Source organism: Variovorax paradoxus, from assembly GCF_902712855.1.
GTDB lineage: Bacteria > Pseudomonadota > Gammaproteobacteria > Burkholderiales > Burkholderiaceae_C > Variovorax > Variovorax paradoxus_Q.
The window spans coordinates 5,208,825-5,265,109 of sequence record NZ_LR743507.1 but is presented as its reverse complement, the minus strand read 5'-3'; the positions used below and the strand labels follow the sequence as shown (position 1 = coordinate 5,265,109).

Below are 56,285 nucleotides of genomic sequence, written 5' to 3'. Positions count from 1 at the left end.
AGTGAAGCTCGCGCGCGATTTCGAATCGGCCGGCGTGCAGATGCTCACCGTGCACGGGCGCACGCGCGAGCAGGGCTACAAGGGCCATGCCGAGTACGACACCATTGCCGCCGTGAAGGCCGCGGTGCGCGTGCCGGTGGTGGCGAACGGCGACATCCGGTCGCCGGAGAAGGCGCGCGACGTGCTCGCGCTCACCGGCGCCGACGCCGTGATGATCGGCCGCGCCGCGCAGGGCCGTCCATGGATCTTCCGCGAGATCGCGCACTTCCTGGAGACCGGTACGCACCGCGCGCCGCCGCTGGTGGTGGAGGTGCGTCGCTTGCTGCTCGACCATCTGGTGGAGCACTATGCGCTGTACGGCGACTACAGCGGCGTGCGCACGGCGCGAAAGCACATCGGCTGGTATGTGCGCGCGCTGCCCGACGGCGAGGCATTTCGCGCACGAATGAACACCATCGAGGACTGCGCCGAGCAGCTGCGCGCGATCGGCGACTATTTCGACGGGCTCGCAGACCGCATGGACCGCATGCCCGTGCAGCAAGAGGCGGACGGCGAACCGTCCGGCGAAGAGGAGGCGGCTTGCGCCGTCGATTGAAAAAAAGAGAAGAAGCAATGAGCAAGAAACACATCGAGGACTGCGTGCGCACCAGTCTTGACAGCTACTTTCGCGACCTGCGCGGCACCGAACCCGACGGCATGTACGAGATGCTCGTGCGCGTGGTCGAGAAGCCCCTGCTCGATGTCGTCATGACGCGCGCCGAAGGCAATCAGTCGAAGGCTGCGCAATGGCTGGGCCTGAATCGAAACACGCTTCGCAAGAAGCTGGTTGAACACAAACTCCTGAAATAACTCCACGGCATATCCCATGGCCCAGACTGCACTCATCTCCGTTTCCGACAAGACCGGCATTCTCGAATTTGCCCAGGCGCTGCATGCGCTGGGCATCAAGCTGCTGTCCACCGGCGGCACCGCCAAGCTGCTGGCCGACGCCGGCCTGCCCGTCACCGAAGTCGCGGACCACACCGGCTTTCCCGAAATGCTCGACGGCCGCGTGAAGACGCTGCACCCGAAGATCCACGGCGGCCTGCTGGCGCGCCGCGACCTGCCCGCGCATGTGGCTGCGATCAAGCAGCATGGCATCGACACCATCGACCTGCTGGTGGTCAACCTGTACCCGTTCGAGGCCACCGTGGCCAAGCCTGGCTGCACGCTCGAAGACGCCATCGAGAACATCGACATCGGCGGCCCGGCCATGGTGCGCAGCGCCGCCAAGAACTGGAAGGACGTGGGCGTGCTCACCGACGCGTCGCAGTACGCCACGGCGCTGGCCGAACTCAAGGCCGACGGCAAGCTCAGCGACAAGACCAAGTTCGCCTTCTCGGTGGCGGCATTCAACCGCATCGCCGACTACGACGGCGCGATCAGCGACTACCTCTCGGCCATCGACTTCGACAGCAGCATCGGCCAGCCCGCGCCCAAGCGCTCGCTGTTCCCTGCGCAGAGCAACGGCCGCTTCGTGAAGGTGCAGGACCTGCGCTACGGCGAGAACCCGCACCAGCAGGCCGCGTTCTACCGCGACCTCCATCCGGCGCCCGGTTCGCTCGTGTCGGCGAAGCAGCTGCAGGGCAAGGAGCTCAGCTACAACAACATCGCCGATGCCGATGCGGCGTGGGAGTGCGTGAAGAGCTTCGACGTGCCCGCGTGCGTCATCGTGAAGCACGCCAACCCGTGCGGCGTGGCCATCGGCAAGGATGCGGCCGAGGCTTACGGCAAGGCCTTCAAGACCGACCCGACCTCGGCCTTCGGCGGCATCATCGCCTTCAACCGCCCGGTCGACGGCGCCACCGCGCAGGAGATCGCCAAGCAGTTCGTCGAGGTGCTGATGGCGCCGGGCTACACGCCCGAGGCGCTCGAGGTGTTCCAGGCCACCAAGGCCAAGCTCAACGTGCGCGTGCTCGAGATCGCACTGCCCAAGGGCGGCACCACCGACTGGGACAACGGCCGCAATGCCATGGACGTGAAGCGCGTCGGCTCGGGTCTGCTGATCCAGACCGCCGACAACCACGAGCTGTCGATCAACGACCTGAAGGTGGTCAGCAAGAAGCAGCCCACGCCGCAGCAGCTGCAGGACCTGCTGTTCGCATGGAAGGTCGCGAAGTACGTGAAGAGCAACGCCATCGTGTTCTGCGCCAACGGCATGACCATGGGCGTGGGTGCAGGCCAGATGAGCCGCCTCGACTCGGCGCGCATCGCCAGCATCAAGGCCGAGCATGCCGGCCTGTCGCTCAAGGACACGGCCGTGGCCAGCGATGCCTTCTTCCCGTTCCGCGACGGCCTCGACGTGGTGGTGGATGCGGGTGCGAGCTGCGTCATCCAGCCCGGCGGCTCGATGCGCGACCAGGAGGTGATCGACGCGGCCGACGAGCGCGGCGTGGTGATGGTGCTGTCGGGCGTGCGGCATTTCCGCCACTGACGATGAAGGCGCAGCCGTCCTGCAGGCAGGGCGGCCTCCACGAAAAAAGCCGGCAGCGATGCCGGCTTTATCAATGGGCGACGAAGGTTGCGGTTGCCGCTACTCGTGGTTGCCGAAGCGGTATTTGAGCTGGAAGGTGACCGCGCCGTAAAGGCGGTTCTTGATCGTCGGCACGTAGGCGATGTTCAGGCCCCAGTTCTTGCCCTCGATGGCGGCCATCGGGAGGATGGCGGGGAACCAGTTGCCGTTGCGGTAGTTCGGGTAGCCGTCGAAGCCACCCACCACGGCGCCGAACTTCACGCCGTAGAACTCGAAGGGCAGCACGTAGAGCCCGAGGTAGTTCGACTGCCGGCGATCGCTGTTGCGGAAGGTGCCCGCGGTGACACGGTAGGTGTCGTTCAGCGGGTATTCGAAGCCCAGGCCCTGGTTGACGTTCTCCAGTCCCTTTCCGCTGTCGAAGTGCGCGGAGTAGAAGCCCGGGTTGATCCAGATGTTCTTCGGTTCGAAGGACTGGGCGGCGGCGAGCGTGGGAAGCACGAGGGCCGCCACCACGGGCAGCAGGCGCAAAGGGGTCATGGGCTGGAGCGTCCTCGGTATCTGTCTGGCGGCTCTGCGGCGGCCGTGTTTTTCTAGTCCCTGGTGCGTGCGCCGGCGGGACGGGCCTCGCACAGCGCGGGGGCAATATACACGGCGTAACACCAGGTTCCGTGACACGCGGCCCGCCTGCCCGGCCGCCGCGCATGCACCGCCCCCCAGCCTCAGCGCTTGCGGAAGATCTCGCGCGCGGCCTCGACGGTGGCCGCGATGTCTTCATCGGTGTGCGCGGCGCTCACGAAGCCGGCTTCATACAGCGCGGGCGCGATGTACACGCCACGGTCGAGCAGGCCGTGGAACAGCGCGTTGAACTGCGCGTTGTCCGTGGTCATCACGGTGGCGTAGTTCTGCGGCAGGTCGTTCATGAGGAAGAAGCCGAACATGCCGCCCTCGCTGTCGGCATTGAAGGGCTGGCCCTCGGCTGCCGCCGCAGCCTTCAGGCCTTCGACCAGCGAGCGCGTCTTCTTGCCGAGCGCTTCATAGAAGCCGGGCTTTGCGATTTCCTTCAGCGTGGCGAGGCCGCAGGCCGTGGCCACCGGATTGCCCGACAGCGTGCCGGCCTGGTAGACCGGGCCCAGCGGCGCGAGCTGTTCCATGATGGCGCGCGGGCCGCCGAAGGCCGCCAGCGGCATGCCGCCGCCGATGACCTTGCCGAGCACCGTGAGGTCGGGTGTGATGCCCAGCACGCCCTGCGCGCCGTGCAGGCCCACGCGAAAGCCGGTCATCACTTCGTCGAACACCAGCAGCGCGCCGTGCTGCGTGCAGAGATCGCGGCAACGCTTCGCGAATTCGGGCGTCGCGCGCACGAAGTTCATGTTGCCGGCAATGGCCTCGATCATCAGGCAGGCGATGTCGTTGCCGTGCAGTGCGAAAGCTTCCTCGAGCTGCTGCAGGTTGTTGTACTCGAGCACGATGGTGTGCTGCACCACCTCGGGCGGCACGCCGGCCGAGGTCGGGTTGCCGAAGGTGGCGAGGCCGGAGCCCGCCTTCACCAGCAGCGCGTCGGCATGGCCGTGGTAGCAGCCCTCGAACTTGATGATGCTCTTGCGGCCGGTGGCGCCGCGCGCCAGGCGCAGCGCGCTCATGGCGGCCTCGGTGCCGGAGCTCACGAGGCGCACCATCTCCATCGACGGCACCAGCGCGAGGATGGCCTCGGCCAGTTCGATCTCGCGCTCGGTCGGCGCGCCATACGAGAAGCCTTCGAGCACGGCCTTCTGCACTGCCTCGACCACCGCGGGGTGGCCATGGCCGAGGATCATCGGACCCCACGAGCCGATGTAGTCGATGTAGCGCTTGTCGTCGGCGTCCCAGAAGTAGGCGCCCTGCGCGCGCTGGATGAACCGGGGCGTGCCGCCCACGGCCTTGAAGGCGCGCACGGGCGAATTCACGCCGCCGGGAATCACGGCGCGGGCGCGCTCGAAAAGAATGTCGTTGCGATCAGTGTTTGGCATCGGGACTCAGGAAAGGGTTTTCAGTGGGGGCCGCCGCGCATGGCCGCCCGGAGCGGCCGGCCCGCCCCCGGCGGGGGGGTGGCGAAGCGACACGAAGTGCGCACAGCCTGGGGGCGAGCCACATCTCAGTGTCGGGTGTCGTGTGGCGGAAGGGCGAAGTCCGGCTCGGCGTCCGGGTCTTCATCGTCTTCGTCGTCCTCGGGCTCGGCCCAGAACAGGCGATCGGGCAGCACATGGCCCATGCCGGGGCGGAAGCCCGCGTCGAGGCAGCGGTCCATGTAGGCGAGGGCTTCGGTAGTGGCGGCCACCAGGTCGGTGCCGCTGGCCAGCAGCGCGGCCAGCGCGGCCGACAGGGTGTCGCCGGCGCCCGCGAACACGGCCTCGAGCCGCTCGTACTTCTCGCTGGTGAGCACCGACTGCGGCGAGGCCAGCACGTTGTCGATGAACTGCTCGGGCAGCACCATGCCGGTCACCAGCGTGTAGGGCACGCCGAACTCGCCCGCGGCCTTGGCGATGTCGCGCGCGCCCGGCGGACGCTCGCCGCTCCAGTCCGGAAGCAGCCATCGCCACAGGGTGCTGTGGTTTCCGACCAACACCGTGGTTTGAGGCAGAACAAGTTCCCTGAAGGCGTCCAGATAGGGTTCGATGAGGTTCTCGTCCCACCAGGACAGGTTGGGCATGTAGGCCACCACGGGGACGTCCGGGTAGTCGGCGGCCGTCTCGGCGATGGTGCTCAGCGCCTCGGTGGTGCCGACGAAGCCGATCTTGATCAGCTGCACCTCCACGTCCTCCAGGATGGCGCGCGCCTGCTCGGCAATGGCTTCCTCGTCGAACGGGAAGTGGTCGAAAATCTCGGCCGTGTCCCGGGCGTAGGCACCCGTCACGACCGGCAGGATGTGTGCGCCCACCGACGCCATTGCGAGGGCATCGGCGCCCAGGCCGCCCGCGCCGCTGGGGTCGCTGGCGTTGAACACCAGCACGCAGGGGGGATTCAGGTCGCGCTCGGCCAGCTCGCTGTCATCCTGCGAGGGGTCGTTAAGATCGCCCGGTTTGCGGGCGTTATCTGCTGGAAGTAAGTAGATGGTCATACGCCGGGCTGGATTCCCTGGATGGTGGCGAAGGCGCGACGTTTACAGTCCGCCAGTGAGATACGCATAGATACACTCGTTGCATTTAATGAACAAGGACTTTAAGCTCCGATGAACACGAAAACTTGGATGTGCCTGATTTGTGGGTGGATCTATGACGAAGCGGTTGGTGTACCGGAAGACGGGATCGCGGCAGGCACGGCCTGGGCCGATGTTCCGATGAACTGGACCTGTCCTGAGTGCGGTGCGCGCAAGGAAGACTTCGAAATGGTTGAAATCTGAAAGCATGGCATAGATAGAGCTACGCGGTCTGCGTCGATGTCGGCGCGGCGGGCTTCCAGGTCTCTTGAGCAGGAGCGTTTGCAATGGGCCCGAATGGATCAGGTTACAAGGTGCTTGTCATCGACGACAGCAACACCATCCGGCGCAGTGCCGAGATTTTTCTGAAGCAGGGTGGGCACGAGGTTCTTCTCGCGGAAGACGGCTTCGACGCGCTCTCCAAGGTTAACGACCACAAGCCGCATCTGATTTTCTGCGACATCCTGATGCCGCGGCTCGACGGCTATCAGACCTGCGCCATCATCAAGCGCAACGCGCATTTCTCCAACGTCCCGGTTGTCATGCTGTCGTCGAAGGACGGCGTATTCGACAAGGCCCGCGGCCGCATGGTCGGCTCCCAGGACTACCTGACCAAGCCTTTCACCAAAGACCAGCTGCTGCAGGCCGTGCAGCAGTTTGGCATCGTTCAACAGGAAGCGCAGTAATGCCTATTCGAAAAATCCTCGTCGTCGACGACTCCAAGACGGAACTGATGTTCCTGTCCGACCTGCTTCAGAAGAACGGCTATGCCGTCAAGACCGCCGAGAATGCCGACGACGCCATGCGCCGCCTGGAAGAAGATCAGCCCGACCTGATCCTCATGGACGTGGTCATGCCCGGCCAGAACGGCTTCCAGCTCACGCGCGCCATCGTTCGCGACCCCAAGTACGCCGCGATCCCGATCATCCTGTGCACGAGCAAGAACCAGGAGACCGACCGCGTCTGGGGCATGCGCCAAGGCGCACGCGACTACATCGTGAAGCCTGTCAACCCGGCCGATCTGATGTCCAAGATCAGCGCCCTGGCCTGACCGAACGCCTGCCGAGTCCATGGCGAATCGCGATGCTCTGAGAGCCTTCCAGTCCCGGCTGGCGAGCCGCCTGCAGGCGGCTCGCACCACGGGCGTGGCCGCCACCTGGCTGGCCGTCGAGGCGGGCGAGGGCAAGTACCTCTTCCCGCTCGGCCATGCCGGCGAAATCTTTCCCTGGACGCCGCCGCAGCCGGTTCCCTACACGGAGCCATGGTTCCTCGGCGTCGCCAACCTGCGCGGCGGCCTGTACGGCGTCGTGCAGCTGTCGGCTTTCGCCGCCGGCGCCCCGCTCGCGCCGGCCGCCACCGAAGCGGCGCGCATCCAGTCGCGGCTCGTTGCGTTCAACGAACTGCTTGAAGTCAACTGCGCACTGCTGGTCGACCGACTGGCGGGGTTGCGGGGCTCGGAGGCCTTCACGGCGTCCGAACCCCCCAGCGCAGAAGCACCTGCCTGGCACGGGCATCTGTACACCGACGCGGCAGGGGAGCGCTGGCAGGAAGTCAACCTGCAGGCGCTTTCGCAGCAACCCCAGTTTTTGAGTATTGGTGCGTAGCAGTGCTTCCGCACGCCGTACCGGCAACCACCTGAAGGACCGACCGTGAGCTCGATCGCCGACAAGTTCAAGAAATTACTGCCCGCCAGCAACGGCAACGACAAGGCCCGCGTCGATGGCTCCGGTTCCACGTTGTCGATCGACGACGTCGACACGGTCCAGGTGCCGGACGAGAAGACCGTGCGGATCGCCAGGAATGGCGGCGCGCCCACCGACACCAGCTTCGGCGACCTCGACCTGCCGGGTGGCGGCGACGCCGCCAACGAGCCGGCTGCGCCGGTGCCCGAAGCCGTGCTCGACACGGCGGGCGGCCGCGCAGGCTCCGGCCTCGCGAAGCAGCAGCGGATCCTGGCCATCGTGCTGGCCGTGGTCGTGCTGCTGCTGCTGCTGGTCGCCGGCTCCGCCATCCTTCGCGCGGAACGCCTGGCGCAGCAGGTGGCGGCCACCGGCCAGTCGCTGATGCAGTCGCAACGACTGGCCAAGTCGATCTCGCAGGCCCTTGTCGGCAGCGCTTCGGCGTTCGTCGAAGTGAAGGACAGCGCGGACGACCTCTCGCGCCGCGTTGCCGGTCTCACCAATGGCGACGACTCGCTGCGCCTCGAACGCGTAGGCAACCAGTACGACGAGGAGATGAACAAGATCAATCCCCTGGTCACCCGTGCCGACGCCAGCGCCAAGGCCGTGCTGGCCCAGCGCCAGATCCTGACGCAGGTGGGCGCCGCCTTGCGCGACATCAACCAGCAGTCGTCCACGCTGCTCGAAATGACGGAAACCGTCGCGTCGCTGAAGATGCAGCAGAACGCCACGCTGCCCGAGATCTCGGCGGCCGGCCAGCTCGTGATGCTGACGCAGCGCATCGGCAAATCGACCAACGAGTTCTTCACGGTCGAGGGCGTGAACCCCGACGCCGTGTTCCTGCTGGGCAAGGACCTGAACACCTTCCAGGAAACCACCCGCGGCCTGCTCGACGGCAACGCGCAACAGCGCTTCCCCGGCTCGCGCGACCCGCAGACGCGCGAACAGCTCGAAGCCATCCTGAAGACCTACGAGCAGATGCGCACGCAGGCCTCCGCCATTCTGGGCAACCTGCAGGGCCTGGTGGCTGCGCGTGAAGCGCAGGCGTCGATCCTGACCGACAGCGAACCCCTGCGCAAGGCGCTCGGCGACCTGCAGGAAAAGCTGTCCGCACGCACCGGCCTGGGCGCCGGCACCATCGTGCTGCTGTTCGTGCTGTCGCTGGCTGCTCTGGCACTCGCCGGCGCCATCGGTTTCGTGCAGGTGCGCGAAGGCCGCGAACGTGCCGCCGTCGCCGAACGCGAGCGTCTTGCCGCCGAGCAGGCTTCGGGCGAAGCCAGCCGCGTGAACAACGCCAACCAGGCCGCCATTCTTCGCCTGATGAACGAACTGCAGACAGTGGCCGAAGGCGACCTGACGCAGGAAGCCACCGTGACCGAGGACATCACCGGCGCCATCGCCGACTCGGTGAACTACACCGTGGAAGAACTGCGGCTGCTGGTGGGCAACGTGCAGAACACGGCCACCCGCGTGGCGCAGACGACCTCGCAGGTGGAAAGCACCTCGACCGAACTGCTGGCCGCTTCGACCGAGCAGCTGCGCGAGATTCGCGAAACCGGCCAGTCGGTGCTGACCATGGCCGAGCGAATCAACGGCGTGTCCTCGCAGGCACAGGAGTCCGCCACGGTGGCGCGCCAGTCGCTGCAGGCTGCATCGTCGGGCCTGCAGGCCGTGCAGAACGCCATCGGCGGCATGAACTCCATCCGCGACCAGATCCAAGAAACGTCCAAGCGGATCAAGCGCCTGGGCGAGTCCTCGCAGGAGATCGGCGAAATCACCGAACTGATTTCGGACATTACCGAACAGACCAACGTGCTGGCGCTGAACGCCGCCATCCAGGCCGCATCCGCCGGTGAAGCCGGCCGAGGCTTCTCGGTGGTGGCGGAAGAAGTCCAGCGACTGGCCGAACGCTCCGCGGACGCCACGCGCCAGATCTCGGCGCTGGTGAAGGCGATTCAGACCGACACGCAAGACGCGGTGGGCGCCATGGAGCGTTCCACGCAGGGTGTGGTCGAAGGGGCCAAGCTGTCCGACAACGCCGGTACCGCGCTGTCCGAGATCGACCGCGTGTCGCGCCGACTCGCCGACCTGATCGAGCAGATCTCGCAGTCCGCCTCCCGCGAAGCCGACTCGGCCAACGTGGTGGCCGCGAACATCCAGCACATCTTTGCCGTGACCGAACAGACCGGCGAAGGCACGCGTACCACCGCCCAGCAGGTGCGCGAACTGTCGCAGATGGCCGAAGAACTGCGCCGCTCGGTGGCGCGTTTCAAGATCGCGTGATGACGCTCTCCCGCAGCCTTCGCGCACTTCGTGCCGCTTCGGCAGCCTCCTTCCGGGGGCGGCACCCGCGGCCCGGCAAAGCCGGTACCACGGTGTGCCCGGAAGTGATGGCGACGGCTGCTGTATGCATTGAGGGCGCCTGGCGCCCTTTGAAGAACTGATAGATCAAGAACGGCGAGCAATCAACGTGTCGATTCAAACCCCTGCCACGGCCCCTCTTGCCGGCACCGCGCCGGCCACCGAAGACCTCGGGCCGCTGGCCTGGGTGCTGGGAGAAATCCAGAAATCCCTCGACGGGGTGGGCAAGTCGCTGCGTCGCTACGTGCGCGACGTGGGCACCGCGGCCGAACCCGAGAGCGGCCCGCTGCAGATGGCCCGCCAGCAGTTGCACCAGGCCGTTGGTGCACTGCAGATGGTGGGGCATTCGTCGCCCGCGCTGGTGCTCGGCGCCATCGAGTTCGCAGTGCAGGGCTTCATTGCCGATCCGCAGCGCTGCAACGAAAACGCCGTCGTCAAGATCGAGCGTGCCGGCTTCGCCGTCACCGATTTCCTCAACGCCCTGCTGGCCGGCAAGCCCGTGTCGTCGGTGGCGCTGTTTCCGCAGTACCGCGACGTGCTCGAACTCGTGGGCAACGAGCGCGTGCACCCGGCCGACCTGTGGAGCACCACCTGGCGCTGGGTCGAGGTCAAGCCCGCGCTCACGCAGGCTGCCATCGCCTACGACCCGGCCGTGCGTTCGCGCCTCGACCGCGAAGTGCTGCAGCTCGTCAAGACCGGCGACCTGCAGGCCGCGCGGCGGTTGCATGCGCTGTGCCTGGGCCTCGGACGCGGCGCGCTGCTGCCCCGTGTCGCCAGCTTCTGGACGCTGGCTGCGGGCTTCTTCGAGGCGCTGGCCACCGGCCTGATCGCGCCCGACGCCTACGTCAAGCGCGCCGCGTCGCGCGTGCTGCTGCAATACGCGACGCTCGCGCGCGGCGACAGCCTGGTGTCCGACCGCCTCGGCCAGGACCTTCTGTTCTTCTGCGCGCAGGCCGTGCCGGCCGGCAGCGACGACGCCGCCACGCTGCGCACCGTGCGCAGCGCCTGGGGCATCGCCAACGAACCGCACGTCGACTACAACGTCGAGCAGTTCGGCCGCTTCGATCCGCTGGTGCTGCAACAGGCCCGCAAGCGCATCGAGACCGCCAAGGAAATGTGGTCGGCGCTCTCGGGCGGCGACACCACCCGCACGCGCCAGGTGGCCGACACCTTCGCGCAGCTCGGCGAATCGCTGCAGAAGCTGCATCCGCCGAGCCTGCCCATGGTGCAGGCGCTGACCCACGCGGTAGAAGCCTCGGTGCGCTCCGGCCAGGCGCCCGGCACCGAACTCGCGATGGAAGTCGCCACCTCGGTGCTGTACCTGGAGGCCGCGCTCGAAGACCTCGATCCGAGCGATCCGCAGCTCACCGCCCGCACGCTGCAACTGGCGGGCCGCATCGAACGCGTGCGCGAAGGCGGCCATTCCGAGCCGCTCGAAGCGTGGATGGAAGACCTCTACCGCCGCGTGAGCGATCGCCAGACCATGGGCACCGTGGTCGACGAACTGCGCAGCCACCTGGCCGAACTCGAGAAGTCGCTCGACCAGTACTTCCGTCGCCCGGCCGAAAAGGCGTTGCTGCGCACCGTGCCGACGCAGCTCATGCAGATGCGCGGCGTGTTCTCCGTGCTCGGCCTCGACCAGGCCGCCCACACCGTGCAGCGCATGCGCGACGACGTCGAGGCGATGCTCACGAGCACCTCGCCGGCCGAGGAAATGGCCGGCTTCGACGCGCTGGGCAACAACCTCGGCGCACTGGGCTTCCTGATCGACATGCTGGGCTACCAGCCCGCACTGGCCAAGCGCCTGTTCGTGTTCGACGCCGAGGCCGGCGAACTCAAGCCGCTCATGGGCCGCCAGGCCACCGACAGCTCGGCCGAAGGCGCCGAGCCGAGCCAGCCGCCCGCTGCGCAGTCGGTGCTCAGCATCGAAGAGGTCGACGCCCAGATCGCCTCGAAGCTCGCCGCCCTCGCCACGCCCAATCGCAAGGCCCAGGTCTCGCCGATCGAGGAGTTCAGCAGCAAGGCCGACAGCTGGACGAACAAGATCTCCGGTCCGTCGGCGCTGCCCGACACCGAAGTCACCGAGCTCGAGGAAGACGACCTGCAGAACATCTTCCTGGACGAAGCCCGCGAAGTGGTGGAGGCCGGCCTGGCCGCCATCGCCGAACTCGCGAGCTATCCGGACGACACCGAAGAACTCACCATCCTTCGCCGCGCCTTCCACACGCTCAAGGGCAGCTCGCGCATGGTCGGCCTCACCGAGTTCGGTGACGCGGCCTGGTCGCTCGAGCAGGTCCTCAATACCTGGCTGGCCGACCAGCGTGCGGCCACCCCGGAACTGCTGTCTGGCACCGAGAGAACGCTGAAGGAATTCAGCGAGTGGGTCGAGGCCATCGCATCCGGCACCGCCCAAGGCTGGCAGTCCGCGCCGTTCAGCCGCGTGGCCAATGCGCTGCTGGCCGGCGAACCCGTGCCGCCGCCCGTGCGCATGGCCGATCCGGAGGCCCTGGCGGTCGCCGCCCGCCACATCGCAGCCGAGGCGCCGGCGCCCGCTGCGGCAGCCGAGCCCGAGTTCGTGGCGGCGCCGGAGCCCATGGCGCCCGCCGTGCTGCCGCCGCTGCCCGACCTGTCGCTCACCGACGAAGTGGCAGCGCCGGCTCCGGCCGTCGCGCCTCAGGAGCCTGCGCTCGAAACCTTCGCCTGGCAGGAGCCCGAAAAGCCCGCCGCGCCCGAGACCGACGACGATTTCGCATCGACCGACTTCCTGGACTTCGATACGAAGCAGGACACCGCGCCGGCACCGCTGCTGAGCCTGCCCAGCGGCGACGAGTTCGACTTTCTGGCGCACACCAAGGCACCGGCGAACGCCGAGCCGCCGGTGGCCAAGGCCGAGCCGGAACCCGAACTCTCGATCGAGCCGGTCGAAGCCGAGCCCGTGGCCGAAGCCGTGCCCGTGGCCGAAGCCGTGCCTTCGGACGAAACCGCGCTGCCCGACCTCGACTGGGAACCCGAACTGCAGCCTGCACAGGCGGCCGAGCCCGAAGTCGTCGAAGCCGCCCAGGTGCCTGACGAGCTGCCGCACGACGTGCCCCAGGCACCTGCCGAGCCCGAGGAACTGGTCGCTGCCGCACTGCCGGAGCCGGAGCCCGAACCGCTGCCGGCGATCGAGCTGGAGCCGGAAGCCGTCGTGGCGCCGGAACCCGAGCCGACGCCGGAGCCACAAGCTGAACCGGAGCCGGCCGAGGCCGTCGCCGAAGAAGTGATCGCGCCCGTTCTCGAGGCACCGTCGGTGCCCGACGAGCCGCAGATCCTCGTTGCCGACGAAGAACCCGCAGCGGCGCCGGTGCCTGAGCCCGTGGCTGCCGTGGCCGCGGAAGCCGTGCAGGAAATCGCCGTCACGGCCAGCGCCGAAGACCAGGTCAAGGTGATCGGTCCGCTGCGCATCGGCATCGCGCTCTACAACGTCTACCTCAACGAGGCCGACGAATGGTCGCGCCAGCTCGCCACCGACGTGAGCGAATGGGCGCTCGAAACGCACGAACGCCTGCCCGACTCGACCGTCGCATTGGCGCACTCGCTGGCCGGCAGCTCCGCCACGGTGGGCTTCCACAGCCTGTCGGGCATGGCCCGCCTGCTCGAAGCCGCATTGCAGCACCTGCAGATGCAGGGCAGCGGCACGCGCGAACAGGGCCTGGTCCTGGTCGCCGCGGCCGACGAACTGCGCCGTCTGCTGCACCAGTTCGCGGTCGGCTTCCTGCGCGATCCGGCGGAAGGCACGCTGCAGGCGCTGCGCGACATCGCCGCCTCGCCGATGCCCACCGAAGTCGCCATGCGCGCCGAAACCCGCACGCTGCAGCAGGTGGTGGTCAGCGACAGCGTCGCCGACGTGGCGCTGGACGATTCCGAGGACGCCATCGACCTGGCCGACGCGGTCGACGTCGACCTGTTCCCGATCTTCGAGGAGGAAGCTGCCGAACTGTTGCCGCAACTCGGCGAAGCGCTGCGCCAGTGGGCGCACCACCCCGACGACAGCGCGCCGCGCGCGTCGGTGCTGCGCACGCTGCACACGCTGAAGGGCAGTGCGCGCCTGGCCGGCGCCATGCGCCTGGGCGAGCGCGCGCACCGCATGGAGTCCGAGATCGAACTCCTGGGTTCGCAAGGCGCCGAGCGTTCCGACATCGAGAAGCTGCTCGGGCGCCTCGACGCGCTGCAGTCCACCTTCGATGCGCTGCGCGCGGCGGACGACGCCTCGCAGGTCGAGCTGGCGCAGATCGTGGCGACTGCAGCCGCCTCGGCGCCCGCCGCCCAGCTGGTGCAGGTGGTGGCCGATGCGCCGGCGAACGACGAAAAGGCCGCGCCGGCGACGAACGACACCGAAGAGCCGGCCGGTCTCGAGGCGGCCGCGCCCGCCACGCTGCAGCCGCGTCCCGCGCCCGCCGCGCTGGCGCCGCTGCGCGCCGCGACCGGCCAGGCCGTGCGCATCCGCACCCAGCTGCTCGACCGCCTGGTCGCGCAGACCGGCGAGGTCATCATCACGCGTTCGCGCCTGGAGGCCGAACTCGGCCAACTGCGTGGTTCGCTCGCCGACCTCACGGGCAACCTGGACCGCCTGCGCCAGCAGCTGCGCGACATCGAAGTGCAGGCCGAGAGCCAGATGCAGTCGCGCCTGGCGCAAGCCAAGGATTCGCAGCAGAGCTTCGACCCGCTGGAGTTCGACCGCTTCACCCGCGTGCAGGAACTCACGCGCATGATGGCCGAGTCGGTCAACGACGTGGCCACCGTGCAGCGCACGCTGCAGAAGACGGTGCAGGCGACGGAAGACGACCTGAACGTGCAGGCGCGCCAGACGCGCGAACTGCAGCGCGGCCTGCTGCGCACGCGCATGGTGGAGTTCGAGGGCATTTCCGACCGCCTCTACCGCGTGGTGCGCCAGGCCTCGAAGGACACCGGCAAGCAGGTGCGCCTGGACATCGTCGGCGGCTCCATCGAGATGGACCGCGGCGTGCTCGACCGCATGACGCCCGCCTTCGAGCATCTGCTGCGCAACTGCGTGGCGCACGGCATCGAGGATGCGGCGGCGCGCGAAAAGGCCGGCAAGGACGCGAGTGGCCTGATCGTCATCGACCTGCACCACGAGGGCAACGACGTCTCGGTGAGCTTCCGTGACGACGGCGCCGGCCTCGACCACAAGCGCATCGCCGAGCGTGCCCGCACGCTGGGACTGCTCGCGCACGACCAGGAACTGTCGCCCGAGGAAGCGACCGAGCTGATCTTCAAGCCCGGTTTCTCGACGGCGGGCCAGGTCTCCGAACTCGCCGGCCGCGGCATCGGCATGGACGTGGTGCGCGCGCAGATCGCCGCGCTCGGCGGCCGCATCGAGACGCACAGCCTCCCCGGCCAGGGCACCACCTTCAAGCTGGTGCTGCCGCTGACCACCGCCGTGACGCACGTGGTGATGCTGCGTGCGGGCGAGGTGTCGATCGGCGTGCCGTCGAACCTCGTGGAGCTGGTGCAGCGCGTGGGTGCCACCGACCTCGAGGCGGCCTACCTGAACAACAGCCATCCGTTCGGCAGCGAACACGTGCCGTTCTACTGGGCCGGTGCGCTGCTGCAGCACTCCACCCGCAGCGAACACGCCGCCACCAAGACCAACACGCTGGTCATCGTGCGAAGCGCCGCGCAGCGCGTGGCGCTGCACGTGGACGAAGTGCTGGGCAACCAGGAAGTCGTGGTCAAGAACCTCGGCCCGCAGCTCGCACGGTTGCCCGGCCTGGCCGGCATCTCGGTGCTGGCCTCGGGCGCGGTGGCGCTGATCTACAACCCGGTGGCGCTGGCCGCGGTGCACGGCGAGCTGGCTCGCGAGCGCCAGGCCGCTGCGCTGGCCGCACCGGCGAATGCCGCCGACGGCGAAGCGGGTGCGCCGCAGCAACCCGTGGCCATCGCACCAGTGGCGCCGCAGATCCCGCTGGTGCTGGTGGTGGACGACTCCATCACCGTGCGCCGCGTGACGCAGCGCCTGCTGCAGCGCGAAGGCTATCGCGTGTCGCTCGCGGCCGACGGCCTGCAGGCGCTCGAACGGCTGCAGCAGGAACGCCCGGCCGTGGTGCTGTCGGACATCGAGATGCCGCGCATGGACGGCTTCGACCTGGCCCGCAACATCCGCGCCGACTCGGCCCTGGCCGAGCTGCCGATCATCATGATCACCTCGCGCATCGCCGAGAAGCATCGCGACTACGCGCGCACGCTCGGCGTGAACCACTACCTCGGCAAGCCGTATTCCGAAGAGGAACTGCTGCGCCTGGTGCGTGCGTACACGAGCGAGCCGGCACTGGCGGCCGCGGCCTGACGTTCCTGCGCAAGCGCGAGCCGGAAAACAAAAGGGGCCTTCGGGCCCCTTTTTCATGTCTGCGCAGCTAGCGCAGTGCAGTGCGAAATGCCATGCGGGCCGCGGGCCGCGCCTATTTCTGCAGCGCCTTCGCGCGCGCCACGCCGTACCGCTGCAGCGTCTTCTCGCGGGCTTCGGCGTGGTCGACCACCGGCTTCGGATAGTTCTCGCCCAGCCTGATGCCGGCGGCCTCCAGCTCTACCGGCGAGGCCGTCCACGGCGAGTGGATGGCCGAGTTCGAGAGCCCCGCCAGTTGGGGCAGGTAGCGGCGGATGAACTTGCCCTCGGGATCGAAGCGTTCGCTCTGCGTGACCGGGTTGAAGATGCGGAAGTAGGGCTGCGCGTCGCAGCCGCTGGAGCTGGCCCACTGCCAGCCGCCGTTGTTGGAGGCCAGTTCGAAGTCGTTGAGGTGCAGCGCGAAGTAGGCCTCGCCGCGGCGCCAGTCCAGGCCCAGGTCCTTGCACAGGAAACTGGCCACCACCATGCGCAGGCGGTTGTGCATGTAGCCGCTCTGGTTGATCTGCAGCATGGCGGCGTCGACCAGCGGGTAGCCGGTGCGGCCCTCGCACCAGGCTTCGAACAGCTGGTCGGCGTGCTTGCCGTGGTGCCACTGGATCTTGTCGTACTCGGGCCGGAAGCTCTTCGATTCGCCGTTGGCATGCACGTGCGGGAAGTGCGCCAGGATCTGGAAGTAGAAATCGCGCCAGATCAGCTCGCTGAGCCAGGTGGCCGCACCCGGATTGCCCTGCAGCGAGAGCTGGTGGGCCACGCTCGCCATCTGGCGGATCGACACGGTGCCGAAGCGCAGGTGAACGCCCATGTAGCTGGGCCCGCGCACAGCGGGGAAGTTGCGCGCGTCGTCGTAGCGGTCGATGCGCTCGAAGAAGTCCTCGAACAGCGCACGCGCGCCCGTGGTGCCGGTCGGAATCTCGAGCGTCGAGAGGTTGGTCTTCTCGAAGCCGATCTCGCGCAGCGCGGGCACCGGCTCGCCGTAGGCCTGGGGCGATGGCGCGAGCGCGTCGGCGTGGCTGCGCACCGGGTACGACTTCAGGAAGAACGAATCGACCTTGGCGAGCCAGGCACGCTTGTAGGGCGTGAACACCGTGTAGGGCTGGCCGGTCTTGGTCATGACCTCGTCGCGGTCGAAGACGGTCGAGTCCTTGTAGGTGTGGAAGGTCACGCCCGCATTGGCCAGCGCGCCGAACACCTTGGCGTCGCGCTCCAGGGCCTGCGGCTCGTCGTCGCGGTTGGCGAACACGGCCTGCACGTCGAGGTCGCGGGCCAGGGCCGGGATCTCGCTGACGGCCGCCGCGTGCCGGACGATGAGGCCGCCGCCCAGCGCACGAAGCTCCGCCTCGAGCTCCACCAGCGACTCGCGGATGAATTCCACCCGCCGGTCGGCCGAGGGCAGGGCGTCCAGGATCGCCTTGTCGAAGACGAAAACGCAGACCACCTGGCGGCAGGCCCGCAGCGCGCGATAGAGGGCGGCGTTGTCGTCGACGCGGAGGTCGCGGCGGAACCACATGAGCCCTTTGGGGTAGGTCTTGTCGACGGCCAGTAAAATCGGAGGCATATGGCTGCCGATTCTGCCCCGATGAACCTCACGCATCACTTTTTGATAGCGATGCCCGGGATGGAAGACAAAACTTTCAACCGCAGCGTCGTGTACCTCTGCGAACACAGCGAGCGCGGCGCGCTCGGCCTGGTGATCAACAAGCCCAGCGACATCAACCTCAAGGTGCTGTTCGAGAAGATCGAGCTGCACCTGGCCCGTCCCGAACTCGGCGACGCCCCCGTCTTCCAGGGCGGCCCGGTGCAGACCGAGCGCGGCTTCGTGCTGCACGAGCCGGTCTTCACGCAGGCCGAGAAGCCCGAGGAATCGGTCTACGCCTCGACCATGACCATTCCCGGCGGGCTCGAGATGACCACCTCGAAGGACGTGCTGGAGGCCCTGGCCACCGGTGCGGGCCCGCGCAAGGTGCTGGTCTCGCTGGGCTATTCGGCCTGGGGCGAGGGCCAGCTCGAATCGGAGCTGGCCGAGAACAGCTGGCTCACCGTGAGCGCCGACCCGGCCGTGATCTTCGACACCCCGGTCGAGCAACGCTACGACAAGGCGCTGATGCTGCTGGGCCTCGAGGCCTGGAAGCTGTCTCCGGACGCGGGCCACGCCTGATGGACATGGCTCACCCCCAGGCTGCGCGCACTTCGCGCCGCTGCGCCAACCCCCTGCCGTGGGCGGGCCGGCCGCTTCGGGCGGCCGTGCGCGGCGGCCTCCTGTGAGCGGGCTGGCGATGTCTGACAGTGCTCGATCCCCGGCACCTGCCGTTGTTCCCGTTCACTTCCAGACCTTCCTGGCCTTCGATTTCGGCGCCAAGCGCACCGGCGTGGCCAGCGGCAACCGGCTGCTGCGCACCGCCACGCCGCAGGCGACCATCAAGGCCGAGGGCGCCGATGCGCGCTTCGCCCAGGTCGAGGCGCGCATCAAGGAGTGGCAGCCCGACGCGCTCGTGGTCGGCGTGCCCTGGCATCCCGACGGCGCGCCGCACGAAAACACCCGTCGCGCGCAGAAGTTCGCGCGCCAGTTGCGCGGCCGTTTCAATCTCCAGGTGTTCGAGGTCGACGAGCGCTACAGCACCACCGAGGCGCTGTCGTCCGGCGCCAGGGATGCCGATGCGGCCTCCGCCTGCATCATCCTGGAGCAATTTCTGAGGAGTCTCGAGCAATGAGGTTCTCCCCCAGGTTTCGCGCACTGCGTGTCGCTTCTTCTTCCCCCTCGCCGGGGGCAACACCGGTGGCCCGGCAGAGCCGGTTCCACGGTGTTCCCCTGACGTCTTCTTCCCTTGCCCTGCCGTGGAGCAATCATCGTGAGTTCTGTCGTTCCTGACGCCGAGGCGTTGTATCTCGACCTGCTGGCCGGCGTGAAGCCGCTGGTACGCCCCGAAACGAAACTGGTGGGCATCACCTCCGGCGGTGCCTGGCTGGTCGAGCGGCTGCAGAAGGACCTGGGCCTGAGCGGTGCCCCCGGCATCATCTCCTCGGCCATGCACCGCGACGACTTCGCGCGCCGCGGGCTGTCGGCCAGCGCGCAGACCGTGCTGCCCTTCGACGTGAACGGCGCCGACGTGCTGCTGCTCGACGACGTGCTCTACACCGGCCGCACCATCCGCGCGGTGCTCAACGAACTGTTCGACTTCGGTCGCCCGGCCAGCGTGCGCCTGGCGGTGCTGGTCGACCGGGGCGGCCGCGAGCTGCCCGTGGCCGCCGACTTCGCGGCCACCACGCTGGCGTTGCCCGGCTCGCAGCTGCTCGCCCTCGCACGCAGCGATGCCGGCGTCTTCAGCCTCAAGGTCGAGGAAAGCAAGTAATGCTCTACAAGCGCAACCCCCAGCTCAACAAGAACGGCGAGCTGATCCACCTGCTGTCGATCGAGGGCCTGCCCAAGGACATCGTCACGCACATCCTCGACACCGCCGCCAACTTCACCAGCGTGAGCGACCGCGAGGTGAAGAAGGTGCCGCTGCTGCGCGGCAAGAGCGTGTTCAACCTGTTCTTCGAGAACAGCACACGCACCCGCACCACCTTCGAGATCGCGGCCAAGCGCCTGAGCGCGGACGTCATCAACCTCGACATCGCGCGCTCGTCGGCCACCAAGGGCGAGTCGCTGCTGGACACCATCGCCAACCTGAGCGCCATGGCCGCCGACCTGTTCGTGGTGCGCCACAGCGAGTCGGGCGCGCCGTACCTGATCGCGCAGCACGTGGCGCCGCACGTGCACGTGGTGAATGCCGGTGACGGCCGTCATGCGCACCCCACGCAGGGGCTGCTCGACATGTACACGATCCGCCACTACAAGAAGGACTTCTCGAACCTCACGGTCGCGATCGTCGGCGACGTGCTGCACTCGCGCGTGGCGCGCTCCGACATCCACGCGCTCACCACGCTGGGCTGCGCCGAGGTGCGCGTGGTCGGGCCCAAGACCCTGGTGCCCGGCGACCTGGCCGGCATGGGCGTGCGCGTGTTCCACACGCTCGAAGAGGGCATCAAGGACTGCGACGTGGTCATCATGCTGCGCCTGCAGAACGAACGCATGAGCGGTGCGCTGCTGCCTTCGTCGCAGGAGTTCTTCAAGACCTTCGGCCTCACGCAGGAGAAGCTCCAGCTGGCCAAGCCCGACGCCATCGTGATGCACCCCGGCCCCATCAACCGTGGCGTGGAGATCGACTCCGCCGTGGTCGACGGCAAGCAGAGCGTGATCCTTCCGCAGGTCACTTTCGGCATCGCGGTGCGCATGGCCGTCATGAGCATCGTCGCAGGCAACGAAGCCTAGACATGTTGCTCGCCCCCAGTCTTCGCGCACTTCGCGCACTTCGCGCCGCTTCGCCAACCCCCTGCCGGGGGCAACACCGGAGGCCCGCCGAAGCCGGCTCCACGGTGTTTCCCGAAAAGGCCATGACTGCCACCGGAAGTACAGACGCATGAACATTCACATCACCAACGGCCGCGTCGTCGACCCCGCCTCGGGCACCGACAGGACCGCCGATATCGCCATCGCCGACGGCAGGATCGCCGGCATCGGCAGCCTCCCCGCCGGCTTCAAGGCCGACCGCACCATCGACGCCGCGGGCTGCATCGTCGCTCCCGGCCTCGTCGACCTTGCCGCGCGGCTGCGCGAACCCGGCTACGAGCACGAAGGCATGCTCGAAAGCGAGATGGCCGCGGCCATCGCGGGCGGCGTGACCAGCCTGGTGTGCCCGCCCGACACCGACCCGGTGCTCGACGAGCCCGGCCTGGTCGAGATGCTCAAGTTCCGCGCCGAGAAGCTGCAAGGCGCGCGCCTGTTCCCGCTGGGCGCGCTCACGCGCGGCCTGGCCGGCGGCGTGCTCACCGAAATGGCCGAGCTCACCGAGGCCGGCTGCATCGGCTTCAGCCAGGCCGACGTGGCCTTGGCCGACACGCAGGTGCTGCAGCGCGCGCTCTCGTACGCCAGCACCTTCGGCTACACCGTGTGGCTGCGCCCGCAGGACCGCGACCTCGGCAAGGGCGTGGCCGCCAGCGGCCCGCTGGCCACGCGCCTGGGCCTGGGCGGCGTGCCGGTGTCGGCCGAGACCATCGCCATCTTCACCATCGTCGAACTCATGAAGAGCACCGGCGCGCGGGTGCACCTGTGCCGCATCTCCAGCGCGCGCGGCGTGGCGCTGGTGCGCGAAGCCAAGGCGCAGGGCCTGCCGCTGACCTGCGATGTCAGCATCAACTCGCTGCACCTGGCCGACACCGACATCGGCTACTTCGACAGCCGTGCCCGCCTGAACCCGCCGCTGCGCCAGCAGGGCGACCGCGATGCGCTCTCGGCCGCGCTGGCCGACGGCACCATCGACGCGCTGGTGTCCGACCACACGCCGGTCGAGGCCGACGCCAAGACCCTGCCCTTCGCCGAAGCCGAGCCCGGCGCCACCGGCCTCGAACTGCTGCTGCCGCTCGCGCTGCAGTGGGGCGAGCGCAGCGGTGCCGGCCTGGCACGCGCCATCGAGGTCATCACCTCGGCGCCGGCCCGCCTGCTGAGCGCCGCCGACGCTGACACCGGCATCGGCCGCTTGGTGGCGGGCGGCGTGGCCGACCTGTGCATCGCCGACCCGGCACTCGAATGGCAGGTGCAGCCCGATGCGCTCAAGAGCCAGGGCAAGCACACGCCGTTCGGCGGCTATCCGCTGCAGGGCCGCGCACGCCACACGCTGGTGGCGGGCCGCGTGGTGCACGGCTGAGGCCGCTTCGCACAGGAACGAAGCCACAACGACCACAGAGGACACACGTCCAGATGCTTCACTCTCTGAAGGCCGGCGCGCGCCTGCTGCACGCGGTGGGCCACGCGGTGGCCGGCTGGTGGACCATCCGCCGCACCTTTCCCGGCCTGTCGCAGCAGGAGCGCAACGCGCGCGTGCAGGCGTGGTCGGTGCGCATGCTCCAGATCATGGGCATCACGCTGAAGGTGCAGGGCACGCCGCCGGCGCAGGGGCCGGTGCTGCTCATCTGCAACCACCTCTCGTGGCTCGACATCACCTGCCTCCACGCGGCGCGCCATGTGCGCTTCGTGTCGAAGTCCGACGTGAAGGGCTGGCCGCTGATCGGCACGCTGTCCACCGGCTCGGGCACGCTCTACATCGAGCGCGAACGCCGCCGCGACGCGCTGCGCGTGGTGCACCACATGACCGAGGCGCTGCGCAACGGCGACCTGATCGGCGTGTTCCCAGAGGGCACCACCAGCGACGGGCGCGGCCTGCTGCCGTTCCATGCCAACCTGCTGCAGGCGGCCATCTCGTCGGGTGCGCCCGTCATGCCTGCTGCGCTGCGCTTCGCCGATGCCGCCACCGGCGAGACCAGTCAAGCGCCGCGCTACATCGACGACGACAGTCTGCTCACCTCGCTGTGGAACACGCTGCGCGCGCCGCCGCTGCTGGCCATCGTGCGCTTCGGCGACCCGCAGGACTCGCACGGCCGAGACCGCCGCGAGTGGGCGCAGTCGCTGCATGAAGACGTGCAGCAGCTGCGCCGCGACACCCACTGACGCCTCTCCTTCACGAACGCTGGCGCGCACGGCCGCCCGAAGCGGCCCCCGTCAGGGGGAAGGAGAAGCGACACGCAGTGCGCGCAGCCTGGGGCGAGCCACATGCCTCAAAAAAAAACGCCTCCGAAGAGGCGCTTAACGACGCCGAGGCGCCGTGAGGAGGAACCGCAATGTCGCAGTTCGAGCAAAAAACAGGAAGGGTCAGAGGATGCCGAAGACCTTCAAGCCGATGATCACGATCAACGGAACGCCGCACAGCCAAAGAATGATGCTTTTCATGATCGAGGTCTCCTGAACAAGTGAGCCTCTAGGTTGGCGCCGGTTGCTCGCGCCGTGTGCGGGATAAAGCAATTCGCGCGCGTGAGCGCGTGCCTACAGCGCGGCGCGCGCTGCCGCTAAGGCTGCTCGCCCGTGGGCACGAAGCCCAGCCGGCGCGAGATCTCCAGCGCGCAGGCGCGCAGCGGCACGGCCACTCGGCCTTCCCATTCGCGGTCGAAAGTGGCCTCGGGCCCCATCGCCGTGATGCCCAGCACCAGGTTGTTGGTGGAGTCGAACACCGGCGCGCAGAAGGCATCGATGCCCGGGATCGGCTGGCCCAGCGTGCGCGACATGCCGTGCAGCCGCGTCTCGACCAGCAGGGCCTCGATCTCCGCGCGCGAGAGTTCGGCGGTGGAGCCGCGGCCGTCGGCCGGGCGCGTGCGCGCCAGGTCGTCCAGCATCATTTTTTCCACCACCTTCGGCGGCAGGTACGCCGCAAACAGCCGCCCCGTCGCGGTGTAGGCCAGCGACATCACCGTGCCGGTGCGCAGGTTCACGTGCAGCGGATGGATCGGCTCCTCCAGTCGCACCACGGTCGGCCCGAAGTTGCCCCACACGGCCACCGCGATGCTCTGCTCGGTCTCCGAGGCCAGCGCCTCGATGAGCGGCGAAGCCTCCTTGATCGGATCGAGCCGCTGCAGCTTGGCCAGCCCGAGCTGCAGCGCCAGCGGGCCCAGTTCGTAGCGGCCCGCGCTGTCCTGCACGACGAAGCCGACCTTCAGGAAGCTCACCAGGTAGGGGTGCGCCTTGCCGACGGGCACGCCCGCCGCCTTGCCCAGGTCGCGCAGCGCCATGGGCGCCACGTGGCGCCCGAGGGCCACCAGCAACTGGGTTCCGATTTCGACTGACTGAATGCCACGTCTTGGCTTTTCCATGGGGCGCCCGGCGTGGGGAATGAGAGTGGGGGCGAGTATATCCATCAGGGTTTCCACTGATATTGTCATGAACAATCGACGATGATTGATCATCTGATAGTAACTAACCAGCTTGACCATATCAATGTCGCTGCCTAAACTCCGCCCAACTTGAGTCGTACACAACACAGGCAGGCAAAGAGAGACATGGAACAGAACACTTTTGAATGCGACGTGCTCGTCGTCGGCAGCGGTGCCTCCGGCATGGCCACGGCCATCACGGCGGCATCGCAGGGACTGAAGGTGCTGGTGGTCGAGAAGGAGCCGCGCTTCGGCGGCACCACCGCGCGATCGGGCGGCTGGCTGTGGATTCCGGGCACGCGCCTGGCCACTGAACAGGGTATCCACGAGCCCGCGGGCGCCGCGCTGGCCTACATGAAGCACGAGACCACGACGCACTTCGATGCCGCGCGCGTCGGCGCCTTCCTCGACATGGGTCCCAAGGCCATCGACTTCTTCACGCGCAACACCTGCGTGCAGTTCGACATGCCGGCCGTGTTCCCCGACTACCACGCCGAAGCGCCCGGCGGCCAGCAGGGCGGCCGCTCAATGGTCACGCGCCCGTTCGACGGCCGCGAGCTCGGCGCGCGCGTGAAGCAGCTCGCGCCGCCGCTGCCCGAGCTCACGGTGTTCGGGATGATGTTGGGCTCGGGTCCCGAGATCAAACACTTCATGCGGGCCTTCAAGTCGCCCACCTCGTTCTGGTACGTCACCAAGCGGCTGACGCGTCACTTCCTCGACGTGCTGGGCCATGGCCGCGGCATGACGCTGACCAACGGCAACGCGCTGGCCGGGCGCCTCGCCAAGGCCGCGATGGACCTCGACATCCCCGTGTGGCTGTCGTCCCCCGTGAAGAAACTCGTGGTCGAGTACGACGGCGTCAGCGGCGCGGTCGTGCAGCACGAAGGCAAGACGCTGCGCGTGGTCGCCAAGCGCGGCGTGGTGCTGGCCTGCGGCGGCTTCCCTTACGACGTGGAGCGCCGCAAGCAGCTGTTCCCGCACGCGCCGACCGGCAAGGAGCACTACTCGCCATCGCCGTCGACCAACACTGGCGACGGCCTGCGCCTGGCCGAAGCGGTGGGCGGCCGCGTCGACGGCACCATCCCGCACGCCGCCGCGTGGGTGCCGGCCTCGGTCACCACGCGCCCCGACGGCACCGAGGGCGTGATGCCGCACTTCATCGACCGCGCCAAGCCCGGCGTGATTGCGGTCACGCCCAAGGGCAAGCGCTTCGCCAACGAAGGCAACTCGTACCACGACTTCGTGCAGGCGATGGTCAAGGCCTGCGAAGGCGAGCCCGAGGTCACGGCCTGGCTGCTGTGCGACCACAAGGCGCTGCGCGACTACGGGTTGGGTTGCGTCGCGCCCGCGCCGCTGCCCATCGGCCGCCATCTGAAGAGCGGCTACCTGAAGCGCGGCGCGAGCATCGGCGAGCTGGCCAAGGAAATCGGCATCGCGCCGAACGTGCTCGAAGCCACGGTGCAGGAGTTCAACCAGGGCGCGCGCACCGGCGACGACCCCGCCTTCGGCAAGGGCAGCAAGGCCTACAACCGCTACCAGGGCGATGCCAACGTCACGCCCAACCCGTGCGTGGCGCCGCTGGAGAACGGCCCGTACTACGCCATCAGGCTGGTGATCGGCGACATCGGCACCTTCGCCGGTCTCGTCACGGACGAGAAGACTCGCGTGCTCGACGCCGACCGCCAGCCGATCAAGGGCCTGTATGCGGTGGGCAACGATGCGGCCAGCGTCATGGGCGGCAACTACCCCGGCGCCGGCATCACGCTCGGCCCGGCGCTGACCTTCGGCTACGTCGCGGGCCTGCAGGTCGCGCAGGCCGAGGCGATGGCCCCGGTGCAACTGCAGGTCGAGCGCCGCGAAGCCGTGCCGCTGGCCCGCAAGGCCTGACCCCGTACGCCCGCCAGAAACACCATCGAACCGAAGGAGACACAACCCATGGCCTTTCCCTCCCACGTCGCACCCCGCCTGCTCGAAGGCCGTCTCGCGTTCATCACCGGCGCCGGCCAGGGCAACGGACGCGCGCTCGCGCTGGGCCTGGCGCAGGCCGGCGCCCGCGTGGTCGTCACCGACATGAACGACGCCACCGTGCGCGAGACCGCGCAGCTGGTGCGCGACGAAGGCGGCGAAGCCTGGTCGTTCGTGCTCGACGTCACCGCGCCCGAGGCCTGCCAGGCGCTGGCCGAACGCGTCGGCAAGGAGATCGGCAACGTCGACCTGCTGGTGAACAACGCCGGCATCATCATTCGCGAGAACACCTCCAGCCCGAACGCCGCGGCCAACTGGAAGAAGACCATCGACGTGAACGTGCACGGCACCTTCAACACCACGCTGGCGTTCATCCCGGTGCTCAGGCAGACGAAGGGATCGATCATCAACATCGCTTCCATCGCCGCGTACGCGGGGCAGGCCGCGAGCCTCGGCTACTCGCCGTCGAAGGGCGCGATCAAGATGCTCACGCAGTCGCTCGCGCAGGAGCTGGCACCGGCCGGCGTGCGCGTCAATGCGCTGGCGCCCGGCGTCATCGAGACGCCCATGACCGCCGCCACGCGCGAGAACCCGCAGCGCCTCGAGTCGTTCATGACGCGCATTCCCATGGGCCGCGTCGGCCAGACCGAAGACCTCGTCGGTCCGGTGATCTTCCTGGCCAGCGACATGTCGCGCTACGTCACCGGCATCGTGCTGCCGGTGGACGGCGGCTTCCTCGCCGTCTGAGACCGCCATCGCGTTCCCGCGTTCCCGCTTTCCTTCCGCTTCCTCGTCCGTCAACCTCAGGAGACAAAAAATGAAAACCATCCGTCTGTACAAGACGCTGCTCGCAGCCGCGGCCTTCGCCGCCTTCACGGCCGGCGCCTCGGCGCAGGACATCAAGGTCGGCTACAACGGCGACCTCTCCGCCTCGCCCTCCGCGCAGAGCGGCCAGGCCGCGGTGCTGGGCATGGAAGCGGCCATCGCCGACATCAACGCCGCCGGCGGCGTGCTCGGCAAGAAGCTGGCGCTGGTCACGCGCGACGACGTGTCGGCGCCGCCCAAGTCGATCCAGAACATGAGCGACCTGATCGACAACGAGAAGGTGGTGGCGGTGTTCGGCCCCACCAATTCGGGCAACGCCATGGCGTGGAAGCACATCGCCAACCAGAAGAAGATTCCGGTGCTGGGCAACGTGGGCTCGGGCACCGACATCACCAAGCCGATGAGCCCCGGCGCCGACAACTACATGTTCCGCGTGTCGATGGTCGACCGCGAGCAGGTCGCCGCGCTCATGGCCTACGTGAAGAAGAACACCGCCGCCTCCAAGGTCGTGGGCCTGATGGCCGAGACCACCGGCTACGGCCAGGGCGGCCTGAAGGACATGGAAGAGATCGCCAAGCTGCAGGACATCAAGATCGCGGCCACCGAGCGCTTCGGCGTCGGCGACACCGACATGACTTCGCAGCTCAGCAAGATGAAGGCCGCCAACGTCGACACCGTGGTGGTGTGGGCGCAGGGCACGCCCATCGCGCAGCTGGTGCGCAGCATGGAGAAGATCAACTACTTCCCGCTGACGCTCACCTCGTGGGCGGCCGACAACATCACCTTCTACGACGCGGCCGGCAAGGCGCTCGCCGAGAAGCCGATCTTCATGCGCACCGTGAGCGAGACCCGCACGCCCGCGCAGCAGAAGCTGTTCGACCGCATCGGCGCCAAGCTGAAGGCACCGGGCTCGTTCTCGTTCGCACTGCACGGCTACGACTCGATGCAGCTGCTGGCCCAGGCCATGAAGCAGGCCAACAGCACCGACGGCGCCGCCGTGCGCACCGCGCTCGAGGACCTGAAGACGCCGGTGCAGGGCGTGCTCAAGACCTACGACAAGCCCTTCAGCAAGACCAACCACGAAGCGCTCACTGCCAAGGACCTGGTGTGGATCCGCTGGAAGGACGGCAAGCTGCTGCCCTACAGCGACGCGCTGATCCAGGGTCTGAAGCCGGCCGATTTCAAGCAGTAAGCAAGACAGAAAGAAGAGACGCGACCGGCGTGCCCGCGCGGCACCTGGCGCCGTCTCGCAACGGAGATACACACCATGGTTGAAGCGCTCCTGCAGGCGCTCATCAGCGGGCTCGCCGTCGGCGGTGCCTATGCGCTGGTGGCGCTCGGATTCAGCATCACGTTCACGACCACCAAGACGCTGAACTTCTCGCACGGCGAGTTCGTCTCGGCCGGCGCGTTCATCGGCATGAGCGCCCTGTTCCTGGTGCTGGGCAAGCCTTTCAGTTCCACCACCTTCGGCGACGCCGTGCCCGGCGCGGGCGCGCAGCTGTTCGCTCTCGTGGCCGCGCTCGGCGTGATGGGGCTGCTGGGCTGGCTGCTCTACGTGCTCGGCGTGCGCCCGTTCGCGGGCCGCCCCGGCATGGCCTGGGTCATGAGCACCCTGGGCTTCGGCGTGATCCTGCAGAGCGTGGGGCTCGCCATCTGGGGCCCGAAGCCCGTGGTCGTGCCCGCGCCGGTGGGCGACACCGTGATCCGCATGTTCGGCGTGGGCGTGCGCCCGCAGGAGCTGCTCACGCTCGGCGTGGCCGTGGTGGTGATGTTCGGCTTCGACCGCGTCATGAACCGCACCATGGTCGGCAAGGCCATGCGCGCGGTGGCGCAGAACGGCAACGTCGCCAGCCTCATGGGCATCAACACCAACGCGATGATGATCGGCGCCTTCGTCGTCAGCTCGGCGCTGGCGGGGCTCTCGGGCTTCCTGCTCGCACCCATCGCGCAGGCCTCGCTCTTCATGGGCCTCACCGTGGGGCTCAAGGGCTTCTCGGGCGCCATGATCGGCGGCCTCAGCAATCCGCGCGGCTGCGTCATCGGCGGCTTCCTGCTCGGCGTGCTCGAGTCGATGGTCAACCTCTGGCAGGCGCAGTGGCGCGAGGTGGCGGTGTTCGCGCTGGTGATCCTGGTGCTGGCCTTCCGGCCCACCGGCCTGTTCGGCCGCGCGACGGTGGAAAAGGTCTGACCGCCATGAAGCGCTTCGCCCATCCCCTTGCCGTGGTGCTGGTCGCGGCGGTGCTCGCCGGCATCGTCTCGCAGTTCGGCAACGACTACTACCTGCGCATCGCCTTCATGATGTGCGTCTACTACCTGTGCGCCGCCGGCATGAACGTGCTGGTCGGCTACGCGGGGCAGAAATCGCTCGGCCAGGCCGGGCTGTTCGCGGCCGGCGCCTACGGCGTCGCGCTGCTGACCTCGCGCACCGACATGGACCCGTGGCTCGCGCTCGCGCTCGCCGCCGTCATCTCGGGCCTGTGCGGCGTGCTCATCGCGCTGCCTTCATTGCGCGTGAAGGGGCCGTACCTGGCCATGGTCACGCTGGCCTTCGGCATCGTGGTCGAGAAGCTGGTGGGCGAATGGACCGACGTGTTCGGCGGCGCCCAGGGCATCTACGGCATCCGCCCGCTCACCTGGAAGGGCGCGCCGCTGGACACCACGCAGTGGGTCATCCTGGGCATCGTGCTGTGCGCCGCGCTGCACCTGCTGCTGCGCAACCTGCTGGGCGGGCGCTTCGGCCGCGCGCTGCTGTCGCTGCAGGCGGACGAGATCGCCTCGTCGTCGGTGGGCGTGCGGGTGTACCGCGCCAAGGTCATGGCCTTTGTGGTCGCGGCCGTCACCTGCGGCATCGCGGGCGCGCTGGTGGCGCAGCAGAACCAGTACATCAACTCCGACTTCATCACCTTCCACCTGTCGATCTTCATCCTGCTGCTGGTGCTGTTCGGCGGCGCGGGCTCGATGTACGGGCCGCTGGTGGGCGCGGTGCTGCTCACGCTGACCGACGCGCTGCTGGCGCGCTGGCCGTCGGCGCAGCACTTCCTGTACGGCTTCCTGCTGCTGTTCGCGCTGTACGTCATGCCGGGCGGCGTGGTGGGCCTCATCAACAAGTGGTTCATGAAATCGCGCCACCGCGGCGAGGGAGGCACCGGCGGCGTTCCCGGCCAGATCGGCCCCGGCGGCGAAGGCGAACTGCTGGTGGTGCAGGGCGTGACCAAGTCGTACGGCGGCGTGAAGCCGGCGCAGGACGTGTCGTTCCGCCTGCAGCGCGGCCACATCCATGCGCTGATCGGGCCGAACGGCGCGGGCAAGAGCACCATGATCAACATGCTCACCGGCGTGATCGCGCCCGATGCCGGCTCGATCCGCTTCCTGGGCCGCAACATCGTGGGCAGCCCCGCGCACACCATCTGCTGCATGGGCATGGGCCGCACCTTCCAGAACCTGCGGCTGTTCGCCGATCTCTCGGTGCTCGACAACGTCATGCTGGGCCGCCACAGCCGCATGAGCAACGGCTTCCTGTCGTCGCTGGTGGCGTGGCCCACGGCCGGCAGGCAGGAGCGCGCCACGCGCGAACGCGCGCTGCAGCTGCTCGACCTGGTCGGGCTCGGCCACCTCGCGCACTGGCCCGCGGGCAGCCTGCCCTACGGCCTGCAGCGCCGCGTGGAACTGGCGCGTGCGCTGGCCACCGAGCCGCAACTGCTGCTGCTCGACGAACCGGCCGCCGGCCTCAACCCGCAGGAGACCGCCGAGCTCGGCGAGCTGCTGCTGCGCATCGGCAAGTGCGGCGTGTCGATCCTGATGGTGGAGCACCACATGGACCTGGTGATGTCGATCTCGGACCACGTCATCGTGCTCGACTACGGCATCAAGATCGCCGAGGGCAAGCCGGCGGAAGTGCAGGCCAACCCGCGCGTGGTCGAGGCCTACCTGGGCGTGGACGACGAAGAAGAAGCTGCGGCGCATCCCCCGCAGGCCGTGCCCGCCTGAGAGAAGGACCCGAACCATCATGCTGAAAATCGAATCGGTGAAGGTCTCGTACGGCGCCATCGAGGCCGTCAAGGGCGTGAGCCTCGAAGTGCGCGCGGGCGAGGTCGTCACCATCATCGGCGCCAACGGCGCCGGCAAGAGCACCCTGCTCAAGAGCATCGTCGGGCTGGAGCCCGTGGCCGAGGGCCGCGTGCTGATCGACGGCAACGACTGCACGCACGTGCCCTCGCACAAGCGCGTGGGCCTGGGCGTGGCGCTGTCGCCCGAAGGCCGCGGCGTGTTCCCCGACCAGACGGTGCGCGAGAACCTCATGCTCGGCGCCTACTCGCGCCGCAACGACAAGGCCATCGTCGAGCGCGCCATCGAACGCGAGTTCGCGCGCTTCCCGCGCCTGAAGGAGCGCCAGCACCAGCCCTCGGGCACGCTGTCGGGCGGCGAGCAGCAGATGCTGGCCATTGCCCGCGCGCTCATGAGCGAGCCGCGCCTGCTGCTGCTGGACGAACCCTCGCTGGGCCTCGCCCCGCTCATCATCAAGGACATCTTCGACGCCATCCGCCAGCTGCGCAGCTCGGGCCTCACCATCCTGCTGGTGGAGCAGATGGCCAAGCAGGCGCTCGGCGTGGCCGACCGCGCCTACGTGCTCGAGACCGGCTGCATCACGCTCGAGGGCTCCGGCCGCGAGCTGCTCGACAACCCCAAGGTGAAGTCCGCGTACCTCGGCACGCACTGACCCCGGCTTCACCGTTCACTTCCTCCAAGGACTTCCATGACCACCAAGAAATTCGCCAGCCAGGCCGACCTCGAAGAAAAGAAGGTCTCGTTCACCCGCCTGTCCGAGAACGCCTATGCGTACACCGCCGAGGGCGACCCCAACACCGGCATCTTCATCGGCGACGAGGCCGTGATGGTGGTCGATACGCAGGCCACGCCCGCCATGGCGCAGGACGTGATCCGCCGCATCCGCGAGGTCACGCTGCTGCCCATCAAGTACGTGCTGCTGAGCCACTACCACGCGGTGCGCGTCCTGGGCGCGTCGGCATACTTCAAGGAAGGTGCCGAGCAGATCATCGCCAGCCGCGACACCTACGACCTGATCGTGGAGCGCGGCGAGCAGGACAAGGCCAGCGAGATCGGCCGCTTCCCTCGGCTGTTCCGCAATGTCGAATCGGTGCCGGCCGGCTTGACCTGGCCCACCATGACCTTCGACGGCACCATGAGCGTGTGGCTCGGCGAGAAGCTCGAGGTGAAGATCGCGCAGGTCGGCCGCGGCCACACCAAGGGCGACACCATCGCGTACCTGGAAGACCAGAAGATCTGCTTCGCCGGCGACCTGGTCGAATACCAGAGCACCGCCTACGCGGGCGACTGCTACTTCCGCGACTGGCCCACCACGCTCGACCGCCTGGCCGGCTTCGGCTTCGAGAAGCTGGTGCCCGGCCGCGGCGCCGCGCTGGAGAACGCGTCGGACGTGCGCAAGGCGATTGCCTCCACGCGTGCCTTCATCTCCGACGTGTACACGCTGGTCAACAACGGCGTGGCGCAGGGCAAGACGCTCAACGCGATCTACAAGGAAACCGTGGCGGCGCTGCGCCCCACGTACGGCCACTGGGTCATCTTCGACCACTGCATGCCCTTCGACGTGACCCGTGCCTACGACGAGGCCACCGGCCACGTGCACCCGCGCATCTGGACCGCGGAGCGCGACATCGAGATGTGGAACGAACTGGAGGGTTGACCTCTTCGGCCTGCAAGGCCGGTTCTGCAGCAGCCCGCGGAGTGGCCTCGCCGCCCGGGGGCCGTGACGCACCGTTGTCTTCCAGCGAACGACTGAAATGAACCAGCCTGCGCCGTCGTCATCGTCGTCCCCCGCGGGCGCCACACCCGCCGCCGTGCATGGCTGGATGCTGCTGGCGATGGTGCTGTGGGGCGTGAACGTGTCGGCGGTGAAGACGCTCACTGCGTCCTTCGAACCGCTCACGCTGGCGGCGCTGCGCATGGCAGTGGCGTGCTGTGCGCTCAGCGCCATCGTGCTGTGGCGGCGCGGCGGCCTGCCGATGCTGTCGGCACGCCAGCTCGCGGTGATGGCGGCCTGCGCGTTCCTCATGGTCTATGCCAACCAGATCCTGTTCGCGCAGGGCCTGCTGCGCTCCACCGCCACCAACGGCGCGCTCATCATGGCGCTGAGCCCGCTGGTCTCGGCGCTGATGGCCGCGCTGGTGTTCGGCGAGCGCTTCACGGCGCGCCGCATGCTCGGCGTGGCGCTGGGCTTCGCGGGCGTGGCGGCGGTGGTGCTGAGCCACCCCGGTGCCGGGCTGTCGAGCGCCGGCATTGGCGACCTGATGCTCGCGCTGTCGGTGGTGAGCTTCGCGGTCGGCGGCGTGGGCGTGCAGCGGCTGGCGCGGCAGGTCGATCCGCTCTCGATCAGCTGGTTCATCTACATCATGGGCACGCTCATGCTGGTGGTGCACACCGTGTCCGGGCCGTCGCGGCCCGGCGCGGCCCAGCTCTTTCCCGGCGCGTGGCCGTGGGCGCTGGTGCTGTTCTCCGGCATCGCGGCCACCGCGGCGGGCAACCTCATCTGGAACCGTGCGATCTCCGTCATCGGCGTGGCCCGCACGGCCGTCTTTCTCTACTGGGTGCCGGTGTTCGGCGTGCTGTTCGCGGCGCTGCTGCTCGGCGAAACGCTCACATGGTGGCACCTGCTCGGCTTTGCCGCGGTGATGAGCGGCACCTGGCTCGGCACGCGGCCTGTCGCTGCGCCGGCCGCCTGACCCCGCCCCGACTACCTGCGCACATGTCCGAATCCACCCCCTGCTGTTCCAGCCATTGAAGCTGCGCGAGCTCGTGCTCGCCAACCGTGTCGTCATCTCGCCGATGTGCCAGCACGCCGCCGAGCGCGGCCATGCCACGCCGTGGCACATGGTGCACCTGGGCAAGTTCGCGCTCGGCGGCGCCGGGCTGATCCTCACCGAAAGCACCGCGGTCGATCCGCGCGGGCGCATCGGCACCGCCGACCTCGGGCTGTGGGACGACAGCCAGATCGCGCCGCTGAAGGCCGTCGTCGACTTCGTGCACGCGCAGGGCAGCGCCATCGGCGTGCAGCTCGCGCACGCGGGACGCAAAGCGGGCAGCGAGCCGCTGTGGGAGGGCGGCGCGGCGCTGAGCGACGCGCGCATGGCGGCCGACGAGGCGCCGTGGGAGCGCCTCGGCCCCAGCCCGCTGGCGGCCGGCCCCGGCTGGTCGGCGCCGCGCGCGCTCGACGCTGATGGCATCGCCTCGGTGGTGAAGCACTTCGTCGACGCCACGGTGCGCGCGGACAAGGCGGGCTTCGACGTGGTCGAACTGCACTTCGGGCACGGCTATCTGGTTGCGAGCTTCCTGTCGCCCAACGCCAACCACCGCGGCGACGCGCTCGGCGGCAGCCGCGAGAACCGCATGTGGCTCGCGCTGGAAGTCGCGCAGCGCGTGCGTGCCGCGTGGCCTGCGGGCAAGCCGCTGTTCTGCCGGCTGTCGGCGGTCGACGGCACGCTCGACGGCTGGAACCTCGACGACTCGGTGGTGCTCGCGCGCGAGCTGAAGCGCTGCGGCGTCGACGTCATCGACTGCTCGTCCGGCGGCCTCACCGAGGAGACGCGCGCGCTGCCGGTGCCGCGCGGACTGGGCTTCCAGGTGCCGTTCTCGGAGCGCATCCGGCGCGAAGCGCAGGTGCTCACGCAGGCGGTCGGGATGATCGTCGATGCCCGGCAGGCCGAGGCCGTGCTCGCCGCCGGCCAGGCCGACCTGATCGCGCTCGGCCGGGAGGCGCTGTTCGATCCCTACTGGCCGCACCACGCGGCCGCCGCGCTCGGCGCGGACCCCGGCTACCGGCGCTGGCCGGTGCGCCATGGCGTGTGGCTGGCCAAGCGCGCGCCGGGCCTGGCCCGTGCGCGCGCCGAAGCGGCGCAGGCCGCGGGCGCCACCTCGTTCGACAACAAGGAGACAGATCGATGACCGAACCCACCACCTTGCGCATGGGCCTGATCCGCAAGAAGCCCGAATGGACCGAGGAGGCCTTCCGCAGCCACTGGCGCGACCGGCACGGCCCGCTCGTGGCGCAACTGCCCACACTCCGCGGCTACCGGCAGAACCTGGTGGTCGATCGGCTGCAGCGCGGCATCGACTTCGCGCGCGGGCCGTGGGATTTCGACGGCTTCTCGCAGCTGCGCTTCGACGCCGCCGCGCAGGCGCAGGAGGCGTTCACGAACGGCGGGCTTGCCGCTGCCATCCGGGCCGACGAAGCGCACTTCCTGGGCGGCCTGCACATCGTGACCGTGGCGCAGACCGAGGTCGTCGCGCTGCCGCCGGAACCCCATGGCCTGCTCAAGCGCATCTCGCTGCTGCGCCGTCCGCAGGCGCAGTCGGAGGACGACTTCCGCCGCGAATGGAAGGTGCACGCCGACCACGTGCGCCGCATGCCCGGCGTGAGCGGGTACCGGCAGAACGTGGTCACCGCGCGCGAACGCGTGAAGGGCACGCCCTGTGGCTACGCCGAGCTGCCGATCGACGGCATCGTCGAGCTGTGGTTCGAGAGCGCCGGCACGCTCGACGCCGCCTTCGCTTCGCCGCAGGGGCAGGTCACCATGGCGCATGCGCTCACTTTCCTGGCGGAGATCACGGCGTTCGTGGTGGAAGAGCATCGCGTGGTGTGAGGCTGCGCGCGGCATGCGGACGGGCCGCGAATAACCCGTTCATGGGATTGACCGCCCCGGTGCCGCGGCGACACTGGGCCCACAAGAAAACCAATCCATGGACATGCCCGCCCGAGCGGCCGCGGGTCGTCCCCGAGCGCGCGCCCACCCTTGACCTCACTTCCCATTTCCGTCGACCTTCCGGGCGGCTGGTCCTGCTCGTTCCACTTCAAGCAGGGCTCCAGCGGCGAGTATTCCGGCGTGGCCGAGATCGCGCTCGACGGCCTGCGGCATGGGGAGCTCGTGATCATGGCGCAGCCCTCGCTCGATGCCGCCGTGGCGCGCATGAAGCTGAAGGCCAGCCAGTTCGTGCGCGCACGCTCCGCGGCCGCGGGGCACAAGCCGTGGCGACAGCGCGAGCGCGAACCCGACGAAGCGCAAAAGTAACATCGGGCCTCGACCACCCGGAGGCCCGAGAGATGCGGCGAATCGTTTTCCTTGGCGTCGTCCTGGCTGCCGCCGCAACCACGGCCGCGGCGCAGACGCGCAAACCCTTTCCACCCGGCGTGGTCGGCGTGATGCCGATCGACGCAGGCACCGAGTACTTGTTTCTCGACCGGCCCACCACCGTGGGCGGCGCGTGCAAGGGATGGAAGGCGGTGTCGATCCAGCCGCCCGGCCGGCTGGGCGCGGGCACCACCGGCCTCATGTGCTGGAAGGAATCGAACGGCCAGCTGCTGACCGCCACCGCCGCCGGGGTCTCGCCGCAGGTGGCGCCGATGGACCTGATCCGCTGAAGCGCCGGCCCGGCGCGCTCAGGCCGCCAGCAGCCGTTCCTGCAGCCGCTGCGCGCGCACCGGCCGCCCCGGTTGTGCAGGCACCCATTCGCCCTTGACCGATGCGTCGCCCGGCAGCACGAACTGGCTGATCAGCGTGTCGAGGTTGTGCGCCTGGTCGCGCAGGTTGGTGGACGCGGCGGCCGATTCCTCGACCATCGCCGAGTTCTGCTGCGTCATCCTGTCCAGCCGCGCCACGGCCGTGTCGATCTGGCCGATGTCCCGCATCTGCGACTGCGTGGCGGCCGTGATCGCGTCGAGCGTGCCCGACACCTCGCCGATCGACGCCACGATGCGGTCCATGGTCCGGCCCGCGTTGCCGGCCAGCACCGTGCCGGCCTCGATGCGCTGCACCGAGTCGTCGATGAGCCCCTTGATCTCGCGCGCCGCCGCCGCCGAGCGCGTGGCCAGCTGCCGCACCTCCGACGCCACCACCGCGAAGCCGCGCCCTGCGTCGCCGGCACGGGCCGCCTCGACCGCCGCATTCAGCGCGAGGATGTTGGTCTGGAACGCGATGCTGTCGATCACGCCCGTGATGTCCGCCACCTTGTGCGAGGCGCGGTGGATGTCCTGCATGGTGCTCACCACCTGCGACACCACCTCGCCGCCTTGTGCCGCCACCGCGGCCGCCGCGCCGGACAGGCGCTCCGCCTGGCCCGCCGCGTCGCTGGACTGGTGCACGTTGCGCATCACCTGCGCGAGCGCTGCCGTCGTCTGCTGCAGGCTGGCCGCGGCGTCTTCGGTGCGTGCCGACAGGTGGGTGTTGCCCTGCGCGATCTCGCCGGCCGTCGCGCGCACGTTGTGCACCGACTCGCGCACCCGAAGCACCAGCTCGCGCAGCGCGCCCTGCATGGCGCCCAGCGCCAGCAGCATCTGGCCGGCCTCGTCGCGCGAATGGCCTTCGATGTCCTGCCGCAGGTCGAGGCTGGCCACGCGTCCGGCGGTCTCGCTGGCCGCGCGGATCGGCCGGCTGATGCTGCGCACCAGCCACTGCGCCAGCACCGCGCCCAGCAGCAGCGCGGTGGCGCTGAACAGCACCAGCGCCAGCCGTGCCGAAGCGCTCAGCTCGGCGATGCGCGTGCCGGCCGCATCGATCGCCTCGCGCTGCGACTGCGCCAGCTTCGACACCGCCGCCAGCAGCGCGGCCGAGCTCGGCTGGAAGCGCTGCGCGTACACGTTGCGGATGCGCTCGGTCAGGCCCGAGTCGCGCGCGGCGATCAGCTCCTTCACCGCGGCCGCGAAGTCCTTGCCGGCGACGCCGGCCTGCGCGAGCAGTGCGCGGTCGGCGTCGTCCTGCAGGCGCTGGCCGACCTGCGCGATCAGCTCGTCGTACTGGCTCGCCGTCGACCGGATGTCCGCGGAAAGGATCTCGCCCACCTCGGGCTCCGAGCTCAGGGCCATCGCCTTGTAGCGCTCGGCGTTGATGGCCTGCAGCCGGTAGGCGTCGACCACCATGCGCTCGGACACGCTGCGCTCCTGGATCGCTTCGCGCGTGGCCTCGTCGACCTTGGCCAGCGACCGGATGCCGATGCCGGAACCCGCGAGGGTCAGCAGCAGCACGGCGGTGAAGGTGGCCAGCAGGCGTCGGCCGAGGATGTTGCGGGGCGGGGAGAGGGGGCAGGTCGGGTGTCGGTGGTCACGGGTGGCGATGAGGCAGGAGAGGTCCCGTGCCGCATTAGAGCGGCGGCGTGTGACTTGGCATTGACTGCCGCCGGGCCGCCCCTTCGAGACCCGATGGCAATGCGGGGAATCGTGATGTCTTGCTTGCGTGCCACCACCAAAGGGGCGCGGCCGATTGGAGCGGCTTTGGCGCCGCAAGCAAATCACCGAAACTGGGTAGGTGCCACCTCGTGGCCCGGGCGGCAGCGACGCTGCGCGGTCAGCGGCCCAACGCGAAGATGCCGACGGCCGCGGCCCATGACAGTGCGAGCGCCAGCAGCAGCCAGACCGAGCCTTGCAGCAGCGACACCTTCCATTGCGGCATGTCGCGCGGCGAGGGGTCCAGCAACGCAAGCAGAGCCTGCCCGCCCGCCATCGATGGCAGCGGCAACAGGTTCAGCGCCGTGAGCTTCGCGGCCAGCATGCCGAGAAGCGGCGTGAAGCCGAGCGACGCCACGCGCGTTGCACCTTCGATGAGTCGCAGGGCGGTCGACGACGGCGCAAGCGCGCCCGACACCCACTGCGCGAAGCCGTGCGCCGCGCTGGCGCCTGCCGACCCGGGGTGCAGCGCGAAGGCCACTGCGGCGAGTGCCGCGACGCCGCACAGCGGCAACAGCACGCGCACCGCGCGCGGCTGGTGGTCGAAGGCATCGACGGCCCATTTGTCGATGTCGATGTCGATGGCACCGGAGGGCGGGGCTTCGGTCTGCGTGTCCTTGAACACCACCGAGCCGCCGAGCGGCAATGCGCGCAGCCTGAACACGCCGGCACTCAGCAGCGCCGGGCCCATGCCGAAGGACACTTCCCGGATCGCGATGCCGAGCCATCGGCCGAGCAGGGCCACGACGGTGACGTGGAGCGCGGCGAGCAGGGCGATGGCGGCGATGAACTGCGATGCGATGAGCATGGATGCGCGAGACGAGAGGAGAGGAGACGAGAGGAGGAGAGGGCAGGGAACACCAGCAGATGCGTGCGGGGCGGCCGATGTTAGCTTCGGCCGCATGAAAGTCCTGCTGGTGCTCGGCGCATGCGCGCTGGCCTTCGTCTGCACTGCCGCTTCGGCGAACTACCCGTGCTCGGGCAGCAAGGGCGGCGTGTCGCATTGCTCGGGTGCGCTGTTCGTCTGCAATGACGGATCGATCAGTGGATCGAAGAAGGTCTGCACGGGGCCGCAAGGCGGTGGTGGCAGCGGTGCAGTGCGCAACCTGCTCGCACCTTCATCGCCGGCTGGCGCTGCGGGCGATTGCGCGTGCAGGTCGGGCCGCATCTGCACGGGGCCGCGCGGCGGGCAGTACTGCCTGAGCGACAGCGGCGCGAAGAGCTACGTGCGCAGGTGAATCGGCATCGGCGCCTGCGCCGCGCCTGCAAGCAGCCGCTTGGCCACGTGCCCGGATGCCCCTCAGACCGATGAAGCAGCACCGCCGGGTTGCTGCCGGGTCACGAAGTTGAAGAGCGGCGTCGCCATCAAGGTGCTCAGGATCGCCATCAGCACGAGGATCGAGAACAGGCCGGGGAGGATGACGCCGGCTGCCAGGCCGATGTTGATGATGATGAGTTCCATTAGGCCGCGCGCATTCATCAGCGAGCCGATCGCCATGGCGTCCCGCTTGCTCTCGCCGGAGGCGCGGGCTGCCGCCCAGCAAGCGATGCCCTTGCCGCCGAAGGACGCGGCAAGGATCACCAAGGCCGCCAGCAGGATCCCCGGGTCCATGAGGACGCCCAGGCGCGTGTTGAGTCCCGAATAGGTGAAGAACATCGGAAGCAGGAACACCACTGTGAACGGCTGCAGCATCTCGCGCAGCTTTTGCGTGAGCGCCCCCCGCGGGAGAACCGCGCCGAGCAGGAAGCCGCCGAAGACAGCATGGATGCCGATGGCGTCCATGGCGAATGCGCTCAGCGCGAAGAGGACCAAGACGAGCGCGAGGACCGAAGTGGGCAGCGGTGCAGTCGGGCTGACGTGCATCGCCAGCCGCCGCAGCAACCTGGAGCCGGCGAAGATCATGAACAGTGCGAACCCGATGCCGCCGCCGATGGCCACGTAGGCGCTCGCCCACGATCCACCGAAGCCGGCCAGCACGATCGCGAGGATGCACCAGGCCGCCGCATCGTCGACCGCACCCGCCGTGAGCGCCAGGGTTCCGAGGGAGGTGCCGGCCAGCCCGCGCTCCTGGATGATGCGCGCGAGCATCGGAAAGGCCGTGATCGCGATCGACGCGCCCATGAAGAGCGCGGCCTCGAAAGGCCGGACCCGCTCTGCGAACAGCCCGGGAATGCCTTGCAGCCACGGGGTGAGCATGAAGGCCAGGACGAACGGCACGGCGATGCCCGCGGCCGATACCGATGCGGCGCTCCTGAACCGGTTCCTGAAGTGGTCGGCACGGAACTCGGTGCCGACCAGGAACATGTAGAGGCCCACGCCGAGCTGGGCGCCGACGTAGAGCATGCCGAGCGTTTCCTTGGGAAACAGGGCCTTCTGGACTTCCGGCAGGAACAACCCGAACAGCGACGGCCCGAGCAGCACGCCCGCGATCATCTCTCCGACCACCTGGGGCTGGCCCACGCGCTGCGCCAGCCGGCCCACCAGCTGGCTGGCGGCGATGATCACGGCGATCTGAAGAAAGAAGTAAACGGAGAGCTGGGCAACAGGCACGGAGTGACCTCGTCGATTTGAAGGGCGCGCAGGCAGGCTGCTCGAACGGGTGCGTCGGCTTGAGCGACGGCATTCGGGCCGGCTCCGGCCCGTCGCGACATTCTGCCGTGACCGGACGACGCTAACCGCGCGCGATGCATCGGGCCGGTTTCGGTTGCCGGAGGTCCTGTCTGCACAGCGTCGATGGCGCGCCGGCACCGGACCCGCGTTTTGCCGCAGTCCACGGCCGACGCGAGCGAAGGCCGTGGAGCAGACACGCTGGCGATGTCGCCCAAGCCGTCTAAGGCTTGCGCTTGAGGCAGACCTGGATCAGGTCCATCACTTCCTTCGCGAGCACGGAACTCAGCCAGAACACGTTGTTGCGATGCTCGGGGCCCGCGTCTTCCTGCTGCGGGTGTCCGTTGCCGTGGCAGTAGCAGAGCAGCGAGTAGAGCTGCGTGCTGCGCTCTTCCAGAAGCGCGACAGGGTCGATGTCGGCTTCGGTGGAGACGAGGGGCGTGGAGGGGCGGGCTATATTCGAGGTAGCCATTTGGGGTGCTTCCTTTCAACGGTTGGGCACTTCACTTGGTCAGACGGCTGGGGTGTTAGAGCATCCCGGCCGTCGCCTTTTGATACTTCGCATTTGCATCGGTGCAGCCTCTGCTTTCGATGACCCGCTGCGAGGCAGGCGGCTGGTTCGTTCAAGTGCTGGAAGGGTGTTGCGCTCCTTGCCTGCATAGCGCGGCTTTGGGGGATGAGGGCACCCACTTTAGAGAGGAACTGCGCGAGACAGGAAACGCAAATGCCCAGTAGTTCTCGAAATGCCGTGGCATGTGCTGCGCGAGGCGTGGGGTCACAAAAGACTGCACTCGTTGTCTGATCGTGGCGCTGCAGAGCAGCCGTTCCCAACGACGATCCGTCGATCGGCCACGCATCGACCGTGCCGCCTCGCACGGGCGCGCCGATAGCGGAATGACCGCAGCCGGCATGCTGCGATCTGCACCCGCTGAAAACGAAAAAGTCCGGAAGAGCTGGAGCTCTGCCGGACTTTGAAATGGTGCCTTCGACAGGAATCGAACCTGTATCTGAGTCTTAGGAGGACCCCGTTCTATCCATTGAACTACGAAGACGTTTGCGTTGAAGCGCGGCCCGCACTTTACCAGCTTGGCGCGTCTTGCCTGCGACCCGCGCCCGCTCAGTCGTACTTGACGGTGTAGATCAGGTCCACCCCGCTGGTCTGCCCCGCCTGCCCCCGCAGCGTGAGCCGGGTGGTGAGGTCGTAGAAGATGAACAGGGTGCCGAAAGTGCCGCCGATGCTGCGTTCGTAGGTGATGTAGAAGTCCTTCGACAGCCGCTTGCCCAGCGTGACGGCGGATTCGCGCAGGTCGCCGCCGTTGCCGGGGCCCTTGAAGCCGAGTTCGTCCAGCCCGAAGCGGCTGGCGAGGCCGCCGCCGGTGCCGCTGCCGCCGATCTTGCCGATGAGCGACAGCGCGGCCTGCTGCAGCAGGGCCGACTCGCCGCCGCTGGTGGCCGAGGCGCGGCCCAGCACCACCCACGAGAGCGTTTCGGCGTCGGACAGCGCAGGCTCCGAGTACAGCTTGACGCGCGGCGACTGCGCGCTGCCAGTGATCTGCACGCCGGCGCGCTGCGACAGGTTCGGTCGAATGGCGAGGATGTCGAGCGCGGGGTTGTCGAACGGCCCGTTGAAGCGCGCCACGCCGGTTTCGACGTCGAGCTGCTGGCCGTAGGCGCGGTACTGGCCCTTCACGGTCTTCACCTCGCCGGTGATGCGCGGCGGCGCATTGAGCTTGGTGCTGCTGATCTCCAGGTCGCCCTCGAGCCGGGTGGTGATGCCGCGGCCCTGCACGGCGAAGTCGTCGCCCAGGTCGAAGTTGACGACGATGTCCGGCGGCTTGGCGGTCTGCGGCCTGGCCGCCTGCGCGTCGGCACGTGCCGACTCGCGCTTCGCGGCCTCGGCGGCCTCGCGGTCCTTGGCGGCGGAGCGCACGACGACGTCGCTGCCCAGGCTGGGCGCGGTCTCGTCGGGCAGGATGATGACGGCGCGGTCGGTCCGGAGCTTGCCGCGCACGCTGAACTGGCCGTTGTCGAGCTTGGCCTGCAGGTCGCCCGACAGCGTGACCTGCCGGTCGGTGCGCACGAGCACGCGCAGCGCGCGCAACTGGCCTTGCAATGCCATGCGGATGCCCGAGGCCGCGCCGCTGGTGGGGCCCCACGCGAGGTTGCCGCTGGCCGAGAGCGTGCCGCCGTCGGTGCGGGCCTCGCTGGCGTTTGTGCTGCGGTTGCCGCTCTGGCCGCCGATGCGCGCATTGCTGCCGGCGCCGCCCTTCAGGGTGAATTCGGTGATGTCGACGCGCTCGCCGCTCAGGGTGGCGCGCAGGCGGCCGTCGCGCAGGTCGAGGCCTTCCACCGGTGCGCGCAGCGCGAGCTTGTCGGCGCCCAGGGTGCCGTTCCAGCGCGGTACGTCGCGGTTGCCCGACAGCGTGGCGCTGGCGTCGAGTGTGCCGGCGATGCGCCAGCCCGGCGGCGCGAGCATCGACCACACGCCCAGGTTCGGCAGGCTGGCCTTGATGGTGCCGCCCAGCGGCGCGTCGGGCGCCCACTGCCAGCCGCCGGCGCGTTGCTGCACACGGGTGTTCAGGTCGGCGTCGATCTTGCCGGCGCGTTCGCTGTCCCATGCGAGGCTGGCGCGCACGGCGTCGCCTTCGGCGTCGAGCCGCAGCTCGGCCTGGCGCAGGCCGGCCGGCGTGCTGGGCGCTTCGCCGCCGGCCGATGCGGCGTTCATGGTGCGTTCGCTGGCGGTGCCGGTGCCGCTGCTGGTGATGCGCGTGACCAGCGCGGCCTCTCCGGCCTGCACGCGGATGTCGCCGCTCTGGCGTGCGATGCGGGCCTTGGCGCGCAGGGTGTCGCCGGCGTCGATGTCCCAGTCGCCGTCGAACAGCAGGTCGCCGCTGATGCCGTACTCGCCGAGCGTGGTGTCGGCGCCGAAGGCACCGGCCCAGGCCATGGGCAGGCCCTTGAGCTCGCCCTTCGACTGCAGGCGGAACACCTGGTTGGGCGCCGCGCCGCTCTGGCTGAAGCGCAGCGGCTGCCAGTCGATGCGCACGGTGCCGGGCACCGGGCCGCGCAGCGTGGCCGCGGCGGCGGAGGCCTCGACGTCGAGGCGCGGTGCGTTGCCGCCGGCGGTGCGGATGGTGGCGGTGACCTCGCGGCTCAGTTCCACCACCCACGGGTTGCCGGTGGCAGTGCTGTCCTGTGCCTGCAGCCTGAGGCTGGCGACGGCGGCGCGCCACTGGCCCGGCCCGGCGATGCCGCCGCTGGCGCGGGTGTCGATGTCGAACTTCTGCGTGCCGGTGGCGGCCTGGCCCTTGAGCGTGAGCGCGGCCTGGGCCAGGGTGCCGGCGAGGTCGGCGCGCAGGTCGCGCAACTGGATCTCGGTGGCGGCGGCGCCGGGCTGCGCGGCGGGCAGCATCAGGTCGAGGCGCGGCACGCCGAGCATGGCCTTCAGGCTGGGTTCGGTGACGCCGCGCTGCGCGGGCGCGTTGGCGTTCTCGAGGCGGCGCTGGATGGTCTGCCAGCCGCCTTGCCAGCTGGCGTCGAGCCTGGCCGAGCCCTTGGCGCTGGTGCTGGCGAACACCTTCGACAGGCCCGGCAGGCCCTGCACCCAGCGCTGCACGGTGTCGGCGTCGTCGATGCTGGCCTTGATGTCGCCGCCGCCCGCGTTCGGTGCGATGCGGCCTTCGACCTGCGCGCTGCCGCCCGGCAGCACCAGGCCGAGCTTGCCGCTGGCGGCCTGTTCGGCCACGCGCACCTGCAGCTTGCCGTCGACGCTGGCGCGCTGGGCCTCGATGCGCAGCGTGCGCAGGTCGAGCACCTGGTCCTTCCACTGGCCCTGGGCCAGTGCGCGGTCGAGCGCGAAGCCGGGCAGGGCCTTGCTGCCTGCGCCGCCTTCGGCGCGCAGCGCGGTGTCGAAGGTGATGGTGCTTTCCTTCTGCTCGGCCTTGAGCGTGCCGCTCACGGGCGCGCCCGAGAGCTCGCTGTACAGCGCGCCGGGCCGCACGCCGCGCACGGTGGCCTGGGCCTGCCATGGCGAGGGCGCGGGGCTCCACTTGCCGGCGGCGTCGATGCGGCCGCCGCCCGCGCGCACCGTGGCTTCGGGAATGCTCCAGCTGGTGCCGTCGAAGCCGACGCGCGCCTTCACCTGTTCGAGCGGCAGCTTCGCCTTGTCCCACGGTCCGGGCACGGCGTTGCGCACGTCGGCCGAGGCTTTCCAGGCGGCGGGGCCGGTGTCGGCGTCGGGCTGCAGCTCGACGTTGCCGGTGAGCTGCGTCTGCGGCGCGCCGGGCCACAGCGTGGAGGCGTCGACGTTGCGCAGGTCGGCCCTGGCGTCGATGACGGGTTGCGGCAACCATGGCGCGATCTGCGCCTGCAGGCTGGCCTGCATGGGGGCGTCGGCGTTCTCTTCGGCGGGCTTGAGTTCGGCGGCCACCTGCAGGCGCGCGCCGGTGCCGGCGAGCGTGCCCTTCACGGTGGCGGCGGCCAGCACTTCGATGCGGCGGTCCTCGGCGAGCGGGGCTTTCACGCGGCCGTCGAGCGCGGCGTCGATGGCCATGGGCGCCGTACCCTGCAGCTTCACGCGGGCGCTGTAGTGGCCGTCGGCAATGTCGACGCCCTTGATCTCCAGCGCGTGCTCGGAGGCCTTGTTGTAGCTGTAGTTGCCCGACAGGTTGAGCGCCTGCAGCACGGGCGGGCCGGCCCAGCGCACTTCGTCGATGCGGAACGGCAGCTCCACCTCCACCGGCAGCACGATCTGCTCGAGCGGCTTGACGGGCTCCTCGCTGGGCGCGCCGCGCTTCTCGATGAGCACCTGCTTCGCGTGCACCTCGCCGAGCTGCACCTTGCGTTCGAACAGCGGGGCCAGCGTCCAGCCGATGGTGGCGTCGTTCACCTCCACGGCGATGCTCTCGCTCTGGTACTTGAGCCAGCCGATGTGGCCGCCGGTGCGCAGCGAGCCGGTGACGTCGCGGCTTTCGAGAGTCTGGCCTGCCGGCAGGCGTTGCGCGGCCTGCGCGAGCGCGAAGGCCAGCGACTTGTTGGAGCCGATGTACCACCACGCGCCGGCCACCAGCAGCAGCACCGCGAGCAGCAGGCCGGCCACGGTCCAGGCGAAGGCACGCGCCGCGCGGCGCGCGCGCGAACGCCGCACGGGCGCCGCCACCGGGGCGGGCGCGCCGGCGGATGCGGATGTCGGTTCGGTGTCGTCGCTCATCGGCACGCGGTCAGAAGGTGAAGCCCAGCCGGAAATGCAGGCGGAACTTCTTCGTGTCCACGCCATAGGCCAGGTCGGCCTGCACCGGCCCCACCGGGCTTTGCCAGCGCGCGCCCACGCCCACGCCCACCTTGGGCTTGAGTTCGCCGGGCTTGTCGGCCACCGCACCGGCGTCGACGAACAGCACGCTCTCCCAGGCGGTGAGCTTGTCCTGGTAGACGAAGGGCCGCTGCCACTCGACGCTGGCCACGCCGAGGTAGCGGCCGGCCACGGTCTGGCCGTCGGGCCGAATGGTGCCGATCTGCTTGTAGCTGTAGCCGCGCACGGTGGTGTCGCCGCCGGTGAGGAACATCAGCGTCGAGGGGATCTGCGCACTGTCCTTCGCCGACACGGCGCCGGCTTCCACGCGCAGCTGCAGGCGGCTGCGGCGCGCGCGGGTCTCCTTGTCCTCGGCCGAGCCCAGCGGCACCACGCCGAGCCAGCGCGCGTAGGTGCGCGTGAAGGGCACCTGCTCGCCGGTGAGGGTGTAGCCCGCGGCCACTTCCAGCGCCAGACCGAAGCCGCGCGTGGGCGCGGAGTTGTCGTCGAAGTAGCGCCCGGTCCAGCCCCAGTTGGCGGTGACGGCCGAGGCCGAAGGCGGCGCGTCGATGCCGCGGTTCTGCGCGTAGTCGTACTGCAGGAAGTAGCTGCGGTCGATGTGGTCGCTCGACTTGCTGCGCCCGCCGCGCAGGCGGCCGCTGTCGACCACGTAGCTGCCCGACTGCTCGCTCTTGAGTTCGGCGCCGGTGAACCATTGCCAGCCGTGGTCGTCGGGAATGGCCTTGAGCTCGGTGCTCAGCGACTTGATGTCGCGGTCGACCGACAGCCGCGAAACCGCGCGCCAGCCCAGCAGCGGCACCTGGTTGTGGATGTGGTCGATCGACAGGCGCGGGCCGTTGTCGGTGGTGAAGCCCACGCCCAGCACCACCTTTTGAAGCGGCGCCTCGCGCAGCTGTGCGATGACGGGCGCGACCAGCGGGTTGCCGCTGTCGGTGTCGAGCGTGAGGAACACGGAGTCGTAGTAGCCGCTGCTGGCCAGGCGCTGCTGCGCGTCGAGCAGCTTCTGCTGGTCGTAGTCCTGGCCGCTGGGCAGGCGCGCGATGCGGCGCGCGCCGTCGGGGTCGTAGCGCTGGATGCCGCGCAGCACCAGCGGGCCGAACTTGTAGGCCGGCCCCGACTGGTAGGTGGCGCTCAGGCGCGCCTCGTGGCGGTCTGCGTCGACCTCGGCGCGGCTGATCTCGATGGTGCCGGTGGGAAAGCGCTTTGCAGTGAGGCTGCGCAGCGCGACGGTCTTGGCGTCGTCCCACGCCTGCTGGGTGAACGGCTGGCCGGCGCGCAGGGCCCAGTTGGTGCGGATCGAATCGCGCTGCGACTCTGCCGACGGATCGTCCGCGATGGCGCCCGCATAGCTGAGCTGCACGTTGCTCACCTTGGTGATCTCGCCCGGCGACACGGTGATGACGATCTCGCGCGGCGCCTTGGTGCTTTCGGGCGTCTCGTTGAGCTCCAGCGTCAGCGTGGGCGTGAAGTAGCCGAGCGTGCCGAGCAACTCGCGCGCGTTCGACTCGGCGGCCACCATGAGGCGCGAGATCTCGGTGGCGCCGAGATCGTCGAGCTCGCGATAGCGCTGGATCTCGAGGTGCAGCTTCAGATAGTCGCGCACCGCCTCGGGGCCGCGCACGTCGACGGTGAAGGCATCGCGCTTCGCGCCGGCCTTGCCCTTGTCGTCCTTCTTGCCGGAGCCGCCCTGGTCCTCGCTGCTGTTGCCGTCGGCCGCGGGGCCGCTGCGCACAATGCCGGCGGCGGGCCGGCCCTCGGCGGGCTCCTTGCCTTTTCCCGGCAGCAGGCTGCAGCCTTGCAGAAGCAGGACGCCTGAAAAAAGCAAAGCCGGCCACCAAGCCGGCAAGGAAACTGGAACCACCCTGACCATGGGCGGATTTTGACAGCAAGCCCCGCCGGTTCCAGGAGGAGCCGGCGACATAGACGGCTTCGTCCTACTTGGACAGCATGCGCATCGCTTCCTCGAGGCCCCGCAGGGTGAGGGGGTACATGCGGTTCGACATGAGCTGCTGCATCACCGCGATGCTCTGGCGGTACTGCCACACGCCTTGCGGTTCGGGGTTGATCCACGCGAACTTGGGAAAGGTGTGGGTGAGGCGCTGGATCCACTCGGCGCCGGCCTCTTCGTTGTTGTATTCGACGCTGCCGCCCGGTTGCAATATTTCGTAAGGGCTCATCGTGGCGTCGCCCACGAAAATCAGCTTGTAGTCCTTGTTGTACTTGCGCAGGATGTCCCAGGTCGCGAACTTTTCGGAGAAGCGGCGCTTGTTGTTCTTCCACATGAAGTCGTACACGCAGTTGTGGAAGTAGAAGAACTCCAGGTGCTTGAACTCGGTCTTCACGGCAGAGAAGAGTTCCTCCACGCGCTGGATGTGCTCGTCCATCGTGCCGCCGACGTCCATCAGCAGCAGCACCTTGACGTTGTTGTGGCGCTCGGGCCGCATCTTGATGTCGAGGAAGCCGGCATTGGCCGCGGTCGAGTGGATGGTGTCGTCCAGGTCGAGCTCTTCGTCGTGGCCCTCGCGCGCGAACTTGCGCAGGCGGCGCAGCGCCACCTTGATGTTGCGCGTGCCGAGTTCCTGCGTGTCGTCGTAGTCCTTGTAGGCGCGCTGGTCCCACACCTTGACCGCGCTCCTGTTCTTGCCTGCGCCGCCGATGCGGATGCCCTGCGGGTTGTAGCCGCCGTTGCCGAAGGGCGAGGTGCCGCCGGTGCCGATCCACTTGCTGCCGCCCTCGTGGCGTTCCTTCTGCTCCTCGAAGCGCTTCTTGAGCGTCTCCATGAGCTCGTCCCAGCCCATCTTCTCGATCTTGGCCTTCTCTTCGGCCGTGAACTCGCGCTCGAGCGTCTTCTTGAGCCAGTCGAGCGGCACTTCCTTGGTGAAGTCGGTGAGCATCTCCACGCCCTTGAAGTAGGCGGCGAAGGCGCGGTCGAACTTGTCGTAGTGCTTCTCGTCCTTCACCAGCGCGGTGCGCGAGAGATAGTAGAAGTCGTCGATCCCGTAGGCGCCGTCGGAGTTGGGCCCCACCACGTCGGCCTGCAGCGCCTCGAGCAGCGTGAGGTATTCCTTGACCGACACCGGCAGCTTGGCCGAGCGCAGGGTGTAGAAGAAGTCGATGAGCATGAAGGACGCTCCTTGTAGGGCCTGGGTTGCGTCAGGCGCGGGGCTTGTCGAGCAGGTACAGCAGCTGCGCCTTGACCTCGGGCCATTCGCCCGCGCGCAGGCTGTACATGACGGTGTCGCGGATGGTGCCGTCGCGGCGCATCGCGTTGCCGCGGATCACGCCGTCCTTCTTCGCGCCAAGGCGCTCGATGGCGCGCTGCGAGGCGAAGTTGAAGTTGTCGGTGCGCCAGCCCGTCACGTTGCAGCCGAGCGCGTCGAAGGCGTGCGTGAGCATCAGCAGCTTGCAGGTGGTGTTGACGTGCGTGCGCTGGCAGCGCGCGGCGTACCAGGTGTAGCCGATCTCCACGCGCTTCACGGCAGGAAGGATGTCGTGGAAGCTGGTGCTGCCGAGCACGGTGCCGGTGGCCTCGTCGGTGACGGCGAAGGCGAAGCGGTCGGCGGTCTTGAGCGCGGTCTCGATGTAGGCGCGCGTGTCCTGCGGTTCGGGCACGGAGGTGACGCGCAGCTTCCACAGCTCGCCGTCGGCGGCCGCGGCGCGCAGCCCCTCTTCGTGATCGAGCGACAGCGGCACCAGCGCGATTCCGCGGGCCTTCAGCGTGACCGGTTCGACGAACGCCATCTTGTGTACCGACTCTCTTCGGGGTTGCGTCTCGATCAGCCGCGCGGGTCGCCGTACTTGCCCACGTACCAGAAGCGCGCGGCCTGCGCGCCGGCGCCGCCGCCCAGGCCGATGAGCGCGATGCCGATGAGCTCGCGCTTGTTGTATTCACCGCTGCCGAAGGCGTCGAGGCCCAGCAGCAGCCCGAGCCCGCGGCCCAGCAGCGCGCCCACCATGAACATCACGGCCTGGGCAATGCCCAGCTTCATGAGTTGCCTGGTGGAGTGTTTCTGGTTGCTCATGGATCAGCGGTTGTTGCGCTGCATGAAGACGAGCTTCTCGAAGAGCGTCACGTCCTGTTCGTTCTTCAGCAGCGCGCCCACCAGCGGCGGCACGGCGACCTTGTCGTCCTTGCTCTGCAGCGCCTCGAGCGGGATGTCTTCGGCCACCAGCAGCTTGAGCCAATCGAGCAGCTCGGAGGTGGAAGGTTTCTTCTTCAGGCCGGGCAGGTTGCGCACGTCGTAGAAGGTCTTCATGGCGGCCGTGAGCAGCTCCTGCTTGAGGCCGGGGAAGTGCACGCCGACGATGTGCTTCATCGTCTCGGCATCGGGGAACTTGATGTAGTGGAAGAAGCAGCGGCGCAGGAAGGCGTCGGGCAGTTCCTTCTCGTTGTTGGAGGTGATGAACACCACAGGGCGGTGCTTGGCGCGGATGAGCTCGCGCGTTTCGTAGCAGTAGAACTCCATGCGGTCGATTTCGCGCAGCAGGTCGTTCGGGAATTCGATGTCGGCCTTGTCGATCTCGTCGATCAGCAGCGCCACCGGCTGGTCGGCGGTGAAGGCCTGCCAGAGCACGCCCTTCACGATGTAGTTGTTGATGTCGCTCACGCGCTCGCCGCCGTCGAGGTCCTTGAGCTGCGAGTCGCGAAGGCGGCTCACGGCGTCGTATTCGTACAGGCCCTGCTGCGCCTTGGTGGTCGACTTGATGTGCCACTGCAGCAGCGGCAGGCCGAGCGACTGGGCCACTTCCTCGGCCAGCATCGTCTTGCCGGTGCCGGGCTCGCCCTTGACGAGCAGCGGGCGCTTGAGGGTAATGGACGCATTGACCGCGAGCATCAGGTCCTGCGTGGCAACGTAATTGTCTGAGCCCTGGAATTTCATGAGTGAGATGACCGAGAGGGAAGGCTGGGGTGGAGAAAAGAACACACTCGATTCGCGACGCACGGCCTCAGGGTTGGCCTGCACAGGGTTCCGTAGGACCCCTGCCTATAATCGAATGTTGATCCGAAAAACTGTACTCTCCACGAGATTGTGCGCGCAAAATGAACAAGTTGTTGACCACGATGTTTGCCCTTGCTGTCGCTTCCGTGACGGTGTCGGCTGAAGCCCAACAAGTCACTGGCAAGGCACAGGACGGGGCAAAGAAGGTGGCGATGTGCGTGGGCTGCCACGGCATCATCGGCTACCAGGCCAGTTTTCCGGAGATCCACAAGGTACCGATGATCGCGGGCCAGAGCGCCACCTACATCAGTGCCGCGCTCACCGCATACAAGGGCGGCGACCGCAAGCATCCGACGATGCGCGCCATCGCGGACACGCTCACCGACCAGGACATCGCCGACGTCGCCGCCTACTACAGCCAACTGGGCGTGAAGCAGGGCGACGCTCCGCCGGCCGCGCTGGCCAAGGCCACTCCGGCCAACGTCGAGGCGCTCATCACGCGCAATGCCGACAACAGCTGCACCAAGTGCCACGGCGCCAACTTCAACACGCCGAACGACGGCACCGTGCCCAAGCTGGCCGGCCAGCATGCCGACTACCTGTTCGTCGCGCTCAAGTCGTACCGCGTGAAGAACAATGCGCACCTCGGCCGTTCCAATGCGGTGATGGGCCAGCAGGTCGAGGAAAAGAAGTTCACCAACGCCGAGCTCAAGACCCTGGCCAGCTACATCAGCACCTTGCCCGGCGAGCTGAAGACGGTGCCCGAATCGCGCATCCACCACGGCGCCGAATAAGCCGGCAGGCGCCCGGGCCGGGCGCTTCGTTGCACGCAAGAAACAAAGCCCGCTTCAAGCGGGCTTTTTTGCGTCGGGGATTTCCCTGAGATCAGACGTCGAAGAACGCCGTCTCGTCCGTGCCCTGCATGCGGATGTCGAAGCGGTAGCTCACCGCGCCGCCGTTCACCACGCGTTCGGCGATGAGCGTGTGGCGGCGATCGGCCGGCACGCTCTGCAGCACCGCGTCGTTCGCATTGGCTTCGGCTTCGTCGCTGAAGTACACGCGCGTGAACGCATGCAGCAGCAGGCCGCGCATCAGCACGATCACGTTGATGTGCGGTGCCTCGCCGGGCGACTGCGCGCCGGGCTTCACGGTGTGGAACACGAAGCGGTTGCCTTCGGTGGTGCCGGTGCCGACACGGCCGAATGCGCGAAAGCCCATGGCGCGCGCTTCTTCGGGCGTCTGCGGATAGCGGCCTTCGCCGTCGGGCTGGCTGATCTCGACCAGCGCGTCGTTGATCGCGTTGCCGTCGCCGTCGATCACGCGGCCTTCGAGGCGGATGCGCTGGCCCTTGGCGTTGTCGAGCGCGAGCACCGCGTCGAAGGGCTGGTCGAAGTCGTAGCCGTACTGCGTGGCGGTGAGGCCGTAGGCGAAGTAGGGGCCCACGGTCTGCGAGGGGGTCTGGCCGAAGTCGGCTTCCTGTGCGGTCATCAATGGCATAGTGTTCTTTCAGTTGTCCGGCAGGCAGTTGCACCGGGCGCGACGCACGAGCTCACCGCGGCCAGCGCCAGAAACACCGCGGAACCGGCTTTGCCGGGCCGCAGGTGTTGCCCCAGCGAGGGGGTGGGCGAAGCGACACGAAGTGCGCGAAGCCTGGGGGAGGATTTCATTCAGCGGTTCTCGAAAGGCGTTTCGTCCGCGCCGCGCAGCACGATGTCGAACTGGTAGCCCAGCGCGTAGCCCTCTTCGGTGATGTCGAGGCTGAAGTCGGCGATCAGCCGGTTGCGGTAGCGCTCGGGCGTGCCGGTGACCATCGGGTCGTACTGCAGCAACGGGTCGCCGGGAAAGTACATCTGCGTGACGAGGCGGCTCGCGAAGCTCTGGCCGAACAGCGACAGGTGGATGTGCTGCGGACGCCAGGCGTTCGGATGGTTGCCCCACGGGTAGGCGCCGGGCTTGATGGTGAGGAAGCGGTAGCGGCCTTCGCTGTCGGTCAGGCAACGGCCCGCACCGAGGAAGTTGGGGTCGAGCGGCGCGTCGTGCTGGTCGACCTTGTGCACGTAGCGGCCCGAGGCGTTGGCCTGCCAGAGTTCGACCAGCGTGTTGGCCACCGGGCGGCGGCGCTCGTCGAGCACCTGGCCGGTGAGGATCATGCGTTCGCCCAGCGGCTCGCCGTTCCTGCGCGCGTTGCGCGTGAGGTCGTGGTCGAACTCGCCGATGCTGTCGTGGCCGTACACCGGCTGCTGCAGCTCGCCGAGCGAGGCCTTCAGCGGAATGAGCGGCTTCTGCGGACCGCGCTTCACGGTCGACTTGTAGCCCGGGTAGATGTAGCTGGGGTGGGCTTCCCAGTCGCGCGGCGTGAGGACGGGCGAGCCGCCCTGGGGGTCTTTGGTCTTGGTCAACATGAACGTTGTCTCCTGTCGTGGGACGAATCCGGAAGCCCAGACTTTAGAAGCGCGGTTCGATGATGTAAATTGAAGATTGCTCCGTTCTCAATAACCGTCAGTCATTGAAAAACCCCGCCGACCTTCGCCAGGATTTCGTGCGCAACGTGCAGTTGCGCCATCTGCGCTGCCTCGTGGCGGTGGCGCAGGAACGCCACCTCGCGCGCGCGGCCGAGCGGCTGGCGCTGAGCCAGCCGGCGGTGTCGAAGACGCTGGTCGAGCTGGAGGCCATCGTCGGCGCGCGGCTGGTCGAGCGCAGCAAGGCCGGCCGGCGCGGCGTGCAGGGCCTCACGGCCGCCGGCGAGCAGCTGCTGGCGCACGCGCTGCGCGTGCTCGAGGCGCTCGACGCCAGCGCGCAGGCCGTGGCTCCGGCGGCGGGCGGACGCATCGAGCGGCTGCGCATCGGCGCGCTGCCCAGCGTGGCGCCCGCGCTGCTGCCCATTGCGCTGGCGCGGCTGCGCGACGGATGGCCGCAGGTGCAGATCGTGGTGAAGAGCGCCGCCAACGCCGCTCTGCTCGACGAGCTGCGCGCCGGCGAGCTCGACCTGGTGGTCGGCCGCATGAGCGATCCGCGGCTCATGGGCGGCCTGAGCTTCGAGCTGCTGCACACCGAGCCGCTGGTGTTCGCGGTGCGCGCCGGCCATCCGCTGACGGCACCGGCGGCGCAAGGTGCGTCGGTGCAGGCGGTGCTGGCCTATCCGCTCGTGGTGTACGGCGAAGGCACCATCCCTCGCCACAACACCGAGAGCTTCCTGTCGGCGCGCGGCCTGGTGCTGCCGACCAACGCGCTGCAGACGCTCGACGTGGCGGTGGCGCGCGCGCTGGTGGCCGTGTCCGACGCGGTGTGGATCACGCCGCTGGGCGCGGCGCGCGGCGAGTTGGCGGACGGGCGCCTCGTGCGTCTGCGCATCGAGACCACGGGCACCGAGGAGCCCGTCGGCCTGTTGCAACGCAGCGATGCCGAGCCGTCGGCCCTGCGCGGCGCCATGGCCGCCCTGCTGCGCGAAGGCGCAAAGCAGCAGGGCGCCTTGCCCGCGCGCCCCCGAGGAAAGACCCGCAGCACTTCCTGAACACCCAGGACCGGCCTTGCCGGGCCGCACGTGTTACCCCGGTAGGTGGACAGGCGAAGCGGACACAAAGCAAGCGCGGCCCGGGGCGAGCCAGAAACACCGAGGAACCGGCTTCGCCGGGCCTCCGGTGTTGCCCCCGGCAGGGGGGAAGGAGAAGCGACACGAAGTGCGCGAATCCTGGGGGCGAGCCAGAAACACCGAGGAACCGGCTCTGCCGGGCCTCCGGTGTTGCCCCCAGCAGGGGGCAGGAGAAGCGAACGAAGTGCGCGAATCCTGGAGCGAGCCAGGGACACCACGGAACCGGCTTTGCCGGGCCGTCGGTGTCGCCCCCGGTAGGGGGAAGGAGCAGCGACACGAAGTGCGCGAATCCTGGGGGCGAGCCCTATTTAGTTGCGCGGCGCTGCACGCAGGCCACATAACCTTCGCCATCGGGCGGGCGGCCGGCGCGCTGGCTCTCCCACATCATCTGGCCGAGGCAGTCCATCGCCTCGTGATGTGCATGCAGCAGCGAACCGCGGCGCGCGGCCAGCAGTTCGACCGCCTGCCGGATGCCGCGCGGCTGGTCGATGGAGCACTGCTCGCTGATCGACAGGTGCATCGACAGGTGAAGGAACGGGTTCTCGCGGCCGTTCGAGCCGTCGTAGACGCGCGCCACCGCCGCATCGGCGTCGGCGAGATCCTCGTGGTACTCGGGGTGCTGGTCGATCCAGCCCGCGGCGATCGTTTCGAGCGCTTCCATCGGCAGGCCCTGACGGTGCTTGGCGTACACGTCGCAGAAGAAGCGGCGCACGTCTTCCTGGGAGGGGTTGAACATATATAGAGAAGGTCAGAGAGAAAAAGGAAAGAAGAAAAGAAGGGCTGCGGAGGCGGGCGGCCGGGGCCGCGCCGCCAACGTGCGTTTCGGGCCTTCGGATGTGTCGGACGTTCCGGGTACACCGCGTTACATCGTTACGTAACGAATCGCCGAACGAGGTGTTTACGAGCTGTTTCCAAGGCTTGGTGAAAACCCCTAAGGTCGGAAAAATCCCTTTTCAAATCAACAGGTTGCGAGCTGGGTAACGCTTCTGGAAGACGGCTTGGAAAAGGCGGCACGCTAGTTGCCCCTGAGTAGGCATCTTTTCTCACAGAGGCTGCCATGAACGCTCCACAAGCATCGACCGTTTCGACCGAAGGACTTGCCGCCGCTGGCGCAGCTCCTGTGGTCATCGCCCAGGCCACCGTCACTCCTCTCGGCACTCCCGCCGCGATGGGTTCGGCGGCGCCCGCCGCAGCTGGCCCCGCCAGCGTCGGCACATTATCGAATGCCACGCCGGGCGTCGCAGTGATGCGCGACGGTGTCAGCATTCCCGTCGATGGCAATCAGACCCTGATGGCCGGCGACCGCGTGATCGTGCCGCAGGACGGCCACGCCAACGTGCTCTTCCCCGGATCGGCCACCAACAAGGCCCCGCTGGCCGGCGTGTTCACCGGCGGCACCGACGCCACCATCGGCTCGACCAAGCTGCCCGGCGGCCTCGAACAGGTGAACGTGGATGTCGCTTCGGGCGACCTGCAGGTCACTCCGCCCGACAGCGACGCCGACGCCGCCGCGCTGGCCGTCACCAAGAAGCTCGCGGCCGGCAGCGGCATCGGCCTGGGTGAATTCGCGCTTGGCGCGCTGGGCGCCGCCGCACTCGGCGCTGCCCTCGGCGGTGGCGGCGGTGGCGGCAGCGACAGTGCGTTCCCGCTGCTCGTGGGCACGGGCAACCCTGGCAATCCCGGCGAAGCCGACGCGGATGCGGACTCGGATGCCGATGCTGACGCAGATGCGGACGGTGATGCAGACGCCGACGCAGATGCAGACGCCGATGCAGATGCAGACGCCGATGCCGACGCCGACGCCGACGCCGACGCCGATGCCGATGCCGATGCAGACGCCGATGCCGATGCCGACGCAGACGCAGACGCAGACGCAGA

49 protein-coding genes and 1 tRNA gene (2 of these 50 cut by a window edge) are annotated in these 56,285 nt (G+C 68.6%); 31 read left to right on the top strand and 19 right to left on the bottom strand.

All coding sequences use genetic code 11. The features are described from left to right. The 3 genes in view from dusB to purH are tightly spaced (at most 17 nt apart) and all read left to right on the top strand, a layout consistent with a single transcriptional unit that may run on beyond the window. A protein-coding gene (gene dusB / locus AACL56_RS24990) for a tRNA dihydrouridine synthase DusB (RefSeq protein ID WP_339092482.1) crosses the window boundary here: on the top strand, nucleotides 1-595 show its 3' portion. It extends 467 nt beyond the left edge of the window; the window shows 595 of its 1,062 coding nt (coding positions 468-1,062); the start codon falls outside the window, past its left edge; its stop codon occupies nucleotides 593-595. A gap of 17 nt (nucleotides 596-612) precedes the next feature. Beyond that, nucleotides 613-849 carry a Fis family transcriptional regulator gene (locus AACL56_RS24985; protein ID WP_007838304.1) on the top strand — a complete coding sequence of 79 codons (237 nt, stop codon included), beginning with the start codon at nucleotides 613-615 and terminating at the stop codon, nucleotides 847-849. A 16-nt stretch (nucleotides 850-865) separates the two neighbouring features. Further along, nucleotides 866-2,473: a bifunctional phosphoribosylaminoimidazolecarboxamide formyltransferase/IMP cyclohydrolase gene (gene purH, locus AACL56_RS24980; RefSeq protein ID WP_339092481.1), complete on the top strand. Its 1,608-nt coding sequence runs from the start codon at nucleotides 866-868 to the stop codon at nucleotides 2,471-2,473. A 99-nt stretch (nucleotides 2,474-2,572) separates the two neighbouring features. Here the strand turns inward: purH and AACL56_RS24975 are convergent, their stop codons facing one another. The 3 genes from AACL56_RS24975 to thiD form a co-directional block, all read right to left on the bottom strand. After that, nucleotides 2,573-3,049, bottom strand: a complete 477-nt coding sequence (locus AACL56_RS24975; protein ID WP_339092480.1) for a hypothetical protein — start codon at nucleotides 3,047-3,049, stop codon at nucleotides 2,573-2,575. Between the two features lie 182 nt (nucleotides 3,050-3,231). Then, nucleotides 3,232-4,518 (bottom strand): glutamate-1-semialdehyde 2,1-aminomutase, encoded by a 1,287-nt coding sequence (hemL, locus tag AACL56_RS24970; RefSeq protein WP_339092479.1) that lies wholly within the window; start codon nucleotides 4,516-4,518, stop codon nucleotides 3,232-3,234. A gap of 125 nt (nucleotides 4,519-4,643) precedes the next feature. Next, complete coding sequence (gene thiD / locus AACL56_RS24965; RefSeq protein WP_339092478.1) at nucleotides 4,644-5,606, bottom strand: bifunctional hydroxymethylpyrimidine kinase/phosphomethylpyrimidine kinase; 963 nt, start codon at nucleotides 5,604-5,606, stop codon at nucleotides 4,644-4,646. A gap of 111 nt (nucleotides 5,607-5,717) precedes the next feature. Between thiD and AACL56_RS24960 the strand changes: the two genes are divergently transcribed. From AACL56_RS24960 to AACL56_RS24935, 6 genes are all read left to right on the top strand, one after another. After that, entirely contained in the window at nucleotides 5,718-5,888 is a 171-nt protein-coding gene (locus AACL56_RS24960) for a rubredoxin (RefSeq protein WP_007838397.1), read from the top strand. Nucleotides 5,889-5,971: 83 nt separating this feature from the next. Continuing rightward, nucleotides 5,972-6,370, top strand: coding sequence for a response regulator (locus AACL56_RS24955; protein WP_081271091.1), 399 nt, complete (start codon nucleotides 5,972-5,974; stop codon nucleotides 6,368-6,370). Next, a complete protein-coding gene (locus AACL56_RS24950) occupies nucleotides 6,370-6,735 on the top strand; it encodes a response regulator (protein ID WP_339092477.1) in 366 nt (121 codons plus the stop codon). The genes AACL56_RS24955 and AACL56_RS24950 overlap by 1 nt, the downstream gene beginning before the upstream one ends. Before the next feature lie 19 nt (nucleotides 6,736-6,754). Next, on the top strand, nucleotides 6,755-7,288 hold the full coding sequence (locus AACL56_RS24945; protein WP_339092476.1) for a chemotaxis protein CheW: 534 nt from the start codon (nucleotides 6,755-6,757) through the stop codon (nucleotides 7,286-7,288). Between the two features lie 45 nt (nucleotides 7,289-7,333). Next, entirely contained in the window at nucleotides 7,334-9,646 is a 2,313-nt protein-coding gene (locus AACL56_RS24940) for a methyl-accepting chemotaxis protein (RefSeq protein WP_339092475.1), read from the top strand. A 187-nt stretch (nucleotides 9,647-9,833) separates the two neighbouring features. Further along, a complete protein-coding gene (locus AACL56_RS24935) occupies nucleotides 9,834-16,070 on the top strand; it encodes an Hpt domain-containing protein (RefSeq protein ID WP_339092474.1) in 6,237 nt (2,078 codons plus the stop codon). A 112-nt stretch (nucleotides 16,071-16,182) separates the two neighbouring features. Here AACL56_RS24935 and AACL56_RS24930 read toward each other — a convergent pair whose 3' ends face one another. Next, nucleotides 16,183-17,682, bottom strand: coding sequence for a cryptochrome/photolyase family protein (locus AACL56_RS24930; protein ID WP_339092473.1), 1,500 nt, complete (start codon nucleotides 17,680-17,682; stop codon nucleotides 16,183-16,185). Here AACL56_RS24930 and AACL56_RS24925 point away from each other — a divergent pair, their 5' ends adjacent. The 6 genes from AACL56_RS24925 (at nucleotide 17,683) to AACL56_RS24900 (ending at nucleotide 22,668) form a co-directional block, all read left to right on the top strand. Continuing rightward, the gene (locus AACL56_RS24925; RefSeq protein ID WP_339092472.1) at nucleotides 17,683-18,282 is read left to right on the top strand and encodes a YqgE/AlgH family protein; all 600 of its coding nucleotides are present in this window, start codon (nucleotides 17,683-17,685) and stop codon (nucleotides 18,280-18,282) included. Nucleotides 18,283-18,400: 118 nt separating this feature from the next. After that, on the top strand, nucleotides 18,401-18,835 hold the full coding sequence (ruvX, locus tag AACL56_RS24920) for a Holliday junction resolvase RuvX (protein WP_339092471.1): 435 nt from the start codon (nucleotides 18,401-18,403) through the stop codon (nucleotides 18,833-18,835). A gap of 138 nt (nucleotides 18,836-18,973) precedes the next feature. Beyond that, nucleotides 18,974-19,474 carry a bifunctional pyr operon transcriptional regulator/uracil phosphoribosyltransferase PyrR gene (pyrR, locus tag AACL56_RS24915; RefSeq protein ID WP_339092470.1) on the top strand — a complete coding sequence of 167 codons (501 nt, stop codon included), beginning with the start codon at nucleotides 18,974-18,976 and terminating at the stop codon, nucleotides 19,472-19,474. Then, complete coding sequence (locus tag AACL56_RS24910; RefSeq protein WP_339092469.1) at nucleotides 19,474-20,436, top strand: aspartate carbamoyltransferase catalytic subunit; 963 nt, start codon at nucleotides 19,474-19,476, stop codon at nucleotides 20,434-20,436. The genes pyrR and AACL56_RS24910 overlap by 1 nt, the downstream gene beginning before the upstream one ends. 148 nt (nucleotides 20,437-20,584) lie before the next feature. Next, nucleotides 20,585-21,868 carry a dihydroorotase gene (locus AACL56_RS24905; protein ID WP_339092468.1) on the top strand — a complete coding sequence of 428 codons (1,284 nt, stop codon included), beginning with the start codon at nucleotides 20,585-20,587 and terminating at the stop codon, nucleotides 21,866-21,868. Nucleotides 21,869-21,921: 53 nt separating this feature from the next. Further along, a complete protein-coding gene (locus tag AACL56_RS24900; RefSeq protein ID WP_339092467.1) occupies nucleotides 21,922-22,668 on the top strand; it encodes a lysophospholipid acyltransferase family protein in 747 nt (248 codons plus the stop codon). A gap of 395 nt (nucleotides 22,669-23,063) precedes the next feature. On the opposite strand, the gene AACL56_RS24895 is transcribed toward AACL56_RS24900, so the two are convergent. Next, entirely contained in the window at nucleotides 23,064-23,861 is a 798-nt protein-coding gene (locus AACL56_RS24895) for an IclR family transcriptional regulator (protein ID WP_339092466.1), read from the bottom strand. A 186-nt stretch (nucleotides 23,862-24,047) separates the two neighbouring features. Here AACL56_RS24895 and AACL56_RS24890 point away from each other — a divergent pair, with 186 nt between their 5' ends. The 12 genes from AACL56_RS24890 (at nucleotide 24,048) to AACL56_RS24835 (ending at nucleotide 36,165) form a co-directional block, all read left to right on the top strand. Continuing rightward, entirely contained in the window at nucleotides 24,048-25,808 is a 1,761-nt protein-coding gene (locus tag AACL56_RS24890; protein ID WP_339092465.1) for an FAD-dependent oxidoreductase, read from the top strand. Between the two features lie 48 nt (nucleotides 25,809-25,856). Then, nucleotides 25,857-26,633: an SDR family NAD(P)-dependent oxidoreductase gene (locus tag AACL56_RS24885; protein ID WP_339092464.1), complete on the top strand. Its 777-nt coding sequence runs from the start codon at nucleotides 25,857-25,859 to the stop codon at nucleotides 26,631-26,633. A gap of 70 nt (nucleotides 26,634-26,703) precedes the next feature. Next, nucleotides 26,704-27,903 carry an ABC transporter substrate-binding protein gene (locus tag AACL56_RS24880; protein WP_339092463.1) on the top strand — a complete coding sequence of 400 codons (1,200 nt, stop codon included), beginning with the start codon at nucleotides 26,704-26,706 and terminating at the stop codon, nucleotides 27,901-27,903. 75 nt (nucleotides 27,904-27,978) lie between these two features. Continuing rightward, the gene (locus AACL56_RS24875; protein ID WP_339092462.1) at nucleotides 27,979-28,902 is read left to right on the top strand and encodes a branched-chain amino acid ABC transporter permease; all 924 of its coding nucleotides are present in this window, start codon (nucleotides 27,979-27,981) and stop codon (nucleotides 28,900-28,902) included. Nucleotides 28,903-28,907: 5 nt separating this feature from the next. Beyond that, nucleotides 28,908-30,701, top strand: a complete 1,794-nt coding sequence (locus tag AACL56_RS24870) for a branched-chain amino acid ABC transporter ATP-binding protein/permease (protein ID WP_339092461.1) — start codon at nucleotides 28,908-28,910, stop codon at nucleotides 30,699-30,701. A gap of 19 nt (nucleotides 30,702-30,720) precedes the next feature. Beyond that, a complete protein-coding gene (locus AACL56_RS24865) occupies nucleotides 30,721-31,431 on the top strand; it encodes an ABC transporter ATP-binding protein (RefSeq protein WP_339092460.1) in 711 nt (236 codons plus the stop codon). A 36-nt stretch (nucleotides 31,432-31,467) separates the two neighbouring features. Next, on the top strand, nucleotides 31,468-32,436 hold the full coding sequence (locus tag AACL56_RS24860) for an MBL fold metallo-hydrolase (RefSeq protein ID WP_339092459.1): 969 nt from the start codon (nucleotides 31,468-31,470) through the stop codon (nucleotides 32,434-32,436). 97 nt (nucleotides 32,437-32,533) lie between these two features. Next, a complete protein-coding gene (locus AACL56_RS24855) occupies nucleotides 32,534-33,472 on the top strand; it encodes a DMT family transporter (protein WP_339092458.1) in 939 nt (312 codons plus the stop codon). 55 nt (nucleotides 33,473-33,527) lie between these two features. Further along, nucleotides 33,528-34,691 carry an NADH:flavin oxidoreductase/NADH oxidase gene (locus AACL56_RS24850; RefSeq protein ID WP_339092457.1) on the top strand — a complete coding sequence of 388 codons (1,164 nt, stop codon included), beginning with the start codon at nucleotides 33,528-33,530 and terminating at the stop codon, nucleotides 34,689-34,691. Beyond that, complete coding sequence (locus AACL56_RS24845; protein ID WP_339092456.1) at nucleotides 34,688-35,389, top strand: EthD family reductase; 702 nt, start codon at nucleotides 34,688-34,690, stop codon at nucleotides 35,387-35,389. Before AACL56_RS24850 ends, AACL56_RS24845 begins: the two co-directional genes overlap by 4 nt. A gap of 150 nt (nucleotides 35,390-35,539) precedes the next feature. Continuing rightward, nucleotides 35,540-35,815, top strand: a complete 276-nt coding sequence (locus AACL56_RS24840; RefSeq protein ID WP_339092455.1) for a hypothetical protein — start codon at nucleotides 35,540-35,542, stop codon at nucleotides 35,813-35,815. Nucleotides 35,816-35,847: 32 nt separating this feature from the next. Further along, on the top strand, nucleotides 35,848-36,165 hold the full coding sequence (locus tag AACL56_RS24835; protein ID WP_339092454.1) for a hypothetical protein: 318 nt from the start codon (nucleotides 35,848-35,850) through the stop codon (nucleotides 36,163-36,165). Nucleotides 36,166-36,183: 18 nt separating this feature from the next. Here the strand turns inward: AACL56_RS24835 and AACL56_RS24830 are convergent, their stop codons facing one another. Further along, a complete protein-coding gene (locus AACL56_RS24830) occupies nucleotides 36,184-37,782 on the bottom strand; it encodes a methyl-accepting chemotaxis protein (protein WP_339092942.1) in 1,599 nt (532 codons plus the stop codon). A 301-nt stretch (nucleotides 37,783-38,083) separates the two neighbouring features. Continuing rightward, on the bottom strand, nucleotides 38,084-38,770 hold the full coding sequence (locus AACL56_RS24825) for a site-2 protease family protein (protein ID WP_339092453.1): 687 nt from the start codon (nucleotides 38,768-38,770) through the stop codon (nucleotides 38,084-38,086). A gap of 94 nt (nucleotides 38,771-38,864) precedes the next feature. On the opposite strand from AACL56_RS24825, the gene AACL56_RS24820 reads away from it, so the two are divergent. Continuing rightward, nucleotides 38,865-39,200, top strand: a complete 336-nt coding sequence (locus AACL56_RS24820) for a hypothetical protein (RefSeq protein WP_339092452.1) — start codon at nucleotides 38,865-38,867, stop codon at nucleotides 39,198-39,200. 62 nt (nucleotides 39,201-39,262) lie between these two features. On the opposite strand, the gene AACL56_RS24815 is transcribed toward AACL56_RS24820, so the two are convergent. The 9 genes from AACL56_RS24815 to AACL56_RS24775 all read right to left on the bottom strand — a co-directional run bounded on the left by AACL56_RS24815 (nucleotide 39,263) and on the right by AACL56_RS24775 (nucleotide 50,758). Then, nucleotides 39,263-40,711, bottom strand: coding sequence for a cation:proton antiporter (locus tag AACL56_RS24815; RefSeq protein WP_339092450.1), 1,449 nt, complete (start codon nucleotides 40,709-40,711; stop codon nucleotides 39,263-39,265). An 82-nt stretch (nucleotides 40,712-40,793) separates the two neighbouring features. Then, nucleotides 40,794-41,042 (bottom strand): hypothetical protein, encoded by a 249-nt coding sequence (locus AACL56_RS24810; RefSeq protein WP_339092449.1) that lies wholly within the window; start codon nucleotides 41,040-41,042, stop codon nucleotides 40,794-40,796. Nucleotides 41,043-41,547: 505 nt separating this feature from the next. Then, nucleotides 41,548-41,622: transfer RNA gene (locus AACL56_RS24805), tRNA-Arg, on the bottom strand. Between the two features lie 65 nt (nucleotides 41,623-41,687). Next, a complete protein-coding gene (locus AACL56_RS24800; protein WP_339092448.1) occupies nucleotides 41,688-45,779 on the bottom strand; it encodes a translocation/assembly module TamB domain-containing protein in 4,092 nt (1,363 codons plus the stop codon). Between the two features lie 10 nt (nucleotides 45,780-45,789). Continuing rightward, entirely contained in the window at nucleotides 45,790-47,748 is a 1,959-nt protein-coding gene (locus AACL56_RS24795; protein WP_339092447.1) for an autotransporter assembly complex protein TamA, read from the bottom strand. A 64-nt stretch (nucleotides 47,749-47,812) separates the two neighbouring features. Next, entirely contained in the window at nucleotides 47,813-49,000 is a 1,188-nt protein-coding gene (locus AACL56_RS24790) for a vWA domain-containing protein (protein WP_339092446.1), read from the bottom strand. A gap of 31 nt (nucleotides 49,001-49,031) precedes the next feature. Beyond that, complete coding sequence (locus AACL56_RS24785; RefSeq protein ID WP_339092445.1) at nucleotides 49,032-49,619, bottom strand: GNAT family N-acetyltransferase; 588 nt, start codon at nucleotides 49,617-49,619, stop codon at nucleotides 49,032-49,034. 35 nt (nucleotides 49,620-49,654) lie between these two features. Next, a complete protein-coding gene (locus tag AACL56_RS24780) occupies nucleotides 49,655-49,900 on the bottom strand; it encodes a hypothetical protein (RefSeq protein WP_126471278.1) in 246 nt (81 codons plus the stop codon). A gap of 3 nt (nucleotides 49,901-49,903) precedes the next feature. Beyond that, nucleotides 49,904-50,758 carry an AAA family ATPase gene (locus AACL56_RS24775; protein ID WP_339092444.1) on the bottom strand — a complete coding sequence of 285 codons (855 nt, stop codon included), beginning with the start codon at nucleotides 50,756-50,758 and terminating at the stop codon, nucleotides 49,904-49,906. 161 nt (nucleotides 50,759-50,919) lie between these two features. Between AACL56_RS24775 and AACL56_RS24770 the strand changes: the two genes are divergently transcribed. Next, nucleotides 50,920-51,612, top strand: a complete 693-nt coding sequence (locus tag AACL56_RS24770; protein ID WP_339092443.1) for a c-type cytochrome — start codon at nucleotides 50,920-50,922, stop codon at nucleotides 51,610-51,612. Nucleotides 51,613-51,703: 91 nt separating this feature from the next. Here the strand turns inward: AACL56_RS24770 and pcaG are convergent, their stop codons facing one another. Further along, nucleotides 51,704-52,315, bottom strand: coding sequence for a protocatechuate 3,4-dioxygenase subunit alpha (gene pcaG / locus AACL56_RS24765; RefSeq protein ID WP_339092442.1), 612 nt, complete (start codon nucleotides 52,313-52,315; stop codon nucleotides 51,704-51,706). Between the two features lie 170 nt (nucleotides 52,316-52,485). Then, nucleotides 52,486-53,220 (bottom strand): protocatechuate 3,4-dioxygenase subunit beta, encoded by a 735-nt coding sequence (gene pcaH, locus AACL56_RS24760; protein WP_339092441.1) that lies wholly within the window; start codon nucleotides 53,218-53,220, stop codon nucleotides 52,486-52,488. A gap of 104 nt (nucleotides 53,221-53,324) precedes the next feature. On the opposite strand from pcaH, the gene AACL56_RS24755 reads away from it, so the two are divergent. After that, on the top strand, nucleotides 53,325-54,329 hold the full coding sequence (locus AACL56_RS24755; protein WP_339092440.1) for a LysR substrate-binding domain-containing protein: 1,005 nt from the start codon (nucleotides 53,325-53,327) through the stop codon (nucleotides 54,327-54,329). Between the two features lie 382 nt (nucleotides 54,330-54,711). On the opposite strand, the gene AACL56_RS24750 is transcribed toward AACL56_RS24755, so the two are convergent. Then, nucleotides 54,712-55,143 (bottom strand): DUF1841 family protein, encoded by a 432-nt coding sequence (locus AACL56_RS24750; RefSeq protein WP_339092439.1) that lies wholly within the window; start codon nucleotides 55,141-55,143, stop codon nucleotides 54,712-54,714. A 321-nt stretch (nucleotides 55,144-55,464) separates the two neighbouring features. On the opposite strand from AACL56_RS24750, the gene AACL56_RS24745 reads away from it, so the two are divergent. Further along, on the top strand, nucleotides 55,465-56,285 hold the beginning of the coding sequence (locus tag AACL56_RS24745) for a hypothetical protein (protein WP_339092438.1). Its footprint extends 3,013 nt past the window's final position; the window shows 821 of its 3,834 coding nt (coding positions 1-821); its start codon is at nucleotides 55,465-55,467; its stop codon lies off the right edge, out of view.

What these genes read in the sequence shown, in the direction of transcription:
- AACL56_RS24880 (WP_339092463.1), top strand. Translation starts at nt 26,704, where the DNA reads ATGAAAACCATCCGTCTGTACAAGACGCTGCTCGCAGCCGCGGCCTTC.
- pcaG (WP_339092442.1), bottom strand. Translation starts at nt 52,315, where the DNA reads ATGCCATTGATGACCGCACAGGAAGCCGACTTCGGCCAGACCCCCTCG.
- AACL56_RS24900 (WP_339092467.1), top strand. Translation starts at nt 21,922, where the DNA reads ATGCTTCACTCTCTGAAGGCCGGCGCGCGCCTGCTGCACGCGGTGGGC.
- AACL56_RS24790 (WP_339092446.1), bottom strand. Translation starts at nt 49,000, where the DNA reads ATGCTCATCGACTTCTTCTACACCCTGCGCTCGGCCAAGCTGCCGGTG.
- AACL56_RS24870 (WP_339092461.1), top strand. Translation starts at nt 28,908, where the DNA reads ATGAAGCGCTTCGCCCATCCCCTTGCCGTGGTGCTGGTCGCGGCGGTG.
- AACL56_RS24835 (WP_339092454.1), top strand. Translation starts at nt 35,848, where the DNA reads ATGCGGCGAATCGTTTTCCTTGGCGTCGTCCTGGCTGCCGCCGCAACC.
- AACL56_RS24800 (WP_339092448.1), bottom strand. Translation starts at nt 45,779, where the DNA reads ATGAGCGACGACACCGAACCGACATCCGCATCCGCCGGCGCGCCCGCC.
- AACL56_RS24825 (WP_339092453.1), bottom strand. Translation starts at nt 38,770, where the DNA reads ATGCTCATCGCATCGCAGTTCATCGCCGCCATCGCCCTGCTCGCCGCG.
- AACL56_RS24950 (WP_339092477.1), top strand. Translation starts at nt 6,370, where the DNA reads ATGCCTATTCGAAAAATCCTCGTCGTCGACGACTCCAAGACGGAACTG.
- AACL56_RS24905 (WP_339092468.1), top strand. Translation starts at nt 20,585, where the DNA reads ATGAACATTCACATCACCAACGGCCGCGTCGTCGACCCCGCCTCGGGC.
- AACL56_RS24960 (WP_007838397.1), top strand. Translation starts at nt 5,718, where the DNA reads ATGAACACGAAAACTTGGATGTGCCTGATTTGTGGGTGGATCTATGAC.
- AACL56_RS24945 (WP_339092476.1), top strand. Translation starts at nt 6,755, where the DNA reads ATGGCGAATCGCGATGCTCTGAGAGCCTTCCAGTCCCGGCTGGCGAGC.
- AACL56_RS24770 (WP_339092443.1), top strand. Translation starts at nt 50,920, where the DNA reads ATGAACAAGTTGTTGACCACGATGTTTGCCCTTGCTGTCGCTTCCGTG.
- AACL56_RS24975 (WP_339092480.1), bottom strand. Translation starts at nt 3,049, where the DNA reads ATGACCCCTTTGCGCCTGCTGCCCGTGGTGGCGGCCCTCGTGCTTCCC.
- purH (WP_339092481.1), top strand. Translation starts at nt 866, where the DNA reads ATGGCCCAGACTGCACTCATCTCCGTTTCCGACAAGACCGGCATTCTC.
- ruvX (WP_339092471.1), top strand. Translation starts at nt 18,401, where the DNA reads ATGTCTGACAGTGCTCGATCCCCGGCACCTGCCGTTGTTCCCGTTCAC.
- AACL56_RS24895 (WP_339092466.1), bottom strand. Translation starts at nt 23,861, where the DNA reads ATGGAAAAGCCAAGACGTGGCATTCAGTCAGTCGAAATCGGAACCCAG.
- AACL56_RS24865 (WP_339092460.1), top strand. Translation starts at nt 30,721, where the DNA reads ATGCTGAAAATCGAATCGGTGAAGGTCTCGTACGGCGCCATCGAGGCC.
- AACL56_RS24930 (WP_339092473.1), bottom strand. Translation starts at nt 17,682, where the DNA reads ATGCCTCCGATTTTACTGGCCGTCGACAAGACCTACCCCAAAGGGCTC.
- hemL (WP_339092479.1), bottom strand. Translation starts at nt 4,518, where the DNA reads ATGCCAAACACTGATCGCAACGACATTCTTTTCGAGCGCGCCCGCGCC.
- AACL56_RS24750 (WP_339092439.1), bottom strand. Translation starts at nt 55,143, where the DNA reads ATGTTCAACCCCTCCCAGGAAGACGTGCGCCGCTTCTTCTGCGACGTG.
- AACL56_RS24780 (WP_126471278.1), bottom strand. Translation starts at nt 49,900, where the DNA reads ATGAGCAACCAGAAACACTCCACCAGGCAACTCATGAAGCTGGGCATT.
- AACL56_RS24875 (WP_339092462.1), top strand. Translation starts at nt 27,979, where the DNA reads ATGGTTGAAGCGCTCCTGCAGGCGCTCATCAGCGGGCTCGCCGTCGGC.
- AACL56_RS24860 (WP_339092459.1), top strand. Translation starts at nt 31,468, where the DNA reads ATGACCACCAAGAAATTCGCCAGCCAGGCCGACCTCGAAGAAAAGAAG.
- AACL56_RS24955 (WP_081271091.1), top strand. Translation starts at nt 5,972, where the DNA reads ATGGGCCCGAATGGATCAGGTTACAAGGTGCTTGTCATCGACGACAGC.
- AACL56_RS24820 (WP_339092452.1), top strand. Translation starts at nt 38,865, where the DNA reads ATGAAAGTCCTGCTGGTGCTCGGCGCATGCGCGCTGGCCTTCGTCTGC.
- AACL56_RS24775 (WP_339092444.1), bottom strand. Translation starts at nt 50,758, where the DNA reads ATGAAATTCCAGGGCTCAGACAATTACGTTGCCACGCAGGACCTGATG.
- AACL56_RS24925 (WP_339092472.1), top strand. Translation starts at nt 17,683, where the DNA reads ATGGCTGCCGATTCTGCCCCGATGAACCTCACGCATCACTTTTTGATA.
- AACL56_RS24785 (WP_339092445.1), bottom strand. Translation starts at nt 49,619, where the DNA reads ATGGCGTTCGTCGAACCGGTCACGCTGAAGGCCCGCGGAATCGCGCTG.
- AACL56_RS24810 (WP_339092449.1), bottom strand. Translation starts at nt 41,042, where the DNA reads ATGGCTACCTCGAATATAGCCCGCCCCTCCACGCCCCTCGTCTCCACC.
- AACL56_RS24795 (WP_339092447.1), bottom strand. Translation starts at nt 47,748, where the DNA reads ATGGTCAGGGTGGTTCCAGTTTCCTTGCCGGCTTGGTGGCCGGCTTTG.
- AACL56_RS24985 (WP_007838304.1), top strand. Translation starts at nt 613, where the DNA reads ATGAGCAAGAAACACATCGAGGACTGCGTGCGCACCAGTCTTGACAGC.
- thiD (WP_339092478.1), bottom strand. Translation starts at nt 5,606, where the DNA reads ATGACCATCTACTTACTTCCAGCAGATAACGCCCGCAAACCGGGCGAT.
- AACL56_RS24910 (WP_339092469.1), top strand. Translation starts at nt 19,474, where the DNA reads ATGCTCTACAAGCGCAACCCCCAGCTCAACAAGAACGGCGAGCTGATC.
- AACL56_RS24855 (WP_339092458.1), top strand. Translation starts at nt 32,534, where the DNA reads ATGAACCAGCCTGCGCCGTCGTCATCGTCGTCCCCCGCGGGCGCCACA.
- AACL56_RS24845 (WP_339092456.1), top strand. Translation starts at nt 34,688, where the DNA reads ATGACCGAACCCACCACCTTGCGCATGGGCCTGATCCGCAAGAAGCCC.
- AACL56_RS24885 (WP_339092464.1), top strand. Translation starts at nt 25,857, where the DNA reads ATGGCCTTTCCCTCCCACGTCGCACCCCGCCTGCTCGAAGGCCGTCTC.
- pcaH (WP_339092441.1), bottom strand. Translation starts at nt 53,220, where the DNA reads ATGTTGACCAAGACCAAAGACCCCCAGGGCGGCTCGCCCGTCCTCACG.
- AACL56_RS24890 (WP_339092465.1), top strand. Translation starts at nt 24,048, where the DNA reads ATGGAACAGAACACTTTTGAATGCGACGTGCTCGTCGTCGGCAGCGGT.